Source organism: Kitasatospora sp. NPDC001664 (genome assembly GCF_053596675.1).
This window is the reverse complement of sequence record NZ_JBSFGS010000007.1, coordinates 169770-216008: the sequence shown is the minus strand read 5'-3', so window position 1 is coordinate 216008 and position 46239 is coordinate 169770. Positions and strand designations below refer to the sequence as shown.

Sequence of the window (46239 nt, the reverse complement as noted above, 5' to 3'; positions counted from 1 at the left end):
GACCGCTTCGACGGCACCACCTGGACCTCCTCCATGTCCCCCCACTACGACCTCGGCTACACCGAGAACCGCGCCTACCTCGCCACCAAGGACGGACCGGCCGTGTGCGGACGGGCCGGCGACCCCAGTTCCCAGTTCCTGGTCTGCAACGTCCTCAAGCCCACCGGCTGGGCCAGCGCCTACTCCCCGCCCAACGACTGGGGCTACAGCAACGACCGCTCCTGGATCGCCAATTCGGACGGCAGCGTCTCCTACTGCCGCCGCGTCGGCACCGGCGACCAAGTCCTCTGCGACCGCTTCGACGGCACCACCTGGACCTCCTCCATGTCCCCCCACTACGACCTCGGCTACACCGAGAACCGCGCCTACCTCGCCACCAAGGACGGCCCGGCAGTCTGCGGACGCGCGGGCGACCAGAACTCCCAGTTCCTGGTCTGCAACGTCCTCAAGCCCACCGGCTGGGCCAGCGCCTACTCCCCGCCCAACGACTGGGGCTACAGCAACGACCGCTCCTGGGTCAGCAACTCCGACGGCAGCGTCTCCTACTGCCGCCGCGTCGGCACCGGAGACCAAGTCCTCTGCGACCGCTTCGACGGCACCACCTGGGCCTCCTCCATGTCCCCCCACTACGACCTGGGTTACCACGAGAACCGGTCGTACCTGCGGACCAAGGACGGACCCGCGCTGTGCGGGCGGGCCGGCGACCAGAACTCCCAGTTCCTCGTCTGCAACGTCCTCAAGCCCACCGGCTGGGTGACCGCGTACTCCCCGCCCAACGACTGGGGCTACAGCAACGACCGCTCCTGGATCGCCAACGCGGACGGCAGCGTCACCTACTGCCGCCGCGTCGGCGGCGGTGACCAGGTCCTCTGCGACCGCTTCGACGGCACCACCTGGACCTCCTCCATGTCCCCCCACTACGACCTCGGCTATCCCGACACCTTCGCCTAGCCGACCCCGCGTCAGGTCCTGGCGCGCCGGACGGCCAGCTTCGGACGCTCACGTCCTCGGTTGGCCGCCCGGCCGCCTCCTGGGCCGTCACACCAGCTCAGGCCGCCTTGCCTTGGGCGATCAACCAGTGGCTTACTGCCAGGGAAACCGCACTTCTGCCTCGCATCTGCAAGCCGTTCAGCGCATTCTCATGGGTACCGGCGGCTTCATCGGGGTACCACCCCGATCGGACCGGCGCGCGCCGGCCGGAAGGAGCCCCCCGTGAGCCAAGCCGCCGCCGTCCGTCTGCGTGGACTCCTCGACGCCCCCGGTGAACTGACGGTGGCCCAGCTGCGCGACCTCCCGGTCCACCGGGTGGAGGCCACTTTCGACTGCCTCGGCAGCGGCAAGCAGCGCCACGGCTTCGAAGGCCACCGCCTCTGGGACGTCATCCGCACCGCCGAGCCCCGGGTCGACCTGGTCGGCCGCAAGCAGCGCCTGCGCCTCCTCCTCACCGTCACCGGCGCCGACGGCCACCTCGCCGCCCTCTCCTGGGCCGAGATCGACCCCGACTTCGGCGGCCAGCAGATCCTCCTCGCCACCAGCATCGACGGCACCCCCTGGACGGCCCCGGCCCTCAACTGGTCGTCCCCGCCGACCGCTGCGGCGCCCGCTACGTCAGCGGCATCACCGACGTCTGGCTCGTCCCGGTCCCCGATCCGGCCGTCTGCCTGTGAGCCGAACTCCGCTCCCGCCCCGACCCGTCGGGCATCCACCGACCGCTACAGGCCGACCGTGAAGATCACGTGGCTCCCCGCGTCCGCCGCCTGCCGGAAGAAGACGACCAGGTCGGCGAAGTTCGCCCAGGTGTAGGCGAAGTCCTCGTGGCCGAAGTTCGGCCCGTAGTCCTCGGCGTCGATGCGCTCGTAGCCCGCCCTCAGCTCCTCGCGGCCCACCTCGGCCACGGCATCGGCGACGTCGCGGACCTGATCCGGGGTGAGCAGGCTGACGACGTAGTCGTCCCCCTCGTTGAGCTGGAGCCCGCCCAGGACCACGGCGTTCAACGGATAGGTGCCGTTGTCGCCGCCGAGCTGACCGTCGGTCAGGCTGCGATGGATGGCGTCCCACGCCTTGTCGGTGTCGCAGTAGGCGACGCCGATGCCCTCCTCCTCGATCTCCTCGACGAGGGCGCAGACGACATCGGCGGCGGACGCCAGCAGGCGTTCGGCGGTCTCGGCATCAATGGCGAAGTGCACTCCCAGGCTCACGGCGCACACCGTACCGGGACCGTAGGACAGTTCGACGGACTGCCCGCGCTCGACCCTGCAGCATCCGGCCCCGGCCGGACCGAGAGATCAGGCGAGGCAGAACTCGTTGCCCTCGATGTCCTGCATCGTGATGCACGACTCGTTGATCCCATCGGCGCGCTGCGTCAGCACGTGCTTCGCGCCGAGCGCCGTCAGCCGTGCGCACTCGGCCTCGAGCGCGGCCAGGCGCTCGTCACCGACCAGCCCGACGCCGGCCCGCACATCGAGGTGCACCCGGTTCTTGACGACCTTGCCCTCGGGGACCCGCTGGAAGAGCAGGCGCGGAGCCACACCCGCGGGATCGGAGCACGGGAAGTAGACCGTGTCCTCGGGCGGCAGCGAGCGGAAGCACTCCTCCCACGTGGCGAAGCCCTCCGGGACCGGCGGCATGACGTACCCCAGCACCTCGCACCAGAACGCGGCGAGGTTCACGGGCTCCGCGCAGTCGAAGGTCACTTGGAACTGCTTGATCGTTGACATGGGCGCACAGTAACAGGGGCTCTGCCCATCTCCGCAGGTCAGAGCGTCCGCAGCGGTCAGGAGGAGGCCTGACCCCCGGCCGTGTCGTGCGGCTCGTACCCTGGGCGGGTGACGATCATGTGGGGTGAGCCGCGGAGGCTCGGGGTGGCGGGCGGGGCGGCGCGGCTGGGGTTCGGGGTGGATGAGCGGCGGGGCCGGCCCGGGTTGAGGGTGCTGGAGCTGGACGGGGAGCCGGCGTTCGAGTTGAGCCACTGGTGCGGGACGTGCCCGTTCCTGTTCCGGCGGCTGGAGGGGGCGAACGAGACCCTGTCGGCGGACGACGTGCAGGAGTTGCTCGGTGGCGGCCTGGACGGTGTGGACGAGCGGGTGGTCGCGGCGTTCGGCGCGCTGCTGCCCGAGGGTGAGTACCTGCCGGTGCTGCTGCGGGTCGAACCGCAGCTGGTCAACCCCGGCAAGGAGGGCGACTACTTCAGCGGTGAGCAGGTGGCCACGTGGGGGATGGACCAGTTCTGGGGGCTGCCGCAGTATCCGCACACCCCGTACTACCGGACCTTCGAGACCGGGGTCGACGCCTCCGCCCACCTCTACGAGTTCGTCGTGCCGATGGTCCCGCCGCGGTGGAACACCCGTGCCCGCGTCGAGGAGTACGCCCGGTTGATGGCGGACGGTACCGTCCCCACCGCCGTCGCGGTGTCGACCCTCGACGTGTGCGAACCGGCGAGCGGCGAGCCCGAGGACCACTACCGGCACTGGGGACTGACCCACTTCCTGCTCGACGGCCACCACAAGCTGGAGGCCGCCGCCAGCACGGGCCACCCGGTCCGGCTGCTCTCGTTCCTCGCGCTCGACCAGGGCCTCGCCACCCCCGAGGAACACGCCCGCCTCCCCGGACTGCGCTCCCGCACCCGCTCGGCGCGGCAGACCATCGCCTGACCACACCGCCGCTCCGCTGTCGGTCGAGCGTGGCGGCGTGCGGCTCATGATCGAGAACTTCAAGGGCCTCGGCGACGTCGACTGGCCGTCGCTGGGTCACGCCTACGGCACCGCCGAGGAAGTGCCGCTGTGGCTGGAGCAGTTGGCCTCACGGCGGCGAGCGTTCCGTTCCTCTTCGCGCTCGCCGACGACCCGTCAGGCCGGTCCTCGTCCGTGCCGCTGCGCCTGGCTGACTCGAAGGCTGAGCTCATGGCTTCGGGCATCGTCTCCAGTACACCGAGTGTCGGCGGACTGGTACGAGCGCGCCTCTCCGGCGACGGAAGGGTCTACAGGTCCAGCCTCTCGTCAACATGACGGGCCCTCACCCGGGTCGCCTGACTCGCCTGATTCTCCGCGATGGCCTTGGCCGCCTCGGCTACTTCCCGGAAGGTGACGACCGCCTCGCCGTTCTCCCTCGCCCACGCAGTGAGCATCCTGATGGGCTCCTCGAGGGTCCGCCCGAGATCGGTCAGGCCGTACTCGACGCGCGGCGGCGCCTCGGCGTACGCGTGCCGCTCGACGAGCCCGTTGGCTTGGAGCCTACGCAACGTCTGGGTCAGCACCTTGCGCGAAATGCCACCGCTCAGCTCGACCAGCTCGCCGTGGCGCAACGGGCCCTCGGTCAGCGCGAAGAGCGTGACCATGGACCACTTGCTGGCGATGATCTCCATGGCCAGGAGAGCGGGACAGTCGGCGAGGAAGGCGATTCCAGGTCGCAGGCTCATGCCCCGAAGGTTACCTGGAGGTACCTATTAGCCGCCTATCGTCGTCGAGGTGCGCACGCCCCCTTACTCGCATCTCGCACGATTGAGGTCTCAGCCATGTTCGTCTCCCTTGCCGTCGTCTCCGTGGTCATGTCGGCGCTTCTCCTGGTATCGGCCGGAGCCAAGTCCCTGCGGACGCGACACATCACCGAGCAGATGTCCACCCTCGGAGTGCCGCAGAGCATGATGGCTTTCCTGATCGGCGCTCAGATCGCGGGCGCGACCGGTGTGATCGCCGGACTCCGGTGGGGACCCGTCGGAATCGCCGCAGCGATCGGCCTGACGCTCTATTTCGCGGGGGCGGTCGCCTCCCACCTCCGCGTCGGCGACCGCAAGGGCGCGCCTCCGGCGATGGTCCTCACCATGGCCTCCGTCGCCCTGATCGTGCTGCGCGCGGCCACCCTCTGACAACGGACAGCCGGCTCTGAGACCGACCTTGATCGTGCTGGGCGAGGTTGGTCTCGGACGAGGACGGCCCTCGACCCCGGACGCGATCGGCGTCACTCCACGGCGGCTGGGCAGTGGTCGAGGAGCTCGGTGAAGGCCTCGGCCACCGCGTCGGCCGGGAACGTGCGCAGCAGGGTGGAGCGGTCGGCCGAGGTGAGGGCGTAGTGCTCGGCGTCGTGGGAGAGGTCGTCCCAGTCCTCCCAGCGGTGGGCGCGCAGGAGGTAGTGGCCGCAGCGGGTGCAGCGGATCCACGGGGCCAGCAGCAGCCCGGGAAGGCCGGGGCCGCCCGGGAGGAGTTCGGCGCCGTCGGTCTCGGCGTCGAGGAGGCGGACGGGGGCCGACGCTCCGTCACCGAGGCAGCGGAGCAGGCCGGGTGCGAGGAGCTCGCGAACGCCCCACCGCTCGGTGAGGACAGCGATCCGGGCCCGGTCGGCCTCCCCGACGGGTATCTGGAAGGCGAGCAGGCCCTCCACCAGCAGCCGGAGCCCGGCCTCCTGCTCGCCGCTCTCCCAGCAGTCCTCGACCTCCGCCGCGGCCGCCTCCGGGAGGAGATCGGCGATCCGGTACCACTGGGCCCTGTCCACGTTCATGACCTGGACTCTAACCTCCGGACCGGCCTCCTCCGCCCGACGGCCCGTCAGTCCCGGCGGTGCGGGGACGGGCGGGCTGCGCAGACGGCGGCCACCACCGCGAGGCCCACGCAGGCGGCGAGGACGGTGACGATCGGGAGGGGAGGGAGGAGGAGACGGACGGGGCGGCCGAGGTCCGCCGCCAGGCCGGAGCGGACGCCGAGCAGGGCGCCGAGGGCGACGGCGAGGCCGAGGGCGGCTCCGGTGGCGGCGACGAGTGCGGACTCGGCCGCGACCACCCGCCGCACCTGCCCGGCCGTGGCGCCGGAGAGCCGCAGGACGGCGAAGTCGCGGCGCCGGCCGGAGACCGACAGCACCAGGGTGTTCACGATCGCCAGCCCGGTGTATCCGACCGACACCGCGATCAGGATCAGCACGAAGACCCGGACCAGCTCGTCGTCACGGGCCGAGGCGTCGGACCGGTAGTCGGCTCCCGGGACGGCCGTCGCGCCCAGCCCGGCCAGCACGGGCCGCACCGCCTCCGGTATCAGGCCGTCGACGTACGCCAACTCCGTGAGGGCGTCAGGGTCGTGGGCCCGGAGGGTGGCCCGGGGAAGGACCAGTCCGGGGGTGTCGAGCGGCTCGACCACGGCGACCACGCGCTGCGGCACGGTCCGGCCGTCGGCGAAGGTGACCGCCACGGTGTCGCCGACCCGGGCCGGCACGCCGTCAGGGGTGGTCGGCCCGGCCGCGACCGCCGTGCCCGGCGTACCGAAGGCGGCGAGCGAACCGGCCAGCACGGTGGGGCGGAAGGCGGCCGGGGAGACCGCCGTGACCCAGCCCGCGGCGCCGTCCAGCCGGACGCCGGCCGTGGTGGAGGCCGTCGTCCGGTCGGCGGGAAGGGCGTCGAGGACGGCGTCGGAGAGGCCGGGGGTGCCGTCGGGGCGGATGACCGTCCGGTGCTCGACGGCGGCCGTGCCGCGGCTGCGGTAGGCCTCCGCCATGGTCGCGCTCTGACCGAGGATCAGCACCGCGAAGCCGGCGGTCACGATCACCGGGGCAGCCGTGGAGGCGGTCCGCCCGACGGCACCGAGCGCGCCGTCCCGGACCAACATCCCGGTCGCTCCCCCGCGCCGTCCGCTCCGCCCGAACGGCCATGTGGCCAGCCGGACGACAGGTGGCACCACGGCGGGGGCGAGCACCGTCGCGGCGGTGAGCAGGGCCATCGCGGCCAGCAGGGAGGTGGTGGCCAGCGACTGGCCCTCCGCCCCGACCAGCGCCACCACCAACCCGCCGCCGAGCAGCGCGAACAGTCCGCCGACGATCCGCCGCCCCCGGCCCATCGGCCGCCGGTCGTCCGCCGCCTCGCGCAGGGCCTCCAGCGGCGCCGCCGTCCCCGCCCTCCGCGCGGCCGACCAGGCTCCGGCGGCCGCCACCGGCAGGCCCGCCGCCCAGGCGGCCAGCGGGGGCCAGGCCGCGATCACGGTGGTGAAGCCGGACGGTTCGAAGCCCGCACCGACGAGGAGTCGGCCGAACACCGGCGCGAGCGCCGTACCCACCGCCGCGCCGACCGCCCCGGCGACCGCCGCCACGCCCAGGGCCTCGCCCAGGACGGCGCGCCGGAGCTGACGGGGCGTCGCACCGACCGCCCGCAGCAGGCCGAACTCCCGGCGCCGCAGCCCGGCCGAGAAGGCGAAGGTGGACGCGGTCACGAAGACCGAGGAGAAGGCCGCCAGCGTGACCGTGGCCGAGAGCACCTGGGCCCCGATCTCGCGGACGGCGGTCCGGCCGGGCTCCTCCAGCGCGGTCCGCCGTTCGCCGACGAGGACCTCCCCGGCCTCGCCGACCGCCGCGCCGACCGCTACGGCAGACTCCGGAGCGGCGTGGATCCCCAGCAGCCGTACGCCACTCGCGAGCCGGGCGGCCTCCGCATCGGCCACGTACAGACCGGTGCCGTCCACCGTGCCGGTGACGGTCCGTCGGGTCGGGCCGGCGGCCGTCAGAACGGTCACGGTCGCACCGGCGGGGACTCCGAGCGAGCCGCCGAGCACCACGTCCGTCGGCTCGGCCGGAGGCCGTCCGCTCCGCAGGGGGAAGGGCGCGAGGGCCGCCGCCGACCAGGCGTTGCCCTGCCGCTCGCCGCGCTCGGCGCGACCCACGGGCCTTCCGTCCCAGAGGAGTTGGGCGTGGAAGGGACGGTCTGCCACCACGGCGGTGACCCCCGGCAGGGCGGCGATCCGCCCGGTCAGCTCCCGGACGGTCTCGGCCGACCACGGCGCCTCGCCCGCGCGCACGTACAGCGGGGCCCCGGCCAGCCGGTCGGGGACCCGGGGGCGGGCGGAGAGCTGCACCAGCAGGGCGGCGGTGATCAGGGAGACGCTGAGCGACAGGGCCAGGAAGGTGGCGGCGAAGGCGGGCCAGCGGTGGCGCAGGGCGGAGAGTGACAGCACGTCAGGCCCCCGGCGCGGCGGTCGGCGCGGCCTGGGCCGCGAGGGTGGTCCGGGTGGCGATCGCGCCCGCGTCGAGGCCGTGGGCGATGTCGGCCACCCGCCCGTCGGCGAGGAAGACCACCCGGTCGGCGACGGCGGCGGCGACCGGGTCGTGGGTGACCATCACCACCGTACGGCCGTGCCGGTCGACGGCCCCGCGCAGCAGGGCGAGCACCTCGCGCGAGGAGGCGGTGTCCAGGGCACCGGTCGGCTCGTCGGCGAAGATCACCTCGGGGCCGGTGACCAACGCCCTGGCGATGGCGACGCGTTGCTGCTGTCCGCCGGAGAGCTGGCCGGGCCGGTGCCCGGCGCGGTCGGCGAGCCCGACCTCGGCGAGCGCGGCGCGCACGGCCGTGCGGTCCGGCTTCCGGCCGGCCAGGCGCAGCGGGAGGGCGACGTTCTGTTCGGCGGTGAGCGAGGAGACCAGGTTGAAGGACTGGAAGACGAAGCCGATCCGCTCGCGGCGCAGCAGGGTCAGCTGGTGCTCGCCGAGCGGGCCGAGGTCGGTGCCCGCCACCGTCACCGTGCCCGCGGTCGGGCGTTCCAGGCCGGCCGCGCAGTGCAGCAGGGTCGACTTGCCCGAGCCGGAGGGGCCCATCACCGCCGTGAAGCTGCCGGCCGGGAAGCCGAGGCTCACCCCGTCCAGGGCCGTGACCGCGTTCTCGCCCGTTCCGTGCACCCGGTGGACGGCGCGCAGGCTCACTGCCTGCGTTCCGTCCACCGGCGCCGCCTGGGCCCGTTCTGTCCGATGGATCGTCATGGGCCCCAGCCAACCGGCCCGAACGGCACCTTTCACGGGCCCGGGCTGGAGTCACGGGGGTAGAGCCAGCACTACTGTGGCCGCCGGAGGGGCTCGCTAGAGTCGGCCGGGTGACCGTACGGACCGCCTGGCAGGCCATCACCCGCAATCCGGTGCACTTCCTGGCCTCCTCCTGGCCCTGGCGGTCACTCGGGTACCTGGTGTCGGGGGTGCTCACCGGTGCGGCGACGGGGGCGGTGCTGCTGGGCCTGCTGGCGGGCGGGGCGCTGCTGACGATCTTCCTGGTCGGCTTCGCGCTGCTGTTCGCGGCGGGCCTGTCCGGGGTGGCGGTGGCCCGGCTGGAGCGGTGGCGGCTGCGGCTGGTCGACCTCGATCCGGCGCCCGACCCCCACCGGGCACCGGACCGGCCGGGTGTGCGCGGCTGGCTGCACACCCGGCTGCGCGAGCAGCAGACCTGGCGCGAGCTCGGGTACGTGGCGGTGTCGGTGCTGGCCTTGTGGTGGTTGGACCTCGGGGTGCTGGTGGCCTCCTTCGCCCTGCCGGTGATGGCCGGGATCGAGATCGTGGTCGACCCCTTCATCCCCTGGTACGGCACCGCGTTCCTGGTGCTGGCGATCCCGGTGCTGCTGCCGGTGGCGGCCTTCCCGGTCACCGTCTGGGCGGGTGCGCGGGCGGCCTTCGCCCGCTCCGTCCTCTCCCCCAGGGAGGCCGAACTCGGTGCCCGCATAGGCGAGTTGTCCAGGTCGCGAGCCCGGCTGGTGGATGCCTTCGAGGTGGAGCGGCGCCGCATCGAGCGCGATCTCCACGACGGCGCCCAGCAGCGGCTGGTGGCGCTCACCATCGCCCTCGGGATGGCCCGGCTGGACCTGCCGGCGGGCTCGCCCGCCGCACTGGGAGTGGCCGAGGCACATGAGCAGGCCCGGCTGGCGCTGGCCGAGCTGCGGGAGCTGATCCGCGGCGTGCACCCGCAGGTGCTGACCGACCGGGGCCTGGCCGCCGCCACCACCGAGGTGGCCAGCCGCTCGCCGGTGCCGGTCTCGGTGGACGTCGCCCTGCCCGGCCGGATGCCCGCGTCGGTCGAGGCGACCGCGTACTTCGTGGTGGCGGAGGCGCTGGCGAACGTGGCCCGGCACAGCGGCGCCACCCGGGCCGAGGTGCGGGGGCGGCTGCTCGGCGAGCTGCTGGTGGTGGAGGTGCGCGACGACGGCGCCGGCGGGGCGGACCCGGCGGCCGGGACCGGCCTGGCAGGGCTGGCCGACCGGGCGGCCGCGGCGGACGGCACACTGTCGGTGTCGAGCCCGACCGGCGGGCCGACCGTGATCACCGTGGAGATCCCTTGTCCGAGCGCGTAGACGAGCAGGTGGGCTCACGGGCGGGGGTGCGGACAGGCGTGCGGGTGGTGCTGGCCGAGGACGCCGCGCTGCTGCGCGGCGGGCTGGTCGGCATGCTGGAGCGGTTCGGGCACACCGTGGTGGCCGCCGTCGGTGACGCCCCGTCACTGCTCGCGGCGGTCGCCGAGCACGACCCGGACATCGTGGTGACCGATGTCCGGATGCCGCCCGGTTTCACCGACGAGGGGCTGCGGGCCGCCGTCGCCCTGCGCGGCGAGCGGCCCTCGCTGGCGGTCCTGGTGCTGAGCCAGTACGTCGGCCAGACCTTCGCCGCCGAGCTGCTCGACTCCGGGCGCGGCGCCGGGGTCGGCTACCTGCTGAAGGACCGGGTCGGCGAGGTGGAGGAGTTCGTCGACGCGGTCGAACGGGTCGCGGCCGGGGGCACCGTGATCGACCCCGAGGTGGTGCGGCAGCTCCTCGGCCACCAGCGCGCACCGCTGCAACGGTTGACCTCCCGGGAGCGGGAGGTGCTGGCACTGATGGCCGAAGGCCGCTCCAACGCCGCCATCGCCGCCCGGCTGGTGGTCGGCGAGGCGGCGGTCGCCAAGCACATCGGCAACATCCTGGCCAAGCTCGACCTGCCCCCGGCCGACACCGACCACCGCCGGGTGCTCGCCGTCCTCGCCTACCTCCGCGGCTGACGCCGTGCCAGCCAGACCCGACCGGCCGGTGACCGTCAGCGCGGGTCGGGCCCGGACGGGCGCTCCCGGTCAGGCCAGACCGTGATGTGGTCCTCCTCCAGGACCAGCCGCACCCGGTGCGCCAGGCCGAGCGATTCGGTGAATTCGCGCGGGAGTTGGAGGCGGCCGACCCGGTCGAGGACGGCGTACTCCTGACCGGCCGGCGGGGTGCCCGGAGCGGTGCCCGCCTCCTCGGCGTGCCGGAGCACCTCGGTGGAGATCCGCCCGTCGCGGATGCGGATCGTGCGGCGGACCTGGTCGGCCACCAGGGCGTCGTGGGTGACGATCAGGACGGTGGTGCCGAGCTCGGTGTTGGCCGCGCGCAGGGCGCCGAAGACCTCCTCGGAGGTGGCGCTGTCGAGCTCGCCGGTGGGCTCGTCGGCGAGCAGCAGCTGCGGGCGGTTGGCCAGGGCGACGGCGATCGCGACCCGCTGCTGCTCGCCGCCCGACATCGTGCCCGGCGTGCGCCCGGCCAGTCCGGCGATGCCCATCAGGTCGAGCAGTTCCATGGCCCGGGTGGCCCGTTGACGGCGCGGCAGGCCCGCGTAGGCCATCGGGAGCTGGACGTTCTCACGGGCCGTCAGGTACGGCAGCAGGTTGCTGGCGGTCTGCTGCCGCACCACCCCGACGGTGCGGCGCCGGTAGACCGTACGGCCCCGGCGCCCGAGTCCGGACAGGTCGGTGCCCGCGACCCGGACGGTGCCCGCGCTCGGGGTGTCCCGGCCGGCCAGGATGCCGAGCAGGGTGGACTTGCCGGAGCCCGACGCCCCGACCAGGGCGAGGAGTTCGCCCTCCTGGACGGTGAGGTCGAGGCCCTGGAGGGCTTGTACCTCGGTGCTCCGGCGCCCGGCCGTGCCGGTGCGGTAGATCCGCACCAGGCTCTCGCAGGTCACCATCGGCGCGGCGGACCGCCCCGCGCCCGCGCCGGGCGTGGTGCGGTGCTCCGGCAGTTCGGCAGCTCGGACGGTCACAGGGCCTCCCCCAGTCGCAGCACGGCCCCGAGGCCGCGTCGGCGGACGATCGCCGCCTCCAGAGCGGCGGCGCCGAGGAGCAGCGCCGCCAGTGCGGTGCCCAGCACCGCCGTGGTCGTCCAGTCGACCTGGACGGCCGGTTCGAACGGTCCGCCGGTCAGGGCCCGCATCTCCAGGCCCGGGCCGAGTGCGGCGGGGAGCACCGCCCCGAGCGCGGTGCCGCCGATCGCCGAGGCGGCGAACAGCGGGAGCAGCTGCAGCAGTTGGAGCGCGGTCACGCTCGCACCGCCGAGCCCCAGCGTGCGCAGGTAGGAGGTGGTGCGGGCACGCTCGGCCGAGCTGAGCACCAACTCCAGGGCGACCGCACCGAGGGCCAGCAGCAGCGCGGTGCCGGTGGTGAGCCGGAAGGCCAGGCGGAGCGAGCGGGCCAGCCCGTCCCCGCGCAGCACCGCCAACTCCTCCTCGTACGAGCGGAGTTCCACCGCCGGGCCGACCACACCGCCCGGCGCCAGCGCCCCGGCTGCGGCGGTGCCGACGGCGGAGCGGTCGACCGGCGGCCCTCCGTCGGCGGGGTGGAGCAGCAGGGCGGACGGGTGGCCGCCGGTGGCGGGGAGCTGCCGCTGCGCCGCCGGATCGGTGAAGACCAGCAGGGCGGCGGGCGCCCGTTCGCTGCCCAGCACCGGCCCGAGGGCCGGGTCGCGCAGGGCCGCTGCGGGCAGCGCCCCGACCACCCGCACCCGGAAGTTGGTGGTCCCGAAGGCCGCCACCTCCAGGACCTCGTCGGGGAACGAGCGGGCCAGCGCGGGGTCGGCCAGCGCCGTCAACACCCGCTCTGCTGCACCGGATCCACCGTCGGAGGCGGTGCCGCCATCGAACGGGTTGTCCTCACGGGCGGCCGTGAGGGCGGCGGCCAGCGGCGAGGAGGGCACGGCGGCGCGCAGGGCGTCGGCGTCCAGGGCGACCAGTTCGGCCGACGGGACGGTGGCACCGCTCTCCTGGGCGGTCAGCTCGCCACTGGCGCCGGTGACCAGCACCTGCCGGCCCACCGTCCGCACCTGCGACAGGTCCTCGGGCAGCCGGGCCCGCGGGCCGACCAGGGCGGTCGGCGCTCCGCCGGTGCGCCAGTCGGCGCTCTGGGCACGGCTGTCCTCCAGGGAGCGCGCGACCATGCCGCCGAAGACTCCACTGCCCATCGCCAGGACCAGCACCAGCAGGGCGAGGGCGGCGGCCCCGCTCTGCGCCCCGGCCCTCGCCAGGGCCACCAGCGGCACCACACCGGAGGACCGGCGGGCCCAGCGGGTGGCGCCCAGCAGCAGCGCCGGCAGGACCCGGATCAGCGTCACCACCAACACCAGCGCCAACACCACCGGCACCAGTGCCAGTTGGAGGTCGATGCCCTCGCCGCTGAAGGCCCCCCGGCCGCGCAGGGAGACCAGCCCGCCCACGGCGGCCAGCACGACCAGTGCCTCCAGGACGAGCCTGCGCGAGCGCGGCAGCGGCCTGGCCCCGACGCCTCCCCCGGCCGTGGCGAGCAGGACGGCGGCCGGAGCGCACCAGACCAGCAGCGCGGCCACCAGCACCGGGCCCGCCGGGCCGAGTGCGGCGCCCGGCGGCGCGAGGGCCCGCCCGAGCCCCCAGCCCACGGCCACCCCGAGGCCGACCGGCACCGCGGCCTCCACCAGCAGGCGGCCCGCGATCCCCGACAGCCGTGCACCGCGCGCCAGTTGGAGCGCGAAGGCACCCGCCCTGCGCCGCGCACCCAGCCGCGCGGCCGCCACGGCGGTGGCCACCACCACGGCGAGCGCACCGACCAGGGCGAAGCCCTGGAGCTGCTCGGTACGAGCCCGTTGGGCGGCGAAGGCCTCCAGTTCGGGGGTGAGGCGGTCGATCAGGTCGGGCCGGGCGATCCGGTGGTCGGAGAGGTAGCAGAACCCTGCGGTCGCGTCCCGGCACAGCCGTTCGGTCTCGACGGCGCGCAGCGCGGTCAGCGCCCTGGCCTGCCCGGCGAGCACGGCCGGGGTGGCGGCCCGGCCGGAGCGGTCGACGGTCACCGTGAGGTCCCAGGCCAGTTCGAGCGGCACCTCACCCCGGGCCTCGGCCTGCTCGATGCCTCCGGAGGTGGTCAGCAGCTGGCCGTTGAGCTGGTTGCCGACGCGGGAGGCCACCACCGCCGGGGTGACCAGCAGCGGGTACTGCTGCCAGAGGCGGGCGGCGCCCCGGTCGGTGCGGAACACCCCGACCAGGACCACCGGGGTGCTCCACCGCTCGCCCTTGAGTTCGAACCGCTGACCGACCGTCAGGCCGAGGCCCTTCAGGCCCCCTTCGGAGACGGCGACCTCGATCGGGGCCCGGTCGGCCCGCAGGCGTTCCTGCGGGTCGGCGACCACCGGATCGGCGGGCGGCTGCGCGGGGGCCCGACCCCGGACGTACTCCACCGGGCCGTCGGGGCCGGGTTGGGCGTAGGCGAGGCCGAGCAGCGGCGGCAGGCCGTTGACCTGCGGGACGCCGGGCCCCTCCGCCGCCGCGGACGGCGTGGCCGCCCGTCCCGGGGTGGGGCCCAGCGAGTCGGCGAGCGGCGGCCGGGCCACCCCGCGCAGGCCCGCGCCCAGTTGGTCCAGGGACTTGTCGAGGCTGCCCCGGCCCACCGAGGCCGGAAGCAGGATGGGGTAGTCGTGCACCGGTTCGCTGGAGGCACGGGCGGCGAGCAGCGGTCCGGCTTGCTGGGCGCGGCCCAGTCGCTCCGCGAGCGTGTCGGCCGCCAACCGGTCGAACCGCGGCGGCCAGCTCAGCGGCAGCGCGGTGAGCAGGACGGCCAGCAGCGCCAGCACCGCGGCGACCGGCCAGCCGATCCGCGCCTCGCGCAGGACCAGACGAAGCGTCAGCATCCTTCTCTCCTCGTGCCGTACACCCTGGCCGCCGTACCGATCCCGTCCGTCCCCGCCACCGCGCCGCTCGCGGTGGCCCCCTCCATGGCCCGGCTCATCCGTCCTCCCCCGCCCGGAGCACCCGGACCAGGTCCACCCGCGCCAGCAGCCGGGTGAGCACCAGCACCGCCACCGTGAGCAGCACCCCACTGCCGAGCGCCGTGAGCACGGCACCGGGCCGGCCGGGCGCGGCCAACAGCGCCGGATAGAGCGGTCGAGCCGCGTCGTCCAGCGCGATCAGCGGCAGCAGTGCGGTGAGCAGCAGGCCCAGCAGGCCGCCGAGCAGCACGGGCAGGGCGGTCACCGCCACCTGTTCGGCGCGCAGCAGCCCGACCAGGTCGCCGCTGCGCACCCCGAGGGCGCGCAGCACGGCGAACTCCCGTCGCCTGGCCCGGGCCGCGCCCACCGTGTGCAGGGTGAGCGCCGTCACCGCGAACAGCGGCGCGGTCGCCAGCACCAGCAGCCAGGCTCCGCGCAGACCGGTCCGGAAGGCGTCGTCCCGCAGGCCCTCGGCCACCGTGCGCGTGCTCTCCACCCGGCCGAGCTCGCCGCGCGCCCCGGCAGCGGCCCGGGTCGCCACCGGGTCCGAGGTCCGCAGCCACCAGCGGCTGTCGCCGGGTGGTTCCAGTCCGACGGCCGCGCGGGCGGCGGCCAGGGAGCGCAGGTCGAGCAGCAGGTGGCCCCGGGTGCGCTCGTCGCCGGGAAGGGCGTCGACCAGCCCGGTGATCCTGACCTGCTGGGTGACCGACGACTGCTGCTCCCAGCCGAGCCGGACGGTGTCGCCGACCGCCGCCCCCAGCGCGGCGAGCAGCGCCCGGTCCGCCACCGCGGGCAGCACGGACGGCGCGGGTGTGGTGGCGCCGGTCCCGGGCAACGCCACGAACACCGCGTCCAGGGTGGCGGGGTCGGCCCGGTCGGAGGGCTCCTGGGAGCGCAGCACCGCACGGAGCAGCTCGCCACCCTGGCCGCCGCCTTGCCAACTGCAGGCGGTGGCCCACGCGTCCTCCGGGAAGCCGACGGAGTACTTGCTGACGCTCCCCTCCGCGGCCGGGCAGCCGATCGCGGCCGGCTCGGCGAAGGCCGTGCCGGAGCGGTACCAGCGGTGGCCGTCCGGGAGCGCGAGCCCGGCACTGCCCCCGGAGCCGACCGCGTCGATCCGGGGCAGTCGCAGGTCCAGGGTGGTCCGCTGCGTCAGGCCGGCCGGGAAGTGGACGCCGAGCCGGCTCACCGTCAGGGGGTGGGCCCTACGGTCGGTGTCGCCCAGCGGGAAGGCGAGGACGTGCGAGCGGCCGTCGGCGGGCAGCGGGGCGGCCAGACGCTCCGTCAGGCCGTGGGCGTCCTGGACCCAGAGGTACAGCTCGGCCCCCGCGAGCGGGCGGTCCGCGGCGGCCTGCGCGGTCACCTCCAGCGCGGTGGGGCGGCCCGGCACCGGCAGTCCTGCGGTCGGCACGGCCGTCAGCGGGGCGAGCAGCTCGGCCGCCGGCCGGTCCGCCTGGTCGGCGCGGAGCAGCGGCAGTCCGTGGGCGCTCGCGGCTGCGGTGTCGACGGCGACGGTCTGCACGACCGTGCCGCCCACGAAGGCCCGGGACTCGGCGACCGGGGTCAGGCCGGTGACGCCGGGGACCGCGGCGAGCGCCGCCTGACGCTGCGCCGCCGGGCCGGAGACCCCGGTCAGGCGCAGGTCGGCACCGACCGCGAAGGCGGCCCGGTCCCGGTCCCCGGCGGACAGTCCGCCCAGCACCCCGGCCGCCAGGCTGCCGCAGGCCACCGCGAGCACGGTGGCCAGCACCGGCACGGCCTGACGGCCGCTCTCCCGGCTCAACTGCCAGGCGCCGAGCGGCAGTACCAGGCCCCTGCTGCGGCGGGCGGTCCGCTCCAGCAGCCGCCCGGCGAGCGGGAACAGACGCAGCGTCAGCACCGCCCCGGCCACCGCCGTCGCCATGGGCGCGAGGACCAGCACCGGGTCGACCGCCGCGCCGAAGCCGGCCACCGCCCGGCGGGCCACCAGCCCGTCGTAGTGGCGCAGTTGGAGCAGGCCCAGCACCGCGACCACCACCAGCGCCAGGTCCACCCCGGCCCGCTGCGGGCCCAGGCGGCGCGATCCGCCCCGTCGGGCGGCCCACCAGCGGGCGGGGCCGGCCAGCTGGGCGGCCAGGGGCAGCAGCAGGGCCGCGCCGTGCACCAGCAGCGCGAACCCGGCTGCCCACCAGGCCGTCCGGGCGTCGGCGGCCGCGAGGTCCGACAGCGCGGCGGCGTGCGCACCCGAGGCGCGCAGCACCGCGGAGAGCAGCGGACCGGCCAGCAGCAGCCCGCCGGCCGCCGCCGGGACGGCGGCCAGCGCCCACTCGCCGGCCGAGGCGAGCAGCAGCCGGGCCGCCCCCGCGCCCCGGGAGTGGCGCAGGGCGCGCTCGGCGGCGAGCGAGTCCGCGAGCCGACGGGCCGTCAGGACCAGTACCAGGCAGGCCAGTGCGGCCAGCAGGACGAGCGGGACGGCCGCCTCGGCCCGGGACTTGAGGGCCGGGAGGGCCTGACGGTCGACGGCGGCGGGGAGGTCGCTGTGCGCCCGGGTCTCCGCCAGTACCGGGGTGCCACCGCGGTAGACCGAGCGCGCGGTGCTCGATCCGGCGAACACGGCCACCCGGTCCCGCAGTTCGAGCAGGTCGGGCAGGCTCAGGCCCGCGGTGTCCGGCCGGGCCAGCCAGACGGCCAGGGTGCGGTCGGCGAAGGCGGGCAGGGTGGTGAGCTGGGCGGGGTCGGTGAGCAGCAGGTCCGGGGCCTCGCGGTCGGCGCCGCCGAGGTGGGCCCAGAGCGCGGCCGCCTCCGGATCGGGCCGGTAGACGCCGGTGACGGTGAGGAGCAGTGGGCCACCGGTGACCGGGTCGACGACGGTCGCCGTGCCCCCCGTGTCCAGTCCGAGCCGGTCGGCCGCGCTCTCCGGCAGGGCCACCCGCAGCCCGGGTCCGCTGCCGGCCGCCGGCCAGGTCCCGCTGCGCAGGCCGGCGTGGCGCCCGGGGTCGGGGAGGGCGACCGGGAGGGCGGCGAGGGTGGTCTCGGTGGCCTGTCGCCGTCCGGCGGGCGGGAGTTGGAGGTCTACGGCGCTGACGGCCCGCACCGCGGTCTCGGTACGGAACGGCGCACCGCCCATCGCCCGGGCCAGTGCGGCGCGCACGGTCCGGTCACCCGCCGGCAGGCCCTGCGCGCTCCAGCGCGCGTCCACCTCCACCGAGAGGTCGGCGTCGCGGGCGAGCCGCTCGCGCACCCCCACCGTGGCCGCCGCCCCGGCCAGCCCGGTCACCGAGGCCAGCACGGCCACCGCCACCAGGATGCTCACGGCCGCCGAGGCCAGCACCAGACCGTGCTGTGCGACGCGGCGCCCGACCCCCGTCAGTGCCATTCCACTCCCCTCACGTGCGGAGTGTTCCCCCGCCACGGAGGTGACGTTCTATCACAGCGATCACCCAGTGGTCTGTACCAATCCGACCTGTGGGCCGGACTTCCCGATCCCTGCCCGAACGGGCACCCCGACACCGTCCGCCCGGGCAGCCGGGACGTGGGCGTGCATTGCGTTAGCCGCCCATCCATTGCAATGACTTCACGTCACCCACCTGCCCATATGCCGACTTTGGGTGAATCCATCGTTGCCAACTCCGGAAAGGCAACGTAGCGTTTCCCATATCGGAAACAGCGAGAAGGGGGCGGGCCATGAAGGCGTTCGTGCGGTACGTACTGTTCGGCGGCGGGGCCGGCGTCCTCTCCGGGATCGCCGTGGCCGCCCTCGCGGACCACCTCCCCTGGGCCCTGGCCAACGCCCTGGTCGCCGTGGTCTCCACCGCCCTGACCACCGAGCTCCACGCCCGCTTCACCTTCGGCCCGGGCACCGGAGCCCGGGCGACGGGCCGTCAGCACGCCCAGGCCGCCGCCTCCGCGACGGCCGCCTACGCCGCGACCTGCGCGGCGATGCTCCTGCTCCACCTGGCGGTGGACTCCCCCGGCCCCCTCGTCGAGCAGGCCGTCTACCTCGGCGCCTCCGCACTGGCCGGCCTCGCCCGCTTCGCCGTCCTGCGCGTCCTGGTCTTCACCCGCACCGACCCGCACACGGCCGCAGCCACGCCTGCTGGGCCCGCGCCGATCCCCCGTCAGCCGCCGTCCGGCGCGGCGAGGATCACCCGCACGGCCTCGGACACCGAGGCCACCGTGGCGTCCGGCACGACGCCTGCGGGCCGCTGCTCCGAGGCCCTGCGGCCGGGCAGCCAGACGGTCCTCAACCCCACGGCCCGGCCGCCCGCGATGTCGGCCGACAGGCGGTCGCCGACCATCCAGCCGCCACGGTCGAGCTCGGCCCCGCACCGTTCGGCGGCGATCCGGAAGATCCCGGCCCCCGGCTTGCGGACTCCGACCTCCTCCGAGACGCACCAGGCATCGACCGACTCCGCGAGCCCGGTCGCCCTGATCTTGGCCAGCTGAACGTCCTGCCGGCCGTTGGTGACGATCGCGGTCCGCCAACCGGCCTCCCGCACGGCGGCCAGGGCCGCCAGTGCCTCGGGCGGGCAGGTGATCAACTCCGGCATCCGCGCCCGGTAGGCGCCCCAGAGCTCCTCGACCGACGCCCGGAGGCCGAACCGCTCCCGGGCGTTCGCGAAGAAGCCGCCCATCGGGCCGCCGTGCCGCGTGTCCTCCGCCATCAGCCACTCCAGCGCCCCGTCACCCAGGCGCCGGGAGTCCGTGAACTCCCGGGCCCAGGCGGCGAAGGCGGCGTCGCGGTCGAGGAGCGTTCCGTCGAGGTCGAAGAGTGCCAGTCGCTGCATCCCGCGAACGTAGCCACCGACTCCGGGCCGGTGCCAGTCAGTTACCGCTGGGCCGCCAGACCCGGAGGTGGTCGGCGTTCAGGACGATGGGGGTCGGGCCGTCGGGGGCGGGGTGCCAACTCCCGGCGTCGATCGAGAGGTTGAGGATCAGGTAGGCGGACCAGTCGTCCGGTACACCGGTCTGGTCGGAGAAGACCAGGCGGCCGTTGACGTACCAGTCGTTGTTGCGGGTGCCGTAGTGCACGCCGATGGTGATCCAGGCGCCCGGGTACACCGTCTCGGGGTCGGTGTAGTAGGAGGAGGCCGGGCGGATGCGGTTGCTCAGCTCCAGCAGGTTGGGGTTGTCGGGGTGGTACTCGAAGGAGTCGATCTCGCTGCCGCCGTCCTTCCAGGTCCACAGCGCGGGCCAGGCACCCTCGCCGGACGGCAGCTGTAGCTTGACCTCGGCGTAGTCACCGGGGCGGACCTGGAAGCCCTGCTGGGTCGACTCGGTGGTCAGCAGACCGGTGTTCCAGGCGAGTTCGCCGTTCTCCAGACGCTCGGTGCCCGGGCTGCCGGTGAACGAGGAGCGGCCGCCGGCGGTGGTCGTCGCTGCGGGTTCGATCCAGTCCAGCTTGTCGTCGTCCGGGTTGTGGTTGCCGTAGCGGTAGGCGCTGGTGGTGCTGTCGTTCCAGGTGCCGCCGATGTCCAGCGGGCCGTTGAAGGTCTGGTCGAAGACCAGCTCGCCCACCACGGGCGGAGTGGGCGGCGTCGGCAGCTGGCGGACCGTCAGGTTCTGGCTGCGCAGGTTGTGGTACTCCGTGCCGATCCGGTACCAGCCGAACTCGGTGTACGTCCCGGCCGGGAAGGAGCGCTCGCCGGTGGTCAGGGTGTACCCCTGCGGGCAGACGGTGACGGCGCTCGCCGTCCCGGGGAAGTCGAGGTTGGCGTCGTCCTGGTCCCGGACGCCGACGCCCAGTTCGTCCACCGTCGTGCAGGCGTCCGCGGTGACGGTGAGGGTCGCGGCCACCGGTCGGCCGTCGACCGCCTGGTCGGGCGCGAGGGAGCGCTGGCGGACCTCGGGCGCGGCCACCACCAACGGGCGGTTGTCCAGGTCGAAGTAGCGCGAGCCGATCCGGTAGAAGCCGAACTGCCGGTACCTCCCCGCGTCGAAGGTACGGGTGCCGGTGGTGAGGGTGTACCCGTCCGGGCAGATCTCGATCCGGCCGGTGGAGCCGGGGAAGTCCAGGTTGTTCTGCGCCGAGTCCCGTACCCCGACGCCGAGTTCGTCCACCGTCAGGCAGCTCGTGGAACGGACGGTGAGGGTGGCCGCGACGGGTGCGCCCGGGACGGCGCGCTGCGGGGTCAGGCTCTGCTGCCGCACGGGAGGAGCGGCGGCGGCCCCGGTGGCCGGGAGCAGTGGCAGCAGCAGGAGCATGGCCGCCATGGCGGCGCGGCGGGGCAGGGACAACGGGGCTCCGTTCGAAGGGTGTCGGGCGCGGGACGAGGGCTCAGCCGACGTCGATCGAGAACGCGCGGCTGTGGGTGCGGCCGGGCCGGTCGGGGTCGTCCACCGTGATCAGGCCGCCCTCCAGCCGCTCGCCGTCCCGCACGTCCTCGGCCAGCCGGACGGGGATCAGCACCGTCGCGGTCCGCAGCAGCGGCAGCCCCTTGCGGAAGGAGCAGCTCAGCTCGGCCTGCTTCAGGTGGCAGTTGCGGGGGAAGTACGTACCGGTGGCCAGCGCCCGCAGCGGCACCCGCACGTGTGTCGTGAAGTCCGAACCCACCGCTCCCGGACCGTCGTTGGTGATCAGGGCGCGCACCGTGGAGACACCGTGCGCGCGCACCGGGTCCACCGAGACGTGCACCACCCGCAGCCCCTCCCGACGCTCCTCCGCCTGCGGTGCCCCGGCCTCCGCCACCGCCGTCCCGGTGGCCGCCGCACACACCACGACCGCCACTGCGGCCCGCCACCACCACGCCCGCATCCACCGCTCCCCGCTCGACCGCGGACGCCCTGCGGAACGTCCGTCCACAGAGTTATCCGGTGCCCGCGCCCGCCCGCCCCCGCACCACACCGCACCGGCACCGGGCCCCACCCGGTCGGCCCAACCGATCGCTGCCGCCGGAAACCCGTCTCACCTGGACCGCGGGTCGGACGGCGAGCTCAGCCGCGGTATCCGGTGCCGGGCTGACGCTGCTCGAAGTCAGGGCAGTGGAAGGTCTCCTGGACGAACCCGCTCCGCTCGGCCCAGACGGCGAACAGGCCCCGCTTGCCGACGACGGCCCGGTAGGCGTCCTTGCGGTCGCGGAAGCAGGCCATCGCACCGATGAAGCCGGAACCCGCCGGGTGGTAGTCGGAGAAGGCACAGGAGATGCAGGCCAGCAGCCGGGTGCCGTCAGGCAGCCCGCGCTGGAGGTCCAGCAGGGCATCCTCCATGTACTCCTGGGGAGCGGTCGTCTCCACGACCCCGGCCGGAAGGTGCAGCGCCAACGTCACGCTGACCAGGTCGACGGCACGGGTGAGTGCCGGATCTCCGAGGACCAGCCGCACGTCCAACGGGGCGCTCACCGGTCCGGTGTCGGGCAGGGAGACCTCGACCGGCATGCTCCACTCGATGGTGCAGGAGCACAGATCGCCGTGGTCCAGGGCAGGAGGTTCGTCGGTCTCGGCAGGCGCTCCCACCAGCTCGAGACCGTCAAGTGACGTCCCCTCGAAGCGGTTGCCCCGAAGAACCATCGTGAACGTCCTGCCGCTGTTGACCAGAGTCGTGCGGAACTGTCCCCACCGATCGGTCACGACCGCGGGGTAGTGCTGCGGACTCGCGTACCCAAACGCATCGCTCATGGGCGCCAGTATCACCCGGCGGTGATCGCCGACCAACCCTCGGCGTACCACTGCCCACCCGGCACAGCCTGGCCCTTACCACCGCGCCGTCAACCCCCGTGCGTCTGCCCCGCGCAGGACAGTGGCCAGGCCGTCGGCCACTACTTCCGGTTAGGGTTCCGGAGTGGTGGAGAGAGTGAGTGACGCGGCCCTGTGGGAACGTGAGAGCCTGGCCGCGCGCGTGGTGAGTTGATGGCCTCCGGGCTGCCGGTGGTGGCACCCGGTGTGGACGAGGTTCCCGCCCATGGGGCTGAGGAGCCGGGCATTTCCCGGAGTTGAGCATCGATCAGCACCTCACCACGCCGACCGCGCACGGCACGGCACAACTGCCACGACCTACCTCGCCGCCATCGTCATCCGGTCAACAGGGTGACTCCCCAGGCTGCCCAGACCCATCCGTCGTCGAGGTGGACAGTCCAGCGATCTCCTGCCCGTCCGCTCCCCACCGGCCGCTCCTCCGACCGGGTGCGGGCCGCCCTCGGGGACCAGGTGGGGACCCGGCTCGCCGGAACCCTGGAGGTCGACGAACTCGCGGTGGCGCCGCACGCCCGGGGGCGGGGCCTCGCGGGTCGCCTCCTCAACCTGCTGTGCGAGGGCCAGGACGCGTGCTGGTTGCTGACCTCGCCGAACGCCCGTAGCGTCGTCCGGCTCTACGAACGCCACGGCTGGCAGCGCCTGCCCGCCGGCCCGGACGTCGTGGTGTTCACCCGCCCCGGGACGGCGTGGGCCGGGGCCCCGGCCATCAGCCGGCCGGGGCCCCGGGGTCGGAGGGGGAGGGGGCTGAGGCGGGGTCAGCCCAGCGGGGTGATGCGGCGCAGGGTGAGGGCTCCGGCGGCCTCGGCTCCGCCGGAGGCGTTGATGGCGGAGTCGGGCCTGGGCGGCGCGTGGCGGACGAAGATGCCGGCCGGGCGGCCGCCGAACAGCAGCGGGGCCAGGACCAGTTCGCGTTCGGCGGTGGCGGTTCCGGGCAGGGTGAGCCGGGCGGGGGCCTCGCGGCGCTGCAGGACGTGGACCTCGCCCGGCCGGGCCAGCCGGCGGCGCAGCTCCGCCTCCCAGGCGGCGTCGGAGTGGACCAGGCCGAAGGCGATGTCCTTGCCCCCGTAAGCGGCGGTGGGCTTGCAGACCAGCAGGGGCCGCGCGGCCAGCGCCCAGTCCAGGGTGGTGGCGTCCAGCACCCTGGTCTCCGGGACGTGCTTGCGGACCAACTCCCGTTCCTCCGGCGTGAGGAGAGCCGTGAAGCGGGGGTCGAAGAGCAGCGCCAGATTGGCCTTGTTGTCGTAGAGGGCGGCGGCGGGCGAGCCGATGAAGTCGACCTTCCCGGCGGCGTCCAGCTCCATCAGCCGCCGGGTGAGCGCGGGCGGCACGAAGCGCCGGGTCTCGTCCCAGGTGTAGCCGGTGAAGATCGCGTGCACCCGCTCGCCGCCGAAGGCGACGCCCTCGTCGGAGAGTTCGAGGTCGTGGATCAAGCCGGAGCTGATCCGGTACCCGGCCGAGCGGATCATGTCGGCGAAGAAGCGGCGCCCACCGAGCGCGTCGGCCGGGTCGGCCGCCGCCTCGAAGACGTGCAGCGGACCTTCGCCGGTGCCGCGCAGCAACGAGCCGAACACCTCCAGCCAGATCCGCGAGGTGTCGGTGCCGTGCAGCCGCAGGCCCTGGGCCGCCAGGTGGCGGGCGAAGCCGGAGTCGGCGGCCGCCGCCGTGTAGGGGGCGCAGGTGCTCAGACCGCCGAGCGAGACGGCCACGTTGAGTTCGACGAGCTTGAGGCCGTTCTCGGTGACCACCAGATCGGGCCGCATGAAGGCGGTGGCCACCTTGGCAAGGTGCGGGTGGTCCAGCGCCTCGGCGATCAACTCGGCGTCGGCGCTGGGCAGTCGGAGGTACTCGAGCCAGGCGGTGCGGTCCCCGCCGAACGCCCGCTCGGGGAAGCCGGTGATCAGCTCGGCCAGCCGCAGCCCGGTGGTCTCGACCGCCGTGACGGCTTCGCCGGTGAGGATCTGGGGCGGGTAGGTGTGCACCCAGCCGGGCCGGTGCAGCCGCTCGGCGAAGGCGGCGCCGTCGGCCTCGGACGCGCCGGTGGCCGCGTACTGCTTCCAGCCGGCCACCGCCCGCTGGTCCAGTCCCTCCCAGGCCACCAGCTGTGCCGACCCCGGCCAGAAGGCGGTCACTTGAGCTTCCCGGCTTCGCGCAGCACCGCCAGCAGGGTGTTGACCGCCTCGGAGGACTTGTCCTCCCCGGTGGCCCGCTTGTGGTAGCTCAGGCCGCCCGGGTTCACCATGTTGACCTCGATGACGTACGGGTAGGCGAGGTCGATGCCGGAGTAGAAGATGCCCAGCTCCGTCATCCGGCGGCCCAGGCGGCGGACGAACGCCTCCTCCTCGGTGGTGAGTTCGAGCGGGGAGAAGCGCGCGCCGAGGGTGGCGTTGGAGCGGTGGTCGTGCTCGGGGTGGTGACGGTTGAAGCCGGCGACGGGCTGGTCGCCGATGACGATGACGCGCTTCTCGTTCTCCCGGACGTTCGGGATGTACTCCTGGACGGCGGTGTGGCGCTTGGCCATGCCGATGATGTCGCGGCCGTAACGGCCGTACCGGGAGGCCGCGTTGCCGGTCGCGGAGGAGAGCACGGCGGAGCGGTTGCGGTCGGTGCGGTTGACCACGTAGACGTCGGCGCCGCAGCCGTCGCTGGTGGGCTTGACCACCCAGGAGCGCTCGCCGTCGGAGTCGACCAGGCCGTTGAGGAAGTCGAAGTCGTTGGTGACGTAGCTGACCGGGAGGTGCTCGGGCGGCACGATCGCATTGAGGTTGATCTTGGTGTTGAGGTAGAACAGCGCGCTGGCGTCGTTGACGAACGGCACCCGCTGGTTGAGCAGCCAGAGCAGACGGAAGGAGTCGTCGCCGGACTCGGGGTGGGTGCCGGTGAGCACCCAGACCAGGTCGAACTCCTCGGCGGAGGCGTAGGTCCTGGTGAGGGCGGGGAACTCACCCCCGGCCGCGAACTCCTCGGTGAGCCGCACCCGGTCGACCACGACCACGTTCTCGTGCACGTTGAGGGTGTCGATGTCGCCGATGTGCACCTCGTGGCCCTCGCGGTGCAGCGCGCTCGGGATGATCGAGTGGTTGTTGAGCTCGACGGTGGACGCCTCGGACACCAGGATCAGGATCTTGTAGGACACGGGGGCACGGGCCTCTCTGTACGGATGCGGGTGCGGGTACGGATGCGGGTGCGGGTGCTCGGAAAGCGGTCTGACGGATGATCAGGCGCGGGCGCCGGCCACGGCCTTGGCGGTGAGGGTGCGGACGGCGCAGTCCAGGCGCGCCTCCAGCTCCTCCCGGGTGTCGGCGACCGCCAGCACGAAGCCGTGCCGGTCACCGGACTTGAGGATCGGGGCGGGCAGCTGGCCGACCGGGACGGTGATGTGCACCTCCGTCACGCCCGGCAGCGAGGCGACCAGTTCGGTGCTGGTCTCGGGCATCGGCAGGGTGCCGTCGAAGGTGACGTAGCGGATGCCGGCCACCCTGGGGCGCTCGCGGCCGGCGGGCAGCGGCAGCCCGAAGACGGCGGCCATCGCCAGGGCGAACACGTCCTCACCCAGGGCGAGTTGCTGCATGTCGCTGATCCGGTCACCGCCGGGGCGGCCGTGCGACTCGACCAGCCGCGGGCCGTCGCCGGTCAGGATCACCTCGGTGTGCGAGGGGCCGTAGCGGTAGCCGGTGGCGTCCAGGGTGGCCCGGACCAGCGCGGAGACGGCTGCCGTCTCCGCCTCCGGGAGGCGGACCGGGAGGGTGTGGCCGGTCTCCACGAACTGCGGGGCTCCGGTGGTCCGCTTCTCGGTGACGGCGACGATCCGGTGGCGTCCGGCCACACTGACCGCCTCCACGCTGAACTCGGGGCCGCTCAGGTACTCCTCCACCAGGTAGGGGCCGGAGTCCCGAGCCTCGCGCAGGAAGCAGGTCGCGTCCTCGCGGTCCGTCAGCAGCCGCACGCCCGCGCTGCCGGTGCCGTCCACCGGCTTGACCACACAGGGCAGGCCGATCCGCTCGATCGCGGCGGTCAGCTCGGCCTGGGTGCGCCCGAGCGCGTGGGCCACCGGCTTGCCGGCCCGGTCGCCGACCAGGGCGCGCAGCCGGGCCTTGTCCTTGAACGCGGCCAGCGCCTCGGGCGGGTTGCCCGTCCAACCCAGCTCCCGGTTGACCTCGGCACAGACGCTCGAGCCGAGCTCGCCGAAGCCGAAGCAGCTGACCGGACCGGTGAAGCCGAACTCCCGCAGCCGCGCGACCAGTTCGGTCGTGTCGGTGGTCCAGGGGGTCTCGATGACCGGCCAGTCGGTGGCGGGCGGCGCCGGCTGGGTGGGGTCGGCCACCACCACCACGGCCAGGCCGAGGGACTCGGCGGCGGTGACCACCGTGTCACGGGGGCCGAGCAGCACGGCGGTGGGCAGGGTCTCGGGCATCGTCCCGGAGCCTTTCGGTAGGAGGAGGGCGGTGGCCGCGGCCAGGGCCGCCACCGAGCTGACGACGAGCCAGGTCCCGGTGCCCTCGCCCAGGGTCTGCAGCAGCAGGCCGCCACCGCCGGCGCCGAGCAGACTGCCCAGGGCTCCGGCTCCGCTCATCGCGCCGAGGGCGAGCCCGGTGCGGCGGGCCGAGACGGCCTTGACCGCCTGCTCGTCCAGGCTGGGCGAGACCAGCATCTCGGCCAGGGTGACCGGCAGGACGAAGACCAGCAGCGCGGCCCAGCCGCCGAGCGGGACGAACACCAGGTAGGCGGCGGCGAAGGAGAGGAAGCCGAGCACCAGCAGGGTGCGGGAGGAGACCCGGCCGAAGACGTGCCGCAGCAGGCCGTACTGGAAGAGCACGCAGAGCACGCCGTTGACGGTGAAGACGACGGTGATGGCGGCGGGGCTGCCGGTGAGGCGTTCGGCGGTGATCGGCAGCACCACGTTGAGCTGGCTGTAGAGCGCCCAGTAGGCGGTGCCGACCAGCAGCAGCGGTACCCACTGGCGGCGCCGGGCCCGGGCCCCGGCGGGCGACTCCGGGGCCTCGGCGCTCTCCACCGCCCGGGCCGGGCCGCCGCCCCGCCGCACCGGCTGCTGGTCACGGGCCGTCAGGTACAGGCCCAGCAGCAGGTGCGAGGTGATGCAGGCGGCCAGGATCCAGCCGAAGCCGAGCGGGTAGACCGCCGCGCCGAGCGCCGGGCCCGCCACCACGCCGACGTTGACGAAGGTGGAGCGCAGCGCCAGCATCTCGCGCGGGGCCTCGCCCGCCTCGCGGACCAGCCTGGTCTTGATCGACAGGCCGAGCAGCGAGCCGCCGACGCCGACCGCGACGATCCCGGCCAGCAGGGCGGGCAGCACCGTCCGGCCGTCCGGGCCCGAGGGTCCGACCAGCCCGAGGCCGAGCAGCAGGTACCCGGCGATCCGCAGGGTGAAGCCGGCGCCGAGCACCGTCCGCGGCCGGAGCCGGTCCACCACCGCTCCGCTGACCAGGGAGAAGCCCTGGCTGCTGAAGGACAGCAGGCCGACCAGGAAGCCGACCTGACCGGTCGGCAGACCCTGGGCGGACAGCCGGACGGCCAGCAGCGGGAGGAACATGAAGGTGGTCAGCCCGGTCAGCAGGACCGTCAGCAGCAGGGCCCGACCGGTCGCGGAGGTGCGGCGCCAGGTGGTCACGGGGTGGTCACCTCCGGGGCGGTCCCGTCGGTCGCCGCCTCGGCGTCCGCCGGCTCGACCAGGTTGGCCATCAGCCAGGCCTCGGTCTCCAGCACCCGCTGCTCGACCTCGGCGAGGTCGGCGCCGCGGACGATGGCGAAGCACAGGTGCGAGGTGCTGTTGGCGGGCTTGGCGCCGGGGGCGAGCGCCGCGTTCACCTCGTAGTGGTCGATCCACTCGAAGGGCGGGCGGGGCGGGGCGCCGACCGGGCGGCCCTGCGGGACCACCGAGACCGAGCCGCGCACGGACTCCGGCGCCTCGGCCGGGGCGGGCGGCACCGGCAGGCCGACCGACTGGCGCAGCCAGGTGCGGTGCAGGTCCACCCCGTAGGTGGCGCGGGTGAGCTGGGGAATGCGGTTGCCGCCGACCCGGGAGGCGATCTCGCAGAGCACCAGCCGGTCGTCTGGGGTGTGGAAGACCTCGAGGTGGTAGGCGCTTGCCTCGGGCGTCTCGAAGGCGTCCAGCACCTGGTCGAGGAACTCCTCCAGCCGGGCGGCGAACTTCTCCTCCGGGTGCAGCTGCAGCGAGCCGTTGTTCTCCCCGGCGAGCACGCCCAGGCAGCTGCGCAGGTAGCGGGAGGAGGCGACGAAGCGGTAGCCGGGCGCGATGACCGCGTCCACGTGGTACATCGGGCCGTCGACGAACTGCTCCACCATCAGGTCGTCGCGCCAGTGCCGCCGGGTGAACTCGACCAGCTCGTCGTCGCCGTGCAGGGTGACGATGTCCCGCGAGCCGCCCTGCTTCACCGGCTTGACCACCACCGGGTAGCCGGTCTCCGCGACGAAGCCGGTGAGGTCGGTGACGGTCTCCAGCCGGGCGTAGCGGGCCACCGGCACGGTCTTCTCCGCGACGCGCTTCATCACCTCCTTGTCGCGGAAGGAGAGCGCGCTGGCCGGGGACTGGCCCGGGATGCCCAGGTCGCGGCGGATCCGGGCGGTGCGCTCCAGGTCGTACTCGTTGTCGGTGATCACGTGGGTGAACGGCGCGTCCTCGGCGGAGCGACGGATCATCAGCTCCGGGTACGGGACGAACTCGCAGTCCGGGACGTACTCGTAGTGGGCGAAGCCCTCGGTGCCGGCCAGCTCGTGGTGGCTGTAGACGTGCAGCGCGCCGGCCACCTCGGGGAGCATGGCGGCGTAGTCGCTCTTCGGGCCGTAGTTGATGACGGCGATCTTGGTCATGGTGTGCGGGCCTCTCGGCATGAGGGTCTGTCAGGTGCGTCAGGTGGTCCTGGGGGACCGGGAAGGCGCTTTCAGCGCGCGGCGGCCGCGGCACCGGCCGGCACGTAGGGCGGCAGGTCGTCGTGGACCTCGTACGGGCGGCGGGCCCAGTCCATCGCGCTCCACGGGCCGGTCAGCTCGGCCAGGTCCCCGATCACGGTCGGCGCGTACCGCGGGTCCTGCTCGACCGGCCCCTCGGGCGGGAACACCTTCTCCACGTACCGGTGGCCGGGGTCGGGCGCCAGGAAGACGACCGGGGCGCCGTCCGGCGAGCGCTCGCGCAGGTACTTGGAGACCTGCCAGCCCGCGCCGGAGGAGAGCCCGGCGAACACCCCGGTGGTGGAGAGCAGGTCCCGGCAGCCGGCCGCCGCGACGTCGAAGTTCAGCCAGTGGATCTCGTCGTAGGCGTCGTGGTGGACGTTCCCGAAGCGGATGCCGCTGCCGATGCCCGCGATGATGAAGCCGTCCAGCGGTATCGCCTCCGCGCCGAACGAGCGGCTGCCGAAGGGCTGGATGCCGACCATCCGGAAGTCGGCCACCGCACCGCGCAGGAAGCCGCTCATGGAGGTGGTGGAGGCGCCGGTGCCGACCCCGCCGACCAGCGTGAGCGCGGCCGAGCCGAGCTCCTTGACCAGCGTGGCGGCCACCCGCTCGTAGCCGACGAAGTGCACGTCGTCGTGGTACTGCTGCATCCAGTAGGCGTCCGGGTGCTCCTCCATGTACGCGTGCACCAGCCGGACCCGGCTCTCCTGGTCGTGCTGGAGGCCGCCGTCCCCGCCGGAGGCCACCTGGGTCCAGGTGGCACCGAGGTACTTCAGCTGGGTGCGGATCGCGGCGTCCACCGCGACCGAGGCGAAGACGTGCGCCTTGAGGCCCAGCTCCCGGCAGACCAGCGCCAGCGCGTGGCCGTAGATGCCGCTGGAACTGTCGACCAGGGTCTGCCCCGGCCGGATCACGCCCCGGTCCAGCAGGTCCTTGACCGCGGCGTAGACGGAGGTGACCTTCATGACTTCGAAGCGCAGGACGAAGATGCCGTTGCCCAGGTCGATGAGGTCCGGCTCGGACAGCTTCTCTGCGAAGGACTTGTACACCGTTTCCCTTCCCGTCAGCTCGGCTTGCTCCAGCTCGGCCCCCGCTCCCCCGCCGCCCGCCCCGCAGGTGGTGCGGGAACGGCGTCCGGAGCCGGTGCCATGGGGAGGTTGGTTCCGCCCGGTACCGGCGCCTTCCCGTTCCGTTCCCGGAGCGGGCCGGGAGCGGGACGGGAAAGCGGCGCGGATGCTCTGCTGCCATGACGACTCATCAGCCCTTCGTGCTCGCCGCCGGACCGGCCCTGCCCGAGACCACCGAGCGCGTCCCCGCCACGGTGCTGAGCCGGGCCGAGCGCCACTCCGACCGTCCCGCCGTCATCTGCGGTGACCGGACCCTCAGCTACCGCGCCCTGGCGCTCGCCGCCCGGGCCACCGCCGCCGCGATCGAGGCGCACCCGGCCGGCCCGGCCAGCCGCCGGATCGGCGTACGGGCCTCCCGCAGCGAGCTCACCGTCGCCCAGGTGCTCGGCACCTGGCTGAGCGGACGCTCCGCCGTGCTGGTCAACCCGCAGGCCCCGGAGCAGGCCCTGGCCCACATCCGCTCCTCCACCGGTCTGCTGCTGACCGCCGACCCCGACGCCGACGCCCTGCTGCACCACCCGCTCCCGGCGGGCACCCCGCTCCCCGAGCCCACCCCGGCCCAGGAGGCCTACGTCCTCCACACCTCCGGCTCGACCGGCCGCCCCAAGGGCGTCTCGGTCTCCCACCCCAACCTGACCGCCTCCAACTCGGCCCGTCTGACGGCCTACCAGGAGTTCGGCACCCCGGTCTTCCTGCTGCTCTCGCCCTTCCACTTCGACTCCTCGGTGGCCGGGGTCTGGGGCACCCTGGCGGCCGGCGGCACGCTGGTGGTGGCGGACGAGCAGGAGCGGCGGGACCCGGGTGCCCTGCTCGGGCGGATCGCCCGGCACGGCGTCACCCACCTGCTCACGGTGCCCGGCTTCCACGCCGAGCTGCTCGCCTCCTGGGCCCAGCACCCGGACGCCGCCGAGCTGTTGGCCACCCTCCGGGTGCTGGTCAGCGCGGGCGAGGCACTGCCGCAGTCGGTGATCGAGCAGCACTTCGCCCTGCTGCCGGGGGTGGCGCTGGCCAACGAGTACGGCCCCACCGAGTGCACCGTCTGGTCCACCTACCGGATCTACCGCCGCCCGGCCCGCTCCACCATCGGCTTCCCGATCCCCGGCACCGAGCTGCACCTGCTGGACGACCAGCTCCGGCCGGTCGGCCCCGGCGAGACCGGCCAGATCGCCGTCTCCGGCCCCGGCGTGGCCTTCGGCTACGTCGGCGACCGCCGCCGCACCGCCGAGGTCTTCGTCGAACTGGCCGCCCCCTGCGGGCGGGTGAGCCGCGCCTACCTCACCGGCGACCTGGGCCGCTGGACGGACGAGGAGGGCCTGGAGTTCCTCGGCCGGGTGGACAACGAGGTGAAGGTCCGCGGCGTGCGGATCACCATCGAGGCCGTCGAGGATGCCCTCGCCGCCCACCCGGGCGTCCAGGCGGTCGCCGTCGCCCACGACGCCGCCACCTCCACCCTGGCCGCCTTCGTGGTGCCGCTGCCCGGCAGCGCCCCCGACGCCGCGTCGGTGCGCCGCACCGGCGAGCTCGCCCTCGGACCGGCCGGGATCCCCGACCGGGTGCGGTTCGTGACGGTCCTTCCGCGCACCGCCCACGACAAGGTGGACCGGGCCGCGCTGCTCGCCGACCTCGCGGCGGAGGGCGCGGCGGCCGCGGACGGGAACGGGGCGCAGCCCGACGGCCTGGCCGGGCAGGTCGCCCGGGTCTGGGCCGAACTGCTGGGCACCGGCGTGACCCGGGACTGCCCGCAGACCTTCTTCGAGCTCGGCGGCAACTCGCTCACCGTCCTGCGGCTCACCCGCGCTCTCGGCAAGCTCGCCGGCCACCCGGTCGGCGTCGCCGACGTGTACCGCTGCGCCACCCTCGACCAGCAGGTCGAGCTGCTCTCCCGGGTCTGACACCGCACCGCCGCCCGGGCGCCCACCTCCCCTTCCGCGCTACCGATGGGCCAGACGTGACGTCAACCACCTCCCCCACCCGCGCCGTTCGGCGGATCACCCCCGACACCACCCCCGAGGCCACCCCCGACACCACCCCCGAGGCCACCGCCGATGCCACTGCCGAGGCCGGCGCCCCGGCCGTGCTCTGCTTCCCGCACGCCGGAGGCTCCGCCTCCTTCTTCCGGCCCTGGCAGTCCCTCTTCGAGGGCGCCCGGGTGCACGCCGTCCAGTACCCGGGCCGCGAGGACCGGATCGCCGACCCGGCCCCGGCCGCCCTCACCGAGCTGGCCGAGCAGATCGCCGCCGAGGTGCTGGCCGGCCCGGTCCGCTACTCGGTGCTCTTCGGCCACAGCATGGGCGCCTACCTGGCCTTCGAGGTCACCCGGCGGCTGGAGTCGGCCGGCGTCCCGGTGCCGCTGCTGGTGGTCTCCTCGGCCGCCGCCCCCGGGCTGCGCCCGCCGGTGCCGTTCAGCTCCACCGAGGACGTGCTCGCCTACCTGGAGGGCTACGAGCCGCTCAGCCCGGAGATCCGCGAGGACGCCGAACTGCTGGAGCTGCTGCTCGGCTACATCAAGGAGGACCTGCGGCTGGTCGCCCACTACCGCGAGCACGTCGGCCGCACCGTCCGCGCCCGGGTCGTCGCCGTCTCCGGCCGGGACGACGTGCCCGGCATCCGGGCCGGCCAGTCCGCGTGGCGCGAGCACACCTCCGGCCGCTTCTCCACCGTCACCGCCGAGGGCGGCCACTTCTACCTGCGCACCGCTCCCCCGGTCGCCCTGCTCGCGGGCGCACTCGGCGTGGCGGCCCGGGAAAGCGCCTTCCCGCGCGTGTCCTCAACCGCCTCCCCCGCCTCCTCGGGCTGCCCGATGGGCTTCGGGCCCGCCGCAATCGGACCGGCCGCGCTCGCACCGGCCACGGTGGGACCGGACGCACTCACCGACGGCCTGACCTACCGTCAGGGCAACCCGTACGACACCTGGGCCCGGATGCGCGAGCAGGAGCCGGTGCGCTGGCACGAGCCCGGCCTCTTCCCCGGCTTCTGGTCGCTCACCCGGTACGAGGACGTCCGCGAGGTGCTCCGCGACGCGGAGACCTTCAGCTCCGCCTCCGGCATCCTGCTCCGCCCGCTGGCACAGGGCCAGGACCCGGGCAGCGGCCGCACCCTGGCCCTCTCCGATCCGCCCCGCCACTCCCTGCTGCGCGGCGCCATCGCCGACCGCTTCGCCCCGCGCCACCTGCGCACGCTGGGCGGCTTCCTGGACGTCTCGGCCAGGGCCGCCGTCGGCGCGGCGCTCGCCGCCGGGCAGGCCGACTTCGTCACCGAGGTCGCCGCCCGCGTCCCGCTGGACGTGGTCTGCGCCTTCCTCGACATCCCGGACGAGGACCGGCCCTCGATCGTCACCTGGTCCACCGACGCGTTCTGCGCCGGCAGCGCCGAGGAGCGCAGCCTCGCCCACCTCCAGATCCTCGACTACTTCACCGACCTGGTGGAGCAGCGCCGGGCCGAGCCCGGTGACGACCTGGTCAGCACGCTGGCCACGCTCCGGCTGGACGGCGAACTGCTGCCCCTGGAGGACGTGGTGCTCAACTGCGACAACCTGCTGGTCGGCGGCACCGAGAACGTCCGGCTGGCGATGTCCGGCGGGATGCTCGCCCTGTTGGAGCACCCCGAGCAGTGGGCCGCGCTGCGCGCCGACTTCGACGCCCTCGCACCGGCCGCCGTGGAGGAGATCCTGCGCTGGACCTCCAGCGCCACCCACCTGCTGCGCCGGGCCACCCGGGACGTCCTCGTCGGCGGGCAGACCGTCCGAGCCGGCGAGCTGGTGGTCTGCTGGCTCACCTCCGCGGCCCGGGACGGGGCGCAGTTCGACTCCCCCGACACCTTCGACCTGCGGCGCACCCCGAACCGCCACCTGGCGCTCGGCGCCGGTCCGCACTACTGCGTCGGCACCCAGCTGGCCAAGCTGGAGATCCTGGCGGTGCTGCGCGAGTTCTGCGCCCAGGTGGAGTCGGTCGAACTGGCCGGGGAGCCCGAGTACCTGGACTCCATCGTGGTCAACGGCCTGCGCCGCCTGCCGCTGCGGCTGAGCTGATCCCACGACCTGACGTCGTGCCGACCGCGACCTGACCGGACCTGACAGAGCGTCGGCGGGGCTGATGACAGGGCCCCGGGCCCGGCGGATCGTGGAGACCGAAGCGTTCCTGACGACGACGGCCTGGCGGTCGGCTCCCCTACTGGCACGGGGAGCACCCGCCAGGCCGTCGGCGTTCACGGACCGGCTGCGGCCCGGCAGCCGTCCGCCCGCGCCGCCCATCCCCCTCCGCCGGGCCTCCGGACGCGCACACCCGCACCTTGCACGAACTCCCGCATCTTCGCAGGTCAGGGGCGTCTTAACGGAGGTGAAAACCGTCATCAGCGCAGCCTTTGCACAACCCCCCGGGGGTAGGTTTCACTTCCTCCGACCGCGCACACCGAACACGAGCACGAGGGGGCACGGACATGACGAAGGGTCATGAGCACGACCACACCCACGGCCACGCCGGCGGCCACGGCGGCCACGCCGGCCACTCGCACGGGGTCTCCGCCGACGCGGACCGTCGCTGGCTCGGCATCGCGCTCGCCCTGATCACCGTCTTCCTGGCGGTCGAGACCGTCATAGGCGTGGTGTCCGGCTCGCTCGCCCTGCTGTCGGACGCCGCGCACATGCTCACCGACGCCTTCTCCATCGTGCTGGCCCTGGTGGCCATGCGGCTCGCGGCCCGGCCGGCCCGGGGCGGCTTCACCTACGGGCTCAAGCGGGCCGAGATCCTCTCCGCCCAGATCAACGGGCTGACGCTGATCCTGCTCGGCGCCTGGCTCGCCTACGAGGCGGTCTCCCGGCTGATCAGCCCGCCCGAGGTCGAGGGCGGTCTGGTCGTCGTCACCGCGCTGGCGGGCATCGTGGTCAACATCGCCGCCGCCTGGTGCATCTCCAAGGCCAACCGGAGCTCGCTCAACGTCGAGGGCGCCTACCAGCACATCCTCAACGACCTCTACGGCTTCATCGCCACCGCCGTGTCCGGCGTCATCGTGCTCACCACCGGCTGGGCGCGGGCCGACTCGATCGTGACCCTGATCGTGGTCGCGCTGATGTTCAAGGCGGGCTGGGGCCTGCTGCGCGAGTCCGGCCGGATCTTCCTGGAGGCCGCTCCGGCCGGGGTGGAACCGGACCGGATCGGCGACGCGCTCGCCTCCCACCACGGGGTCAGCGAGGTGCACGACCTCCACGTCTGGGCCATCACCTCGGGCCAACCGGCCCTCTCCGCCCACGTGTTGGTCGCCCCGGACCAGGACTGCCACGCCGTCCGCCGCGACCTGGAGCACGAGCTCGCCCACGACCACGGCATCACCCACACCACCCTCCAGGTCGACCACGCTCCCCAGCGGGTGCTCAGCCTGACCGCCGCGGCGCCCGGCCCGGCCGCCGGCCACTGCGCCGAGCCGCACGGCCCCGTCCACCACGACGGACCCCACGAGCACTGACCGGTCGTCCACGTGCGATGCTGCGTCACGGCGCAGCAGGACCTGACCACCGCGTGCCCGGCGGGCGGCACCTGCCCGCCCCGACGCGCGAGGAGCACCCCGCACCATGACCACCGCCACGGCCACACCCGCCACCGAGCACACGCCGGCCCGGTCCTCCTCGCGGCCCGGCCGGCGCCTCCTCCCCGGCCTCCCGGGAGCGGCCCGGCTCCGACTGCTCCTCGCGCCGCTCGGCGGCCTGCTCACCGCCGCCGCCTTCCCTCCCCTCGGCCTGTGGCCGCTCGCGGTGCTGGGCCCCGCGCTGCTGCTCGCGGCCGTCCGTGGCGTCCGGGCCCGGACGGCCTTCCTGGCCGGCACCGCGTACGGCCTCGCCTTCTTCGGGCCGATGCTGCTCTGGCTGCGCAACCTCGGCGCCGCCCCCTGGATCGGCCTGACGCTGGCCCAGGCACTGCTCTGGGGGCTGCTGGCCATCGGGCTGCCCGCGCTGTGGCGGCTGCGCGGCGCCCCGTTCTGGGTGGCCTGCTGGTGGGTGGCGGCCGAGGCGGTGCGCTCGCGCTTCCCGCTCGGCGGGTTCCCCTGGGGGCGGCTGGCCTTCAGCCAGGCCGACGCGCCGACCCTAGGCTGGGTCTCGGTCCTCGGCGCCCCCGGCCTCGGCGGGCTGCTCGCGTTCACGGCGGCCTGCCTGGCCCTGCTGCTCACCGCCCGGGGCCGGGGCCGCGGGCTGCTGCGCCGGGCCGTCGGCTCCGCCGCCACCGTGGCGACCGCGCTCTCCGGACTCCTGCTGCTGCCCTCCGCCACCGGCGGCCCGAGCGCCACGGTGGCCGCCGTCCAGGGCAACGTCCCGCGCGAGCGCACCCTCGCCGAGCAGGCCCGGGTCCGGCAGGTGACGGCCAATCACGTCGCGGCCACCGACCGGCTCGCCGAGGAGGTCCGCTCCGGCCGCCTCCCCACCCCGGACCTGGTGGTCTGGCCCGAGAACTCCACCGACACCGACCCCCGCCCGGACCGCCTGCTCTCCGGCCAGATCGGCCGCGCCGTCGACCGTCTCGGCGTCCCGGTCCTGGTCGGTGCCATCCTCGACGGCCCGGACGGCCGGATCCGCAACGCCGGCCTGCTCTGGCGCCCCGTCAGCGGCCCGGGCGAGTGGTACGCCAAGCAGCACCTGGTGCCCTTCGGCGAGTACATCCCGCTGCGCGACACCATCGGCGGCCTCGGCGACCTCCAGCTGATCCCCCGTGACTTCGTCCCGGGCACCGGCCCCGCCGTCTTCCGGGTCGGCCCCGTCACCCTCGCCGACTCCATCTGCTACGAGGTCGGCTACGACTCCCAGGTCCGCGACGCGGTCCGGGCCGGCGCCAACCTCCTCGCCGTCCAGACCAACAACGCCACCTACATGCGCGACGGCTCCCTCGGCGAACCCCTCCAGCAACTGGCCATCGCCCGGGTCCGCGCCGTCGAACACGACCGCTCCGTGGTGCTCGCCTCCACCACCGGCATCAGCGCCACCATCACCCCCGACGGCCGCACCACGGCCCGTACCTCCCCCTGGCAGCAGTCCTACCTCGTCGCCGCCCTCCCCCTCCGCACCACCACGACCCCCGCCGCCCACCTCGGCCCCTGGCCCGAGGCCCTCCTCACCGCCCTCGCGGCCGGCGCCCTCCTCCTCCCGCCCCTGCGCCGCCTCCAGGCGAACCACCGGGCGCGCAGCGCCACTTCCTGAGCACCGGGGCATGCGAACGGCCCGCCCCGGGGTGGGGCGGGCCGGATTCACGGCACGGGTAGAGGGAATCGAACCCCCGGCTCACCGCTTTGGAGGCGGCTGCTCTCTACCGGACTGAGCTATACCCGCACGATCCACCCGGCCGGACTCGAACCGGCGCCCCCCGCCTTGTAGGACGGTGCTCTGGCAGCTGAGCTACGGGTGGTCGCAGGTCCCGATTCTGTGGCACGGTCCGGCCGGACGCCACGGGTTTTCGGGCCCGCAGGTCCGCGGACGGCCCACCGCCGGGGTGCTCCCCGGCGGCGGGCCGTCGTGCTCCCCCACGGACCGTCAGGCGACCCTCACCGTACGGGCCCTGCGCTCCGCGGCCACCAGGTGGTCCACCGGAGCACTCACTTGACGCCGTAGTACGCCGCGAAGAACTCGGTGATCGTCCCGGCGTACGGGCCGAGGGCCGGGACCTCCAGGTCGATCGCGGCCTCCACCTGCTCGGCGAGCTCGTCCCGGTCGGCGACCGCCCGGTCGACGTAGGGCTCCAGGCGGCGCAGCAGCTCGTAGTTGCTGCCCACGTCCGCGCTGCGCATGGCCTTCTCCACCGGGCTGCCCGCCGCGTCCACCACCTTCGGGAGCTTGCGGCTGACGAAGGTGACCCGGTGCAGGATCCGCCAGCACGGCGGCTTGTGCCCGCTCTGGTCGGCCTGCCGCAGCGCAACGGCGTTGGCGTCGGGGCCGAGCAGCCACTCCGGGTCCACGACCTTGCCGTAGAAGTCCTCGAAGTTGGCCTTGTCGCTGTCCAGGTAGAAGGTCATGAACCGGTAGGCGTCCACCCGGCCCGGCACCTCGATCGCGTTGCCGGCGGCGTCGAACAGCGGGTTCGACTGCTCGTCGTACTTCTGCATGTCCCCGGGGGTGTCGACCTTGACGTTCAGGCTGAAGGACCGGGTCGCCTCCTTGGCCTTGGACCGGGTGTTGGAGATCCCCCCGCCCAGCGCGCCGTCCAACTGGAAGCCGATGCCGACCCCGAAGGCCTTGAAGCTGGTGTCGAAGCTGGCCGCCGCCATCCCGTGGAAGCGGTAGGAGCCGCTGGTGCTCTCGGTCACCACGTCGGTGGTGGAGGTGGTCTCGGCGAAGAAGCCGCCGTCCGCCGTCCAGACGTAGGTGTTGACCAGGTCGCGCCGGGCGAAGCCCTCGGCCTCCCGCTTCTTGGTCTGCTCCTCCTTGCCGTTGCCCGGCACCGGCCCGGTGAACCGGTCGAGCAGCTTCTGCGCCCGCTCCTGCGCCGGGAAGGACCCGGCCTTGGCGGTCTCGGTCGACACTCCCTCGTAGAAGGCCTGCCGACGCTGCATCGCCTCGGTGATCCGGCGCTTGAGCGCGTACGCCTCGCGCGGCTTGAAGTAGCTGTACTCGCCGTACTCCTTGGCCTGCGGATAGTCCTTGTCGACGAGCTTGCCCTTGGGCGCGTTGCTCGCCGGGTCCGGCGTCTCGTCGTAGCCCACCATGCCGTCGAGCACGCCCTGCTTCACGTACCGCGGGTTGATCTTGAACGGGATCATGTTCCAGTCCCGCGGGATGTCCCGGTTGGGCAGCATCCGGTAGGCGACCACCGCGCCCGAGTGCGCGACCCGCAGCGCGAACACGTCGGCCGTCTCGGACTGCACCAGCGCGTAGCCGGTGTTGGCGGGCAGGAAGCGCCGGCCGCCGGCGGCGTGGATCTGCTGGGTCGGGTCGTCGGTCTCCCAGCCGCCGCTGAGTCCGATCGAGGTGGAGCGCTCGGTGTTCACGCCCTCGGCCACCTGGGTCTCGCTGCTCCAGCCGTTGGAGAACTCGAACGAACCACCGGCGGACAGGCCGTACTTGAACTGCGCCATCGGCGTGGCGGTGCCGAAGCCGAGCGGAGCGGCGATCAGCAGCGTGCTGGCGTCGGCGTTGTTGGAGAACCGGAAGGCCAACTCGGTGTCCACCGTGGACTCGCCGCCCGAGGTGAGCGTCTGCACCACCTGGTCGGCCTGCTGGAACTCCACCGTGGTGGTGTTGAGGTAGCTGAGCGAGCTGGGCCGCCGGGTGGCGATCAGGTTCTCCGAGGGCACCGGCGGCGCCCCCTCGATGTAGCCGACCAGCTGCGGGGCGAACTGCACCTGGCCCACCCACTCGGTGGCCAGGTCACCCAGCTTGTAACCGGTGATCAGGTTCCAACTGCCGTCCTGGAGATAGGCGTAGGCCCGCTTGAGCACACCGCGGCTCACCCCGTCCCGGCCGCGCTGGAGGTCGGCGTACTCGCTCGCGGCGGGCGTGCCGGCGATCGTCTGCACGTACCGGGGCTGACCGGTGGTGAAGACCGGCCGCACCTCCGGGGTCTCGGAGGAGATCGGCGCGGTGGACATCAGCGGCTTCGGCCGCTTGGCCTGATCGGTGCCCAGCGGCAGGTGCAGCCGGCGGGGGCCGTGGTCGCGCAGCTCGACCGCGTCGGCCTCGGTGGAATCGTCGTCGAAGGGGTAGTACCCGAGCAGGTCGACGGTGTCTCCGGTGAGCCGTCCGAAGAGGTTGTCGAGGATCTGCTCCTCGCTGCGGGCGGTGCGCCAGAGCCGCACCTCCTCCAGCACGCCGAGGTACCGGTCGGTGGTCGCCGAGCCGTCGCGGCGGCCGCCCAGCGCGAGTTGGGCCGTGTCGCCGTAGGCGACGGCGGCCAGCGGGCTCGCCTCGGTGAGCCGCCCGTCCACGTACAGCCGGAACCGGCTGCCCTTCGGGTCGGGGTTCTTGGTCCACTTGGGGCCGTGCAGCCGGGCCGGGTGGTCGCCGGACTCGTCCCGGGCGGCGTTGCCCTCGTTCTCCTCGAAGCGCCAGTGCGCGACCAGGCCCTCCGGGCGCAGCTGCGCCTCGACGCCACCCTCGGCCGGGGCCTTCGCGGGGATGAGGGGCAGGTCGTCGCCTAGGTCCTTGGCCTGGCGGGCGGTGTTCCAGATCCGCACCTCGCTGATGACACCGGTGAATCCCTCGGTCGCGGTGCCGCGCCGGGCCCGGCCGATGTCCAGCGGTCCGGGGGTTCCCAGGTCGGGGGCGTCCTCGTAGCGGATGTTGCCCGCCTCGGCGCCGTCGATGTAGAAGGTGAGGTCGGACCAGCGCTTCACCACCAGCGACTCGATCGCGTCCACCGTGATGTCCATCGGCTTGCCGTCGGCCCCGACCACCGACAGCTTCTTGCTGCCCTTCTTCTCCTCCCGGGAGTCACCGAGCTTGCGCACCACGGCGATCCGGTGGAAGGTGCCCGCCCGGACCTTGCCGGTCGAGGTGCGGCGCACCTCGTTGCCGTCCCGGTCCTCGAAGGTGAAGACCAGTTGGCCTTCGGCGTCGATGCCCAGCTGGTACGGCACCCTCCGGCCCCGGCCGTCGGCGGTCCGGCCCTTGGCGAGCACGCCCTGGGCGGTGCCGAGCGCGTCGGTCTGCAGGAACACCTCCAGCGTCAGGTCGCGGCCGATGTTCAGCTCGTCGGCGTGCGGCGCCTGTGCGTACACGCCGCTCGCGAAGCGCAGCGCCCAGGACTGCTCGAAGGCGGCGGCCACATGCGTCCACCGGTCGGAGGGCACGGTCGCCTTGGAGGTGACGAAGCGGTTGCCGACCCCGACGACCAGCGGGCGCTCACCCGCCACCGTCTTGGTGGTGGTGGCGCCGAGCGCCAGCACGTACTGCGAATCCAGTGCCGCCGTACCGGTGTTGGCGTGCACGATCCGCCGGGTGTCCTCGGCGGCGGTGCCCGCCGCCGGGTGCAGCCAGGCCTCGATGGTGAGGTCGTCGCGCTGCCGCGCCTGGTCGAGCTTGGCGGCCGGCAGGGCCGGCGGTTTGGTGGCGGCGGCGAAGGTGAGCGCCCGGCCCGGGAGGTCGGCCCACCAGCGCGGCAGCCGGACGGCCCCGGTCAGCGCGGCCGCGCCGTCGGCCACCGCCCCGATGGTGGAGCCGGCCTCACTGACCACCGAGGCACTGACGTACCGCGAGCCGTACTCGGCGGCGGCGCCCGGCCGGGTGTGGGTGACCAAATCCGGTGTGTACGAGAGCAGTTCGACGGCCGTCCCGGCGGCGATGGTCGCCGTCCTGGAGCCGTACACCAGCCGCAGCTCGGTCGCCCCCGCGGCCACCTCCTCGGAGAGCACGTACACGGCCCCGCCCACGGCCAGCAGCGAGCCCGCGTCCAGCGCCCGCGTGCTGCCGGCGGCGGCCAGGGTGAGCACCCCGTCCTTGAAGGAGGCGGTCGCGCCCACCGACACCGGCGCCTGCCGCACCCCGTTCAGCGCAGCGGCGAACTGCTGGGCGTCACGCGGAAGTTCGGCCCAGGTCTCGGTGTCCCCGTCCTTGACGGCCAGGGTCAGCGTGCAGCGGCCGTCGGTGGACCCGGCGGCCACCGTGACGGTCACGTCCGCCAGGTCCACGCCCGCGTCCCGGGTGGTCAGCAGCACCTCGGTGCGGTCGGCGGCGGTGACGGTCCTGGTCGACCGGTCCACGTTGGTGTCGTAGAACAGCCCGGTCAGCCGGTCCTGGTCGTCCCGGTAGTACAGCCCGAGGTGGCCGGTGCCGCTCTCGGCCAGGAACGGCGAGCCCTTGGCCGCCGCGAAGTCGAGCACGGCGCCGGAGTAGCCGAGCCCGAGGCGGTCCTGCCCGAGCTGCTTCATCGGCTCGGTGTGGATGCTGCGGCCCTTGGTGTAGGCGGTGAGCCGGCCGAGCTCCTCCCCGTTGCTCTTCACCGCGGCGAGCAGGCGGGTGATCTCCTCGTTGTACGCCTTCTGGCTGGCCCCGAAGTTCTCCACGGCCTTGATCCGGGCCAGGGCCGCGTCGATGCCCGCGACGGCCTTGAGCACGCGGTCACCGGCGGGCTTCACGGGGACCAGGTGGAACTTGGCCACGTTGGTGCTGTCCAGCCACCGGATGCTGTTCCGCAGGCCGTCGTTCCAGGTCAGGCAGTGGTCCTTGCCCGGGGCCCGGAAGTACAAGGACATGCCGTCGTCCTTGATCCCGAACTCCTTCCACAGTTCCCTGGGAAGCGGGCTGCCGCCCTCCTGACGGAGGGTCAGAGTGCTGGTGCTGCCGAGCACGATGGCCTTGTCGATTCCCTGGTCGGTCAGGCAGGTGCCGGTCTGGACGTTCTTGAAGGTCTTCCCGTCGACGGTCCACTGGGCGGACTTGTCGCCCGCCTTCGGCACGGAGCCGGTGAGCACCGGGCGGTAGACGCCCTTGCCGTCCTTCTCCACCACCAGCCGCCTGCCGTCGGCCGCGTACACCTCGCAGAGCGCGGGCGTCTTCGCCAGGTCGGCCGCGAAGACGGCGGTGGTGCAGATCCGCCGCGCCTTCGCGAGCTCCTCGGCGAGCTCGCGGCGCCGGCGCAGGTCCGCCCGCAGCTTCTCCGACTGGGCCCGCACGGCGGCCGCCGCCTCGGTGTCCCTCGCGATCGCCACCGCCAGCTCGTTCTCCCGGGCCGGGTCGGCGGCCGGGACGGCGCTGCCGACCACCGGCAGGGTGAGGACGTCGGGGAGCTGGACGATCCGTCCGTCCCGGCCGACCGCCAGGTCCAGAGCGGCGATCCGGCCCGCGGTGCCGCCGCTCGCGGTGGCCGCCCAGGTGAGCAGCACCCGGGCCTGCCGCTTGAGCGGGCGGATCTCGCCGCCGCCGACGGTGCCCTCCTCCTGCTGGTGGAGCAGCGCGGCGGAGAGCCCGCCGGTGACCCGGTAGCCGGTGACCCGGAAGGCGTCGCGGCGGATGCCGGGGTGGTCGGCCACCGGCGCGTCCGAGGCGATCCAGGCGGTGGTGCCCCTCAGCGCGGCGTGCGCTCCGTTGGCGCTCTGGTCGTACGCGGTCGTCCCCGTGCCCTCGTCGCACCGGTAGTACGCGACCAGCTTCGGCTCGTCGCCGACCAGGCGTTCCCCCCGGGTGGCCGCGATCCGGGCCGTCGCCCGGGCCCGGGACCAGACCCGCACCTCGTCCAGCACGCCCGCGAAGTGGCCGGTGGTCGCCGTCCCGGCACCGAGCAGCAGCTTGCCGTCCGTGGCCGGCGCGGTGGCGGCGGTCAGCGGGCCCGAGGTCTTGACCTCGCCGTTCACCAGCAGGCTCGCCGAGCTGCCGTCGTACACTGCGGCCACGTGCGTGTAGGCGTCGGCCGCCACCAGCCCGGCCTCGGTGCTCAAGGTGGCGCTGCCGTGGGCGAGTTGAAGGACGCCCTGACCGTCGACGGAGAGCGTCAGGCCGCTCGCGCCGGTTGACAGCACGGTGCCGCCCGCCGCCGCCCGCCTGATCCACGCCTCGACGGTGTACGCGGTGGCCCCGAGACCGCTCGGCGCGGCGGCCTCGCCGTAGCCCTTGCCCGTGCTGCCGGGCAGGCTCAGCGCGGCCTCGGCGAACTTGGCCTCCGGCTCGACCGGCACCAGCGGCTTCCGGGTGAACGGGCAGAGCCCCGGCTCGCGTTCGAGCACCGACTGACGGTACGTCGGATCCGGGCTGGTCCAGAGCCGGCTGCCCTGGGTGTGGAACAGGCCGTCCTCGCCCTGCTCGACGTTGACCGACTCGACCGCGCCGGAGGCCTTGCCGTGCACGAAGAACTGCCAGCGGCTGACCCCGGTGACCCCGGTCGGCAGCAGCAGCACGCTGAACCGGCCCTGCTCGGGCCGGCCCGCGAAGCCCAGCTCCAGGGTGGGCTCGTGGAACGGCCGCTCGTCCATGTCCTTGATGCCGAGGCTGTCCTTGGCGGACTCGGGCTCGGTGCGGTGGCCGCTGCGCCGGTAGCGCACCTCCAGCACCGGCCGCAGCTCTCCGGCCGCCAGCACGAACCGGTCGCAGAGCAGCGCCCCGTCGGCCACCGGCGTCCCGCTCGTCCCCGTACCCGTCAGGTCGCCGTCCTCGTCCCACACCAGGCCGTCCGCGTGCCCGGCGTCCACGGCCTGCCGGAAGACGAAGACGTGCCGTCCGTCCGAGACCGCCTGGAAGGGCACCGCGGCCGTCAGCCGGGCCGTGCTGGAGAGGAACGGGTCGAGCTCCTCGTCCCGGAACACGTCCTCCGGCCCCTCCTCGGCCCGCCCGCGCACCCGCGGCACCCGGTCGCCCCCGAGCAACGCGTAGCCGGCCCGGGCGATCTCCCGGGGGAAGGCCAGCTCCTTCGGGTCCTCCGACCAGTGGTGCACGTCCAGGTCGGCGCGGCTCTCCTCCTCGCCGTCCCTCCGCGCGGTCACGGCGGCGTCGAAGTCCAGGACGCTGTAGTAGATCCGCCGGTCCTCGCCGAGCGCGAGCGCGACCGTGGTGCCCTGGTGGCGCACCATCGTGGTGTGCAGGTAGGTCCGGTCGCCGTACGTCTTGAGCCGACTGCCGGCGGGTCGTTCTGCGGACATGCTAGGGGTTCCCCTCCCGCAGCGGCGCCTTCGGCCACTGCGCCGAAGTGACTCCCCAGTAGCGCCCGTCCGACTCCTGATGATGATCGGACTGGCTTGATCAACACCACGATCGGCCGATTACCCTCCGTCTCGGTCATGTGTACGGATCGGAGTCGGATCCTCGGCGTCTCGGTCGGCGGTCCGCGCCGCCGGGGTCAGGCGGCGCGGCGGCGTTCGGGGACGGACATGGTGTCGAAAAGGGCGTTGGCGATGCGGAGTTGGGCCGTGGCCCGGGCGGGTTCGCCGAGGGCGCGCCAGGCGGCGGCGAGGCCGGCGCGGGCGGTGGCGGCTTCCAGGCGGTGACCGATGGATTCGGCGCGGGTGAGGGCGCTGCGGTGGAGGGCGAGTGCGCGGCGGGGGGAGCCGCTGCGGCGTTCGACCGCGCCGAGGAGGTTCTCCACCGTGGTGCGGCGGACGTCGGCGCCGTGTTCGCGGATCAGCCGCGCGGCGCGCTCGGCGCAGGCGGCCGCGTGGGCGGTGCGGCCGAGGCGCTGGTGGACGTCGGCGGCGACGGCGTGGGCGAGGGCGAGGTTCTCGGGGCGGTGGCGTTCGTCGCCGCGCTCCAGTGCGCGGTCCACCGCCTGCCGGGCGGCGGCGAGTTCGCCGCCGGCCAGCCGGGCCAGGGCCAGGTCGGTGAGGGCGGTGACCTCCTCGCCGTCGGGGCCGAAGCCGCGGCCGAGCCGGACGGCCCGCTCGGCGGCGGCCACGGCCCCGGGGTGGTCGCCGAGCCAGAGCCGCACCGTGCTGAGGGTGCAGCAGGCGAGCCGCTCCTGCCGTTCCCGGTGCTCCCGCCGTTCCTGACGGCCCGTCGTGGCGAGTTCGCCGTAGAGCCGGACGGAGCGCTCCAGGCCGGTGAGCGCCTCCGTCAGCCGTCCCTCGCCGCTGTGCACGAGCGCGAGGAGGTGCAGCGCCGCCGCCTCGCCCTCCGGCTCGCCGAGTTCGCCGGCCAACCGCAGGGCCTCGGTGGAGACCCGCTCGCCCTCGGCGAAGCGGCCGAGCCTCCAGAGCACGGCGGCCAGGTCGCACAGACCCGCGCGCAGCCCGTGGCGGTCGCCGGAGTTCCGAGCCGCCTCGACCGCCAGACCGGCCACCAGGTGGTGGTCGCCGTGGCGGCCGCGGGCGTCGAGGTGGACGAGCAGGTTGCGGGCCAGTCGGGCGGCGTGCCGGCTCAGGCCGAGCCGGAGCGCCTGTTCCGCCGCCAGCACCAGGGAGTTCTG

General features: G+C 74.1%; 30 protein-coding genes, 2 tRNA genes and 1 pseudogene (1 of these 33 cut by a window edge). 11 read left to right on the top strand and 22 right to left on the bottom strand.

Features of this window, described 5'->3' with window-relative positions:
* Both ACWCYY_RS12775 and ACWCYY_RS12770 read left to right on the top strand, forming a co-directional pair.
* A partial coding sequence (locus tag ACWCYY_RS12775; protein ID WP_449796011.1) for a hypothetical protein occupies window positions 1–951 on the top strand: 951 nt, incomplete at its 5' end.
* Window positions 952–1212: 261 nt separating this feature from the next.
* Window positions 1213–1803, top strand: a complete 591-nt coding sequence (locus tag ACWCYY_RS12770; protein WP_449796010.1) for a hypothetical protein — start codon at window positions 1213–1215, stop codon at window positions 1801–1803.
* Here ACWCYY_RS12770 and ACWCYY_RS12765 read toward each other — a convergent pair.
* Both ACWCYY_RS12765 and ACWCYY_RS12760 read right to left on the bottom strand, forming a co-directional pair.
* The gene (locus tag ACWCYY_RS12765) at window positions 1713–2198 is read right to left on the bottom strand and encodes a YfbM family protein (protein WP_449796009.1); all 486 of its coding nucleotides are present in this window, start codon (window positions 2196–2198) and stop codon (window positions 1713–1715) included. The two genes, ACWCYY_RS12770 and ACWCYY_RS12765, sit on opposite strands and share 91 nt — an antisense overlap.
* An 87-nt stretch (window positions 2199–2285) precedes the next feature.
* The gene (locus ACWCYY_RS12760; RefSeq protein WP_380149666.1) at window positions 2286–2717 is read right to left on the bottom strand and encodes a VOC family protein; all 432 of its coding nucleotides are present in this window, start codon (window positions 2715–2717) and stop codon (window positions 2286–2288) included.
* 108 nt (window positions 2718–2825) lie between these two features.
* Between ACWCYY_RS12760 and ACWCYY_RS12755 the strand changes: the two genes are divergently transcribed.
* Window positions 2826–3650 (top strand): hypothetical protein, encoded by an 825-nt coding sequence (locus ACWCYY_RS12755; protein WP_380149665.1) that lies wholly within the window; start codon window positions 2826–2828, stop codon window positions 3648–3650.
* A 326-nt stretch (window positions 3651–3976) separates the two neighbouring features.
* On the opposite strand, the gene ACWCYY_RS12750 is transcribed toward ACWCYY_RS12755, so the two are convergent.
* On the bottom strand, window positions 3977–4414 hold the full coding sequence (locus ACWCYY_RS12750) for a winged helix-turn-helix transcriptional regulator (protein WP_449796008.1): 438 nt from the start codon (window positions 4412–4414) through the stop codon (window positions 3977–3979).
* Window positions 4415–4510: 96 nt separating this feature from the next.
* Here ACWCYY_RS12750 and ACWCYY_RS12745 point away from each other — a divergent pair, with 96 nt between their 5' ends.
* Complete coding sequence (locus ACWCYY_RS12745) at window positions 4511–4861, top strand: DoxX family protein (RefSeq protein WP_380149664.1); 351 nt, start codon at window positions 4511–4513, stop codon at window positions 4859–4861.
* Between the two features lie 92 nt (window positions 4862–4953).
* Here ACWCYY_RS12745 and ACWCYY_RS12740 read toward each other — a convergent pair whose 3' ends face one another.
* Genes ACWCYY_RS12740 through ACWCYY_RS12730 form a run of 3 tightly spaced genes read right to left on the bottom strand, consistent with a single transcriptional unit; the run spans window position 4954 to window position 8718 of the window.
* On the bottom strand, window positions 4954–5490 hold the full coding sequence (locus ACWCYY_RS12740; RefSeq protein ID WP_345280105.1) for a hypothetical protein: 537 nt from the start codon (window positions 5488–5490) through the stop codon (window positions 4954–4956).
* A gap of 47 nt (window positions 5491–5537) precedes the next feature.
* Window positions 5538–7919 carry an FtsX-like permease family protein gene (locus ACWCYY_RS12735; protein ID WP_449796007.1) on the bottom strand — a complete coding sequence of 794 codons (2382 nt, stop codon included), beginning with the start codon at window positions 7917–7919 and terminating at the stop codon, window positions 5538–5540.
* A gap of 1 nt (window position 7920) precedes the next feature.
* Window positions 7921–8718, bottom strand: coding sequence for an ABC transporter ATP-binding protein (locus ACWCYY_RS12730; protein WP_345280101.1), 798 nt, complete (start codon window positions 8716–8718; stop codon window positions 7921–7923).
* Window positions 8719–8828: 110 nt separating this feature from the next.
* Between ACWCYY_RS12730 and ACWCYY_RS12725 the strand changes: the two genes are divergently transcribed.
* A complete protein-coding gene (locus ACWCYY_RS12725) occupies window positions 8829–10070 on the top strand; it encodes a sensor histidine kinase (RefSeq protein WP_449796006.1) in 1242 nt (413 codons plus the stop codon).
* Between the two features lie 47 nt (window positions 10071–10117).
* A complete protein-coding gene (locus tag ACWCYY_RS12720; protein ID WP_449796067.1) occupies window positions 10118–10750 on the top strand; it encodes a LuxR C-terminal-related transcriptional regulator in 633 nt (210 codons plus the stop codon).
* 35 nt (window positions 10751–10785) lie between these two features.
* Here the strand turns inward: ACWCYY_RS12720 and ACWCYY_RS12715 are convergent, their stop codons facing one another.
* From ACWCYY_RS12715 to ACWCYY_RS12685, 7 genes are all read right to left on the bottom strand, one after another.
* Window positions 10786–11685 (bottom strand): ABC transporter ATP-binding protein, encoded by a 900-nt coding sequence (locus tag ACWCYY_RS12715; protein WP_345280117.1) that lies wholly within the window; start codon window positions 11683–11685, stop codon window positions 10786–10788.
* A gap of 71 nt (window positions 11686–11756) precedes the next feature.
* Window positions 11757–14645 (bottom strand): hypothetical protein, encoded by a 2889-nt coding sequence (locus ACWCYY_RS12710; RefSeq protein ID WP_449796005.1) that lies wholly within the window; start codon window positions 14643–14645, stop codon window positions 11757–11759.
* A 94-nt stretch (window positions 14646–14739) separates the two neighbouring features.
* On the bottom strand, window positions 14740–18078 hold the full coding sequence (locus tag ACWCYY_RS12705) for an FtsX-like permease family protein (RefSeq protein ID WP_449796004.1): 3339 nt from the start codon (window positions 18076–18078) through the stop codon (window positions 14740–14742).
* 742 nt (window positions 18079–18820) lie between these two features.
* Window positions 18821–19489: an HAD family hydrolase gene (locus ACWCYY_RS12700; RefSeq protein WP_449796003.1), complete on the bottom strand. Its 669-nt coding sequence runs from the start codon at window positions 19487–19489 to the stop codon at window positions 18821–18823.
* Between the two features lie 37 nt (window positions 19490–19526).
* Window positions 19527–20939: a glycoside hydrolase family 16 protein gene (locus ACWCYY_RS12695; RefSeq protein WP_449796002.1), complete on the bottom strand. Its 1413-nt coding sequence runs from the start codon at window positions 20937–20939 to the stop codon at window positions 19527–19529.
* 40 nt (window positions 20940–20979) lie between these two features.
* Window positions 20980–21456 carry a hypothetical protein gene (locus ACWCYY_RS12690; protein ID WP_449796001.1) on the bottom strand — a complete coding sequence of 159 codons (477 nt, stop codon included), beginning with the start codon at window positions 21454–21456 and terminating at the stop codon, window positions 20980–20982.
* Between the two features lie 179 nt (window positions 21457–21635).
* Window positions 21636–22316 (bottom strand): DUF6304 family protein, encoded by a 681-nt coding sequence (locus ACWCYY_RS12685; RefSeq protein ID WP_449796000.1) that lies wholly within the window; start codon window positions 22314–22316, stop codon window positions 21636–21638.
* A 408-nt stretch (window positions 22317–22724) separates the two neighbouring features.
* Between ACWCYY_RS12685 and ACWCYY_RS12680 the strand changes: the two are divergent.
* Window positions 22725–23015: pseudogene (locus ACWCYY_RS12680) on the top strand (GNAT family N-acetyltransferase); the annotation flags it as partial.
* 131 nt (window positions 23016–23146) lie between these two features.
* On the opposite strand, the gene ACWCYY_RS12675 reads toward ACWCYY_RS12680, so the two are convergent.
* The 5 genes from ACWCYY_RS12675 to ACWCYY_RS12655 form a co-directional block, all read right to left on the bottom strand.
* Window positions 23147–24520: a hypothetical protein gene (locus ACWCYY_RS12675; protein ID WP_449795999.1), complete on the bottom strand. Its 1374-nt coding sequence runs from the start codon at window positions 24518–24520 to the stop codon at window positions 23147–23149.
* Entirely contained in the window at window positions 24517–25524 is a 1008-nt protein-coding gene (locus ACWCYY_RS12670; RefSeq protein ID WP_345280081.1) for an ATP-grasp domain-containing protein, read from the bottom strand. The genes ACWCYY_RS12675 and ACWCYY_RS12670 overlap by 4 nt, the downstream gene beginning before the upstream one ends.
* 81 nt (window positions 25525–25605) lie before the next feature.
* Complete coding sequence (locus ACWCYY_RS12665; RefSeq protein ID WP_449795998.1) at window positions 25606–28017, bottom strand: MFS transporter; 2412 nt, start codon at window positions 28015–28017, stop codon at window positions 25606–25608.
* On the bottom strand, window positions 28014–29237 hold the full coding sequence (locus ACWCYY_RS12660; protein ID WP_449795997.1) for an ATP-grasp domain-containing protein: 1224 nt from the start codon (window positions 29235–29237) through the stop codon (window positions 28014–28016). Before ACWCYY_RS12660 ends, ACWCYY_RS12665 begins: the two co-directional genes overlap by 4 nt.
* Before the next feature lie 71 nt (window positions 29238–29308).
* A complete protein-coding gene (locus ACWCYY_RS12655; protein ID WP_345280075.1) occupies window positions 29309–30367 on the bottom strand; it encodes a pyridoxal-phosphate dependent enzyme in 1059 nt (352 codons plus the stop codon).
* 197 nt (window positions 30368–30564) lie between these two features.
* Between ACWCYY_RS12655 and ACWCYY_RS12650 the strand changes: the two genes are divergently transcribed.
* The 4 genes from ACWCYY_RS12650 to lnt all read left to right on the top strand — a co-directional run bounded on the left by ACWCYY_RS12650 (window position 30565) and on the right by lnt (window position 37622).
* A complete protein-coding gene (locus ACWCYY_RS12650) occupies window positions 30565–32337 on the top strand; it encodes a non-ribosomal peptide synthetase (RefSeq protein WP_449795996.1) in 1773 nt (590 codons plus the stop codon).
* A 56-nt stretch (window positions 32338–32393) separates the two neighbouring features.
* A complete protein-coding gene (locus tag ACWCYY_RS12645) occupies window positions 32394–34472 on the top strand; it encodes a cytochrome P450 (protein ID WP_449795995.1) in 2079 nt (692 codons plus the stop codon).
* Between the two features lie 407 nt (window positions 34473–34879).
* Complete coding sequence (locus ACWCYY_RS12640) at window positions 34880–35902, top strand: cation diffusion facilitator family transporter (RefSeq protein WP_345280069.1); 1023 nt, start codon at window positions 34880–34882, stop codon at window positions 35900–35902.
* Window positions 35903–36008: 106 nt separating this feature from the next.
* The gene (lnt, locus tag ACWCYY_RS12635; RefSeq protein ID WP_449795994.1) at window positions 36009–37622 is read left to right on the top strand and encodes an apolipoprotein N-acyltransferase; all 1614 of its coding nucleotides are present in this window, start codon (window positions 36009–36011) and stop codon (window positions 37620–37622) included.
* Window positions 37623–37675: 53 nt separating this feature from the next.
* On the opposite strand, the gene ACWCYY_RS12630 is transcribed toward lnt, so the two are convergent.
* From ACWCYY_RS12630 to ACWCYY_RS12615, 4 genes are all read right to left on the bottom strand, one after another.
* Window positions 37676–37751, bottom strand: a tRNA-Trp gene (locus ACWCYY_RS12630).
* Window positions 37752–37755: 4 nt separating this feature from the next.
* A tRNA-OTHER gene (locus ACWCYY_RS12625) sits at window positions 37756–37827 on the bottom strand.
* Between the two features lie 187 nt (window positions 37828–38014).
* On the bottom strand, window positions 38015–44980 hold the full coding sequence (locus tag ACWCYY_RS12620; protein ID WP_449795993.1) for a LamG-like jellyroll fold domain-containing protein: 6966 nt from the start codon (window positions 44978–44980) through the stop codon (window positions 38015–38017).
* Window positions 44981–45177: 197 nt separating this feature from the next.
* Window positions 45178–46239 carry the end of an AfsR/SARP family transcriptional regulator gene (locus ACWCYY_RS12615; RefSeq protein WP_345280064.1) on the bottom strand. It continues 2055 nt past the right edge of the window, so the window shows 1062 of its 3117 coding nt (coding positions 2056–3117); its start codon lies off the right edge, out of view; the stop codon is at window positions 45178–45180.

What these genes read in the sequence shown, in the direction of transcription:
- ACWCYY_RS12760 (WP_380149666.1), bottom strand. Translation starts at nt 2,717, where the DNA reads ATGTCAACGATCAAGCAGTTCCAAGTGACCTTCGACTGCGCGGAGCCC.
- ACWCYY_RS12715 (WP_345280117.1), bottom strand. Translation starts at nt 11,685, where the DNA reads ATGGTGACCTGCGAGAGCCTGGTGCGGATCTACCGCACCGGCACGGCC.
- ACWCYY_RS12690 (WP_449796001.1), bottom strand. Translation starts at nt 21,456, where the DNA reads ATGCGGGCGTGGTGGTGGCGGGCCGCAGTGGCGGTCGTGGTGTGTGCG.
- ACWCYY_RS12750 (WP_449796008.1), bottom strand. Translation starts at nt 4,414, where the DNA reads ATGAGCCTGCGACCTGGAATCGCCTTCCTCGCCGACTGTCCCGCTCTC.
- ACWCYY_RS12745 (WP_380149664.1), top strand. Translation starts at nt 4,511, where the DNA reads ATGTTCGTCTCCCTTGCCGTCGTCTCCGTGGTCATGTCGGCGCTTCTC.
- ACWCYY_RS12650 (WP_449795996.1), top strand. Translation starts at nt 30,565, where the DNA reads ATGACGACTCATCAGCCCTTCGTGCTCGCCGCCGGACCGGCCCTGCCC.
- ACWCYY_RS12705 (WP_449796004.1), bottom strand. Translation starts at nt 18,078, where the DNA reads ATGGCACTGACGGGGGTCGGGCGCCGCGTCGCACAGCACGGTCTGGTG.
- ACWCYY_RS12710 (WP_449796005.1), bottom strand. Translation starts at nt 14,645, where the DNA reads ATGCTGACGCTTCGTCTGGTCCTGCGCGAGGCGCGGATCGGCTGGCCG.
- ACWCYY_RS12685 (WP_449796000.1), bottom strand. Translation starts at nt 22,316, where the DNA reads ATGAGCGATGCGTTTGGGTACGCGAGTCCGCAGCACTACCCCGCGGTC.
- ACWCYY_RS12700 (WP_449796003.1), bottom strand. Translation starts at nt 19,489, where the DNA reads ATGCAGCGACTGGCACTCTTCGACCTCGACGGAACGCTCCTCGACCGC.
- ACWCYY_RS12620 (WP_449795993.1), bottom strand. Translation starts at nt 44,980, where the DNA reads ATGTCCGCAGAACGACCCGCCGGCAGTCGGCTCAAGACGTACGGCGAC.
- ACWCYY_RS12740 (WP_345280105.1), bottom strand. Translation starts at nt 5,490, where the DNA reads ATGAACGTGGACAGGGCCCAGTGGTACCGGATCGCCGATCTCCTCCCG.
- ACWCYY_RS12730 (WP_345280101.1), bottom strand. Translation starts at nt 8,718, where the DNA reads ATGACGATCCATCGGACAGAACGGGCCCAGGCGGCGCCGGTGGACGGA.
- ACWCYY_RS12660 (WP_449795997.1), bottom strand. Translation starts at nt 29,237, where the DNA reads ATGACCAAGATCGCCGTCATCAACTACGGCCCGAAGAGCGACTACGCC.
- ACWCYY_RS12640 (WP_345280069.1), top strand. Translation starts at nt 34,880, where the DNA reads ATGACGAAGGGTCATGAGCACGACCACACCCACGGCCACGCCGGCGGC.
- lnt (WP_449795994.1), top strand. Translation starts at nt 36,009, where the DNA reads ATGACCACCGCCACGGCCACACCCGCCACCGAGCACACGCCGGCCCGG.